At 35.5% G+C, this 57,671-nt stretch carries 54 protein-coding genes, 3 pseudogenes and 1 other annotated feature (2 of these 58 running past the window's edge); of the genes and pseudogenes, 48 read left to right on the top strand and 9 right to left on the bottom strand.

From position 1 onward, the window contains the following. Positions 1–258 carry the 5' portion of an HAD family hydrolase gene (locus LT143_RS12185; protein WP_246943346.1) on the bottom strand. Its footprint begins 402 nt before the window's first position, so only the first 258 of its 660 coding nucleotides appear in the window; it begins with the start codon at positions 256–258; the stop codon falls past the left edge of the window. 105 nt (positions 259–363) lie between these two features. Between LT143_RS12185 and LT143_RS12180 the strand changes: the two genes are divergently transcribed. After that, entirely contained in the window at positions 364–903 is a 540-nt protein-coding gene (locus LT143_RS12180) for a flavoprotein (protein ID WP_246943345.1), read from the top strand. A gap of 326 nt (positions 904–1,229) precedes the next feature. On the opposite strand, the gene LT143_RS12175 is transcribed toward LT143_RS12180, so the two are convergent. Next, positions 1,230–1,820 carry a guanylate kinase gene (locus LT143_RS12175; RefSeq protein WP_246943344.1) on the bottom strand — a complete coding sequence of 197 codons (591 nt, stop codon included), beginning with the start codon at positions 1,818–1,820 and terminating at the stop codon, positions 1,230–1,232. 320 nt (positions 1,821–2,140) lie between these two features. Between LT143_RS12175 and LT143_RS12170 the strand changes: the two genes are divergently transcribed. The 7 genes from LT143_RS12170 (at position 2,141) to LT143_RS12140 (ending at position 12,039) form a co-directional block, all read left to right on the top strand. Beyond that, entirely contained in the window at positions 2,141–3,709 is a 1,569-nt protein-coding gene (locus tag LT143_RS12170; RefSeq protein WP_246943343.1) for a LysM peptidoglycan-binding domain-containing protein, read from the top strand. A 129-nt stretch (positions 3,710–3,838) separates the two neighbouring features. Next, entirely contained in the window at positions 3,839–5,422 is a 1,584-nt protein-coding gene (locus tag LT143_RS12165) for a M2 family metallopeptidase (protein ID WP_246943342.1), read from the top strand. A gap of 242 nt (positions 5,423–5,664) precedes the next feature. Beyond that, positions 5,665–7,146 carry a glycoside hydrolase family 32 protein gene (locus tag LT143_RS12160; RefSeq protein ID WP_336296606.1) on the top strand — a complete coding sequence of 494 codons (1,482 nt, stop codon included), beginning with the start codon at positions 5,665–5,667 and terminating at the stop codon, positions 7,144–7,146. 198 nt (positions 7,147–7,344) lie between these two features. Then, positions 7,345–8,958 carry a beta-N-acetylhexosaminidase gene (nagZ, locus tag LT143_RS12155; protein ID WP_246943340.1) on the top strand — a complete coding sequence of 538 codons (1,614 nt, stop codon included), beginning with the start codon at positions 7,345–7,347 and terminating at the stop codon, positions 8,956–8,958. 137 nt (positions 8,959–9,095) lie between these two features. After that, on the top strand, positions 9,096–9,338 hold the full coding sequence (locus LT143_RS12150) for a glutaredoxin family protein (RefSeq protein WP_246943339.1): 243 nt from the start codon (positions 9,096–9,098) through the stop codon (positions 9,336–9,338). A 311-nt stretch (positions 9,339–9,649) separates the two neighbouring features. After that, positions 9,650–11,323, top strand: coding sequence for a glutamine--tRNA ligase/YqeY domain fusion protein (locus LT143_RS12145; RefSeq protein ID WP_246943338.1), 1,674 nt, complete (start codon positions 9,650–9,652; stop codon positions 11,321–11,323). 179 nt (positions 11,324–11,502) lie between these two features. Next, a complete protein-coding gene (locus LT143_RS12140; protein ID WP_246943336.1) occupies positions 11,503–12,039 on the top strand; it encodes a 1,2-dihydroxy-3-keto-5-methylthiopentene dioxygenase in 537 nt (178 codons plus the stop codon). A 147-nt stretch (positions 12,040–12,186) separates the two neighbouring features. Here LT143_RS12140 and LT143_RS12135 read toward each other — a convergent pair whose 3' ends face one another. Next, a complete protein-coding gene (locus tag LT143_RS12135; RefSeq protein WP_246943334.1) occupies positions 12,187–12,873 on the bottom strand; it encodes a cell wall hydrolase in 687 nt (228 codons plus the stop codon). Between the two features lie 371 nt (positions 12,874–13,244). Between LT143_RS12135 and LT143_RS12130 the strand changes: the two genes are divergently transcribed. The 3 genes from LT143_RS12130 to LT143_RS20445 all read left to right on the top strand — a co-directional run bounded on the left by LT143_RS12130 (position 13,245) and on the right by LT143_RS20445 (position 15,374). Next, positions 13,245–13,622, top strand: coding sequence for a hypothetical protein (locus LT143_RS12130; RefSeq protein ID WP_246943332.1), 378 nt, complete (start codon positions 13,245–13,247; stop codon positions 13,620–13,622). Beyond that, positions 13,612–14,100: an endolytic transglycosylase MltG gene (locus LT143_RS12125; protein ID WP_246943330.1), complete on the top strand. Its 489-nt coding sequence runs from the start codon at positions 13,612–13,614 to the stop codon at positions 14,098–14,100. Before LT143_RS12130 ends, LT143_RS12125 begins: the two co-directional genes overlap by 11 nt. A 140-nt stretch (positions 14,101–14,240) precedes the next feature. Further along, entirely contained in the window at positions 14,241–15,374 is a 1,134-nt protein-coding gene (locus LT143_RS20445) for an SEC-C metal-binding domain-containing protein (protein ID WP_272495778.1), read from the top strand. A 62-nt stretch (positions 15,375–15,436) separates the two neighbouring features. Here LT143_RS20445 and LT143_RS12115 read toward each other — a convergent pair whose 3' ends face one another. After that, complete coding sequence (locus LT143_RS12115) at positions 15,437–16,321, bottom strand: LysM peptidoglycan-binding domain-containing protein (RefSeq protein WP_246943328.1); 885 nt, start codon at positions 16,319–16,321, stop codon at positions 15,437–15,439. 140 nt (positions 16,322–16,461) lie between these two features. On the opposite strand from LT143_RS12115, the gene LT143_RS12110 reads away from it, so the two are divergent. From LT143_RS12110 to LT143_RS12035, 17 genes and pseudogenes are all read left to right on the top strand, one after another. Further along, a complete protein-coding gene (locus tag LT143_RS12110) occupies positions 16,462–16,824 on the top strand; it encodes a YhfM domain-containing protein (protein WP_246943326.1) in 363 nt (120 codons plus the stop codon). Positions 16,825–16,899: 75 nt separating this feature from the next. Beyond that, positions 16,900–17,119 (top strand) — a binding site (T-box leader). A 38-nt stretch (positions 17,120–17,157) separates the two neighbouring features. After that, entirely contained in the window at positions 17,158–18,843 is a 1,686-nt protein-coding gene (gene argS, locus LT143_RS12105) for an arginine--tRNA ligase (protein ID WP_246943324.1), read from the top strand. 240 nt (positions 18,844–19,083) lie between these two features. Beyond that, entirely contained in the window at positions 19,084–19,353 is a 270-nt protein-coding gene (locus LT143_RS12100; protein ID WP_246943322.1) for a hypothetical protein, read from the top strand. 220 nt (positions 19,354–19,573) lie between these two features. Next, positions 19,574–20,002 (top strand): ferritin-like domain-containing protein, encoded by a 429-nt coding sequence (locus LT143_RS12095; protein WP_246943319.1) that lies wholly within the window; start codon positions 19,574–19,576, stop codon positions 20,000–20,002. Positions 20,003–20,357: 355 nt separating this feature from the next. After that, positions 20,358–21,455: a glutamate 5-kinase gene (proB, locus tag LT143_RS12090; RefSeq protein WP_246943317.1), complete on the top strand. Its 1,098-nt coding sequence runs from the start codon at positions 20,358–20,360 to the stop codon at positions 21,453–21,455. A 1-nt stretch (position 21,456) separates the two neighbouring features. Next, positions 21,457–22,701, top strand: a complete 1,245-nt coding sequence (locus LT143_RS12085) for a glutamate-5-semialdehyde dehydrogenase (protein ID WP_246943315.1) — start codon at positions 21,457–21,459, stop codon at positions 22,699–22,701. Between the two features lie 77 nt (positions 22,702–22,778). Then, complete coding sequence (locus tag LT143_RS12080; RefSeq protein WP_246943313.1) at positions 22,779–23,375, top strand: GNAT family N-acetyltransferase; 597 nt, start codon at positions 22,779–22,781, stop codon at positions 23,373–23,375. Positions 23,376–23,400: 25 nt separating this feature from the next. Beyond that, positions 23,401–24,708 carry an amidohydrolase gene (locus tag LT143_RS12075; RefSeq protein WP_246943311.1) on the top strand — a complete coding sequence of 436 codons (1,308 nt, stop codon included), beginning with the start codon at positions 23,401–23,403 and terminating at the stop codon, positions 24,706–24,708. A gap of 174 nt (positions 24,709–24,882) precedes the next feature. Beyond that, entirely contained in the window at positions 24,883–26,646 is a 1,764-nt protein-coding gene (locus LT143_RS12070; protein WP_246943309.1) for a M28 family peptidase, read from the top strand. A 122-nt stretch (positions 26,647–26,768) separates the two neighbouring features. Beyond that, positions 26,769–28,136, top strand: coding sequence for a M20/M25/M40 family metallo-hydrolase (locus LT143_RS12065; RefSeq protein WP_246943307.1), 1,368 nt, complete (start codon positions 26,769–26,771; stop codon positions 28,134–28,136). Between the two features lie 82 nt (positions 28,137–28,218). Further along, positions 28,219–28,401, top strand: a pseudogene (locus LT143_RS20755) (S41 family peptidase); the annotation flags it as partial. A 507-nt stretch (positions 28,402–28,908) separates the two neighbouring features. Beyond that, complete coding sequence (locus LT143_RS12060; protein WP_246943304.1) at positions 28,909–29,355, top strand: hypothetical protein; 447 nt, start codon at positions 28,909–28,911, stop codon at positions 29,353–29,355. Between the two features lie 72 nt (positions 29,356–29,427). Then, positions 29,428–30,045 carry a YdcF family protein gene (locus LT143_RS12055; RefSeq protein ID WP_246943302.1) on the top strand — a complete coding sequence of 206 codons (618 nt, stop codon included), beginning with the start codon at positions 29,428–29,430 and terminating at the stop codon, positions 30,043–30,045. Between the two features lie 99 nt (positions 30,046–30,144). Further along, positions 30,145–30,540: pseudogene (locus LT143_RS12050) on the top strand (NUDIX hydrolase). Between the two features lie 48 nt (positions 30,541–30,588). Then, positions 30,589–31,170 carry an O-methyltransferase gene (locus LT143_RS12045; RefSeq protein ID WP_246943301.1) on the top strand — a complete coding sequence of 194 codons (582 nt, stop codon included), beginning with the start codon at positions 30,589–30,591 and terminating at the stop codon, positions 31,168–31,170. A gap of 463 nt (positions 31,171–31,633) precedes the next feature. Continuing rightward, positions 31,634–32,476, top strand: a complete 843-nt coding sequence (locus LT143_RS12040; protein WP_246943298.1) for a DUF2785 domain-containing protein — start codon at positions 31,634–31,636, stop codon at positions 32,474–32,476. A 264-nt stretch (positions 32,477–32,740) separates the two neighbouring features. After that, positions 32,741–32,926, top strand: a pseudogene (locus LT143_RS12035) (transposase); the annotation flags it as partial. A gap of 91 nt (positions 32,927–33,017) precedes the next feature. Here LT143_RS12035 and LT143_RS12030 read toward each other — a convergent pair. Continuing rightward, positions 33,018–33,641, bottom strand: a complete 624-nt coding sequence (locus tag LT143_RS12030; protein WP_418909830.1) for an IS110 family transposase — start codon at positions 33,639–33,641, stop codon at positions 33,018–33,020. Between the two features lie 813 nt (positions 33,642–34,454). On the opposite strand from LT143_RS12030, the gene LT143_RS12025 reads away from it, so the two are divergent. The 6 genes from LT143_RS12025 to glnA all read left to right on the top strand — a co-directional run bounded on the left by LT143_RS12025 (position 34,455) and on the right by glnA (position 38,969). Further along, complete coding sequence (locus LT143_RS12025; protein ID WP_246943296.1) at positions 34,455–34,895, top strand: hypothetical protein; 441 nt, start codon at positions 34,455–34,457, stop codon at positions 34,893–34,895. A 23-nt stretch (positions 34,896–34,918) separates the two neighbouring features. Next, positions 34,919–35,056, top strand: a complete 138-nt coding sequence (locus LT143_RS20750; protein WP_418909829.1) for a matrixin family metalloprotease — start codon at positions 34,919–34,921, stop codon at positions 35,054–35,056. Between the two features lie 15 nt (positions 35,057–35,071). Next, positions 35,072–35,677 (top strand): hypothetical protein, encoded by a 606-nt coding sequence (locus tag LT143_RS12020; RefSeq protein WP_246943294.1) that lies wholly within the window; start codon positions 35,072–35,074, stop codon positions 35,675–35,677. A 391-nt stretch (positions 35,678–36,068) separates the two neighbouring features. Then, entirely contained in the window at positions 36,069–36,215 is a 147-nt protein-coding gene (locus tag LT143_RS12015) for a hypothetical protein (protein WP_246943292.1), read from the top strand. Positions 36,216–36,797: 582 nt separating this feature from the next. Then, a complete protein-coding gene (locus LT143_RS12010) occupies positions 36,798–37,283 on the top strand; it encodes a fasciclin domain-containing protein (RefSeq protein WP_246943290.1) in 486 nt (161 codons plus the stop codon). A gap of 330 nt (positions 37,284–37,613) precedes the next feature. Continuing rightward, positions 37,614–38,969 carry a type I glutamate--ammonia ligase gene (glnA, locus tag LT143_RS12005; protein ID WP_246943287.1) on the top strand — a complete coding sequence of 452 codons (1,356 nt, stop codon included), beginning with the start codon at positions 37,614–37,616 and terminating at the stop codon, positions 38,967–38,969. A gap of 207 nt (positions 38,970–39,176) precedes the next feature. Here glnA and LT143_RS12000 read toward each other — a convergent pair whose 3' ends face one another. Further along, a complete protein-coding gene (locus LT143_RS12000; RefSeq protein WP_272495777.1) occupies positions 39,177–39,578 on the bottom strand; it encodes a (deoxy)nucleoside triphosphate pyrophosphohydrolase in 402 nt (133 codons plus the stop codon). A gap of 428 nt (positions 39,579–40,006) precedes the next feature. On the opposite strand from LT143_RS12000, the gene LT143_RS11995 reads away from it, so the two are divergent. The 4 genes from LT143_RS11995 to LT143_RS11980 all read left to right on the top strand — a co-directional run bounded on the left by LT143_RS11995 (position 40,007) and on the right by LT143_RS11980 (position 43,111). Beyond that, positions 40,007–40,951, top strand: coding sequence for a ParA family protein (locus LT143_RS11995; protein ID WP_246943285.1), 945 nt, complete (start codon positions 40,007–40,009; stop codon positions 40,949–40,951). Continuing rightward, positions 40,939–41,472 (top strand): hypothetical protein, encoded by a 534-nt coding sequence (locus tag LT143_RS11990; RefSeq protein WP_246943283.1) that lies wholly within the window; start codon positions 40,939–40,941, stop codon positions 41,470–41,472. The genes LT143_RS11995 and LT143_RS11990 overlap by 13 nt, the downstream gene beginning before the upstream one ends. Positions 41,473–41,714: 242 nt before the next feature. After that, complete coding sequence (locus tag LT143_RS11985; protein ID WP_246943432.1) at positions 41,715–42,620, top strand: AEC family transporter; 906 nt, start codon at positions 41,715–41,717, stop codon at positions 42,618–42,620. Positions 42,621–42,715: 95 nt separating this feature from the next. Further along, complete coding sequence (locus tag LT143_RS11980; RefSeq protein WP_246943281.1) at positions 42,716–43,111, top strand: gamma-glutamylcyclotransferase family protein; 396 nt, start codon at positions 42,716–42,718, stop codon at positions 43,109–43,111. Positions 43,112–43,252: 141 nt separating this feature from the next. On the opposite strand, the gene LT143_RS11975 is transcribed toward LT143_RS11980, so the two are convergent. Then, a complete protein-coding gene (locus tag LT143_RS11975) occupies positions 43,253–43,693 on the bottom strand; it encodes a YueI family protein (protein ID WP_246943279.1) in 441 nt (146 codons plus the stop codon). A gap of 501 nt (positions 43,694–44,194) precedes the next feature. On the opposite strand from LT143_RS11975, the gene LT143_RS11970 reads away from it, so the two are divergent. Continuing rightward, on the top strand, positions 44,195–44,980 hold the full coding sequence (locus tag LT143_RS11970; RefSeq protein WP_246943277.1) for a serine/threonine protein kinase: 786 nt from the start codon (positions 44,195–44,197) through the stop codon (positions 44,978–44,980). A gap of 60 nt (positions 44,981–45,040) precedes the next feature. On the opposite strand, the gene LT143_RS20595 is transcribed toward LT143_RS11970, so the two are convergent. Then, positions 45,041–46,099 carry a C40 family peptidase gene (locus LT143_RS20595; RefSeq protein ID WP_246943275.1) on the bottom strand — a complete coding sequence of 353 codons (1,059 nt, stop codon included), beginning with the start codon at positions 46,097–46,099 and terminating at the stop codon, positions 45,041–45,043. A 330-nt stretch (positions 46,100–46,429) separates the two neighbouring features. Between LT143_RS20595 and LT143_RS11960 the strand changes: the two genes are divergently transcribed. After that, positions 46,430–47,641 (top strand): TolB family protein, encoded by a 1,212-nt coding sequence (locus tag LT143_RS11960; protein WP_246943273.1) that lies wholly within the window; start codon positions 46,430–46,432, stop codon positions 47,639–47,641. Positions 47,642–47,790: 149 nt separating this feature from the next. Further along, on the top strand, positions 47,791–49,023 hold the full coding sequence (locus tag LT143_RS11955) for an aminopeptidase (protein ID WP_246943271.1): 1,233 nt from the start codon (positions 47,791–47,793) through the stop codon (positions 49,021–49,023). A 61-nt stretch (positions 49,024–49,084) separates the two neighbouring features. Here the strand turns inward: LT143_RS11955 and LT143_RS11950 are convergent, their stop codons facing one another. Continuing rightward, positions 49,085–49,684 carry a DsbA family oxidoreductase gene (locus LT143_RS11950; RefSeq protein ID WP_336296610.1) on the bottom strand — a complete coding sequence of 200 codons (600 nt, stop codon included), beginning with the start codon at positions 49,682–49,684 and terminating at the stop codon, positions 49,085–49,087. 371 nt (positions 49,685–50,055) lie between these two features. On the opposite strand from LT143_RS11950, the gene ilvA reads away from it, so the two are divergent. From ilvA to LT143_RS11915, 7 genes are all read left to right on the top strand, one after another. Continuing rightward, entirely contained in the window at positions 50,056–51,315 is a 1,260-nt protein-coding gene (gene ilvA, locus LT143_RS11945) for a threonine ammonia-lyase IlvA (protein WP_246943269.1), read from the top strand. A 339-nt stretch (positions 51,316–51,654) separates the two neighbouring features. Continuing rightward, on the top strand, positions 51,655–52,554 hold the full coding sequence (gene ilvE, locus LT143_RS11940) for a branched-chain-amino-acid transaminase (protein ID WP_246943267.1): 900 nt from the start codon (positions 51,655–51,657) through the stop codon (positions 52,552–52,554). A gap of 42 nt (positions 52,555–52,596) precedes the next feature. Then, positions 52,597–54,264 carry a dihydroxy-acid dehydratase gene (ilvD, locus tag LT143_RS11935; protein ID WP_246943265.1) on the top strand — a complete coding sequence of 556 codons (1,668 nt, stop codon included), beginning with the start codon at positions 52,597–52,599 and terminating at the stop codon, positions 54,262–54,264. Positions 54,265–54,289: 25 nt separating this feature from the next. Further along, on the top strand, positions 54,290–55,996 hold the full coding sequence (gene ilvB, locus LT143_RS11930; RefSeq protein ID WP_336296605.1) for an acetolactate synthase large subunit: 1,707 nt from the start codon (positions 54,290–54,292) through the stop codon (positions 55,994–55,996). Beyond that, entirely contained in the window at positions 55,993–56,265 is a 273-nt protein-coding gene (gene ilvN / locus LT143_RS11925) for an acetolactate synthase small subunit (RefSeq protein WP_246943263.1), read from the top strand. The genes ilvB and ilvN overlap by 4 nt, the downstream gene beginning before the upstream one ends. Positions 56,266–56,365: 100 nt before the next feature. Then, the gene (gene ilvC, locus LT143_RS11920) at positions 56,366–57,388 is read left to right on the top strand and encodes a ketol-acid reductoisomerase (RefSeq protein ID WP_246943261.1); all 1,023 of its coding nucleotides are present in this window, start codon (positions 56,366–56,368) and stop codon (positions 57,386–57,388) included. Continuing rightward, positions 57,375–57,671 carry the beginning of a 2-isopropylmalate synthase gene (locus tag LT143_RS11915; protein WP_246943259.1) on the top strand. 1,254 nt of this gene lie beyond the right edge of the window, so the window shows 297 of its 1,551 coding nt (coding positions 1–297); its start codon is at positions 57,375–57,377; its stop codon lies beyond the right edge, outside the window. Before ilvC ends, LT143_RS11915 begins: the two co-directional genes overlap by 14 nt.

Genomic DNA, 57,671 nt, shown 5'->3' with positions numbered 1-57,671 from the left:
AATTTTCACTAACTCATTAAAAAACGCCTCTAACTCTTCACGTTCCATATCTTTAAATGTTCTAGCAAATGCTTTGAAAAATTCGTGCTTAAAGACTGTTTTTCCTTTTATAAGCCCTAAAGCAAGAGCTCTCGCAACTCCTTTATAAACGGTAAGCCATTGTTTAGCCGTGTATCTTTTTTTTCCCACTTTAAACATTGCTTTAAAGGAATTGCCTTGATAAAGAGTACCGTCAAAGTCCACTGTTACAATTGCCAAAACATCCCACTTCCTTTTTTAGGTAATTATAGGACAGAATACTTTGAAAGTAAACCCAAATTGAGTATGATAATATTTGGAGTGTAAGGAAAAGGGGGAGCAAACATGTCAAAACCGAAGAATATATTATTGGGACTTACAGGAGCCATTAGTGTTTCCAATATTTTTCCCTATATTAGTACTATACAAAGTTATTTTGGCTGCAGAATGCACATTATGATGACTGATGCTGCTCAGAAGTTTATACCTGCGAGTACACTTATACATTCGATTGATGGGCATGTATTCGTTGACTTATCAGAAAAGGGACCATTTAAAATGCCTCATGTCGAACTAACTCATTGGGCGGATGCTATCGTTATTTTACCTGCATCGGCTAATACATTAGCTAAGACAGCGCAAGGATTTTCTCAAGACATTGTATCAGCCACTATACTTGCTTCTAATTGTCCAGTAATCTTCTTTCCAAGTATGTACATAGGTATGTGGCAAAAGAAAAGTGTCCAACGAAACATAGAACTTTTACGTGAGGACGAATATCTTATTTATAATGGGCAGTTAGGGCAGGAACAGAGCAATGTAGGAGGTGCACTTCCTACACCAGTTGAAGCGTGCCGTTTTATCAACAAGGCTGTTTTCGTATAGATTGTTGCTTTGTGTAAAAATACCATAAGCCGGATTTTTACCATAGTATCTAGATCCTTCTATACATAAAGAGAGTTGCTCTTTTCTGATTCTACCTCGATTTGCTTCTAAAACTGGTTATATACTCAGAATAATTGTACTAAAAGCTACAAAGTTTCAGAAAAGAGCCTTAAACAATTACATATTATTATGTTTAAAACGCTTTAATGAACTAAAAGAGAGAGAGCAAAAACGCTCTCTCTTCTTTTTAATTTTTCTAATATTCGTTTCCTTTTAAAACAAAAAAAACCGAAGTGAACCAATCTTTATACGAAAACAGCATTTAATTAATAATCTGTTACAGTTAGATTTCTCTCCAAGTAGGTTTCAACAACCTCACTAATCTGGAAAGAGACTTGAGGCAAGTCATAGTTCTCAAAAGCATGTTCACACTTACTCTTGTAAGCCATTGTTTGATCATAGTACGCCATATGCTGTTGAATGGCTTCTTCATCATCCCCACGTTCTTTTTGACGTTGAATAACCGTATCACGATCAGCGGAAATAAAGAATCGAACAACACGGTCCCCATATAAATTCTTAAGTAGTTGAGCTCCTTCAATATTAACAGTGAAGTATACAACTTTATGTTTGCTAAAAATATTTTTTATATCTATTTCACGTATTCCATAATAAGTTCCATTAATGTTAACGCTCTCGATGAATTCGTCCTGCTGCTTCATTTGGAGGAACGTTTCTTCTTTAATAAAATGATAGTCCTTACCATTGACTTCAAAGGGGCGTGGTGCACGTGTAGTAAATGAGGGGACAGTTTCCATATCAAACGCTGTAGAAACCATTTTCGCTAGTGTTTTCCGTCCTGATCCATCTGGGCCTGTGTAGATAAATAACATCTCTTTTTCTTTTAATTCGTACATATATTCCTCCTATTAAATATTTTTTGATAATTACGTCAATTATCATACCATAATTTGGTCGATAAGTCTTGTCTAACTTTTAGGCTCTTTTCTAAAACTTTGTTATTTTTTAAACAATTTTTCAAATAAATTAACCTCTCTATTTAAAGCACTGACCGCTGTACTATCTAGTAAAAATCTAGCTTTTGGGATTTTTACGAAGCAACAATAAATACGAAAAGAGCCAACTTTTAAGACCTTGTTGCTTTCTATGCAAATAATCCTAAATTTACTATGAAATTCTCAAAATAGGGAAAAGTAAGGTTTAGGAGGTAGAATGAATGGAAGTATTTACTCATTACAAGATAAATGAAACAGAGCATGGAATAGAAGTCATTATATATATGAACGAATTAATGTATGAAATAGCAAATGAGCTTGGGCATCCGTCTGTTGACGACAATATTAATATTGAAGATGAAGCAGTTGGTTATGTGAAACGACGGTTACCCACTTTAAAAGTATCTACGGTTAAAGTAATGGTTGGAGCAATTTTACTTTCAACAATTGGATTAGGTACGTTTGCTTCCAAAGGTGTTCAGGCATCAACGGTTGAAACCACAACACAAGCTACAGATCCAAAGATAAGCCATAAAGTTAAGAGAGGAGACACACTCTCTGGAATTTCTAAGAAGTATGGAGTCTCAGTGGAAGCTTTAAAACGAATTAATCAATTGACTTCCGACATTATTAAGATTGGTCAAGTTTTAACTATTCCATCTGGCTTAAACATGACAGACAATGTCTCAACAACAGTTACAAACACGTATCAAGTTGTAAGAGGAGACACTTTATCAGGAATAGCAAAAAAGAATGGAATAACAGTAGAAGCGGTCAAACAGGCTAACCAATTAACTAGTGATTTTCTTCGTATAGGTCAAACATTGGTCATTCCAATCGGGACAAGCATGAAAAGCGATGTGACTCAAACAGGAGCAAACACCTATCAAGTCGCATCAGGAGACACTTTATCGGGAATTGCAAAAAAGAATGGATTAACAGTAGAAAGACTCAAACAGGCAAATCAATTAAGTAGTGACTTCATTCGAATTGGTCAAACACTAGTCATTCCAGATGGGACAAGCCTGAACAACGATGTTTCTCTAACAGAAACAAACAGCTATCGTGTCGTATCTGGAGATACATTATCGGGAATAGCCAAAAGGAAGGGCTTAACAGTAGAAGCAATCAAACAGGCAAATCAATTAAGTAGTGACTTCTTACGAATAGGTCAAACATTAGTCATACCAGATGGGACAAGTATGACAAACGATGTTTCTCCAACAGAAACAAACAGCTATCGAGTTGTATTTGGAGATACATTATCGGGAATAGCCAAAAGGAATGGTGTAACAGTAGAAGAAATTAAACAGGTAAATCAATTAACTAATGATTTCTTGCGAGTCGGCCAAACACTAGTGATACCTACAGGCGATAATATTAAAACTGCTAATTCTATAGAATCGGTTGGTTCAGAAATCAATCAAGAAGATCTTCAATGGCTAGCAAAAATGATCTATAGTGAAGCAAGAGGTGAAACGGTTGAGGGACAGATAGCTGTTGGTGCTGTCATTTTAAATAGGGTAAAGAGTTCTTTGTTTCCTAATACTGTAAAAGAAGTGTTGTTTCAGTATAACAATGGATATTACCAATTCACTCCTGCTCAAACTGGTGCATTGAACCATGCTACACCGACACAGCAAAATATAGATGCGGCGTTAAGGGCTTTATCCGGCGAAGATCCAACGAAAGGTTCATTATACTTTTATAATCCCAAAAAAACAAACAGTCAATGGCTTAAAAGTCGTACTGTATCAACGGTTATAGGAGATCATACGTTTGCTTATTAGTGGGTGTAGAGTAATACTCGCACCTTTTTGTTGTAATCTATCAATCAGTATTTACTTTGATAACCGAAATAAATTTGATAAAATAATAGAGTCATAATTTATATATGTATTTCAAATGGAGGAGAGATCATGAGCATAGAGCAATTTCTGCAGGAACAAAATGAAAAAATGAAATCATTACATATTAATAGAGCCGAAACATCTTGGATGGCTGCTACAACAGGGGAAGATGAATGGAATAAGAAAACTGCTCAAGCCCAAACAGACATGAATGTTTACTTCTCCAATAAAGAGCTGTTTGAGAAGGTACAGCAATTACTTCACACAGAAATTGATCATTCATTAAACATGCGTGAATTAGAATCATTATATGCCAATATGGTCCGAAACCAATTGCCAGAAGAAGAACTAAAGGAAATGGTGAATCTATCAACAGAGCTTGTAAGTGTATTTAATACGTTCCGTGCAACATTAGACGAGAAGGAAGTTTCCGAAAATGACATACGTGAAATCCTAATAAAAAGTAATGATCTTAACTTAAGGGAAAGAGCATGGCACGCAAGTAAGCAAATTGGAAAGAAAGTTGAAGAAAAACTACTAACACTCATTCGCAAACGAAACGAAACAGCACGACAATTAGGTTATGAGGATTACCACCAAATGAGTTTTGAATTACAAGAATTAGATCGTGAGTTTGTGTTTCATACATTTAGAGAATTAAAAGAACTTTCTGATGAACCATTTTATCAACTTAAAAGAGAAATGGATACTGAATTGGCAGAACGCTTTGGTATTACGTTAGAAGAATTACGACCATGGCATTATGCGGATCCATTTTTCCAAGAAGCACCACCTTCAAAAGAATTAGAATTAGATCCATTTTACCGAGGTAAAAACCTTGAAGAATTAACAGCTGCAACATTCTCTAGCATGGGAATGGATATTTCAGATATGCTGGCTAAAAGTGATCTTTATCCACGAGCAAAGAAAAATCAACATGCTTTTTGTACAGACATTAACCGCGAAGGAGATGTCCGTGTTCTATGTAATAATACTGAATCAGATTACTGGTCGGCCACGATGCTGCATGAATTCGGCCACGCTGTGTATTTTAAGTATATTGATCAAAGCTTACCGTTTAGTTTACGACGACCAGCTCATACACTAACAACTGAAGCGATTGCCATGCTTTATGGACGAATGGCAAAAGACCCAACATGGATGAATCGATTCTTAGGTGTTGAACAAGAAAAGGTGAATGAATTAAAACCAGTAATTGAACTTTCACTTCGAAGACAAATGCTTATTTCTGCTCGGTGGATTATGACGTTTGCCTTCTTTGAGCGTGAATTGTACCGTAACCCAGACCAAGATCTTAATACGCTATGGTGGAAAATAGTGAAGGATGTACAATTTGTGAATCCACCTGAAGAACAAAATTACCCACATTGGGCAGCAAAAATTCACTTTACACTTGTTCCTGTATACTATCAGAATTATCTATTAGGGGAATTAACGACTTCACAACTACAAAGATATATAGAAAAGAATGTTTCTACCGATTTCTTTACTCCAGAAGTTGGTGAATTTTTACTTACTGAATTCTTCAAACCAGGTGCAAGGGACCATTGGAATACGAAGATTGAAAAAGCAACAGGAGAAAAATTAAATCCGCTGCATTTTGTAGACCAGTTTGTAAATGTCACACGTTAAACTTAAAGTCTAGACTTAATAAGCGAATCAAATTGATTCGCTTATTAGTTTATCAGGTATTCATATGCAAACCTTTACATTAAAAGGAAGAATTGATGTAAACTAATCAAATACAAGAGCTTTGTTGAGTTTCTTTAAGAATGCTCCATGTTCTCGACACTCTATGAGATAGTAAAAATTCCACCTTTACGATAAGCCGTACTCTATACGAACAGCAATTAAATATGAAGGGAAGTTTTTTGGTGAAACATCAAGAAGTTTTAAAACAAGCACAAGATAAAATAGATGAACTGAAAGAGACTGTAAGTAACAGTCATTGGTATCCGAAATACCACATTGCCCCTCAAGTTGGATGGATGAATGACCCAAATGGATTTAGTTATTTCGCTGGAGAGTATCATGTGTTTTTTCAACACCATCCATTTTCTCCACATTGGGGCCCAATGTACTGGGGGCATGCCAAAAGTAAGAATTTAGCTACATGGGAACACCTTCCTATCGCTTTGGCACCTAGTGAAGAATATGATAAAGATGGCTGTTTTTCAGGCAGTGCTGTTGAAATTGATAACAAGTTATATTTATTTTATACAGGAAATGTTTGGACAGGCGAGGATCGTGACCATGATTTGAAGCAAGTTCAATGTGTAGCAATAAGCGAAGATGGTGTGCACTTCGAAAAAGATGAGAAGAACCCAGTGATAACAAGCGCACCAGAAGGAGACATTCATCCATTTCATTTCAGAGATCCTAAAGTTTGGAAAAAAGATGAAACTTACTATATGGTACTAGGCTCAAAGACGAAAGAAAACAGGGGCCAAATATTATTATATCGTTCGAAGGATTTATATGAGTGGGAGTTTATGAATATAGCAGCAACTGGTGAGGGGAACTTTGGCTTTATGTGGGAATGTCCAGATATTTTTCATCTTGATGGACATGATATTCTACTTATGTCCCCACAAGGGATGAAGCCAGAGGAACATAAATACCATAACCTTCATCAATCTGGGTATTGTATCGGTCATTTTGATTACGAAACTGGTATTTATCAACACGGTCCATTCGAGATGTTAGATTACGGTTTTGATGTATATGCTCCGCAATCGACCATTGATGATCAAGGTAGAAGGATAGTAATAGCTTGGATGAATATGTGGGAAAGCGACATGCCAGAACAACAACATGAATGGGCTGGTTCGTTAACCCTACCACGAATTGTCACGATGGAAAATGGAGAATTGCGATCCCGTCCCGTGCCAGAGTTAGAACTATTAAGAGAAGAAGAAATAAAATACGAAAACATTAAAGTAGCTGGACAAAAGGAACTAGATGGGATCAAAGGTAGTTGTATTGAACTTAAATTATCTATTGATATGATGGATTCATCAATGTTTAGTATAAAACTTCGAACTAATCCAGAATCTGGCGAAGAAACCGTCCTTAGTTATGATTCGTCTACCAATCTTTTTACGTTTAACCGTGATAAATCAGGTGCTGGACCTAGAGGCGTTCGTCATGTACCAATTTCGTTAAATAATAATAAGCTCCATCTCCAAATTTTTCTTGATCAGTCGTCGGTTGAAGTATTTATTAACGATGGTGAAAAAGTAATGACAGGAAGAATTTATCCTGATGAAAAGTCCACAGGTGTTCAGTTCATCAGTGAAGGGGATGTCACTCTTGACATGGTTGAAAAATGGAACATCTCTAAATCGATAAGATAACAGTTTAGATAGCACACAATAGTTGAGCCAATAAAACCGGTTCAACTTTTTTTATTGGAACACAGGTGAAAAAGTATGTATTTGATTTAAAAAAGTCCAATATACAAATAATCAATAATAGTAACATATAACTTAAGTAATATTAGATGAGGAGAAATTCCAATCGAACTTGTAATAATTTTGTGAAGGGGGGATGTTATGACAGACTTGACGTTAAGACAAAAAGTTGCTCAGTTAATGGTGATCGGATTTCAAGGTTATCATTCTACAAATTGTCTAGAAATTAAAAGGCTTATTAGAGATGATCATATAGGTGGTCTTATTTTATTCGGAAGGAATATAGGTACACCAGAACAAGTGTTGGAGTTAACAACCTCATTACAAATTCATGCTAAGGAAAGTGAACATCAACTTCCTCTCTTGATTAGCATTGACCAAGAAAATGGCATTGTCAGAAGGTTAGGAAAAGGGACAACCATGTTTCCTGGCTCCATGTTGTTAGGTGCCACAAATGATGAGAAACTTACATACGAGATTGGAAAAGCAACTGCAAGAGAATTGAAGGCTCTTGGAATTAACTGGAACCTAGCGCCGGTTGTTGATATTAATAATAATCCTGACAATCCCGTAATTGGTGTTAGGTCGTTTGGTGAAACTGCTGAACATGTTAGTAGATTCTCAATGGCATCAATGAAGGGAATGCAAGCAGGTGGTGTTATTACGACACTCAAGCATTTTCCAGGGCATGGCGATACACATGTCGATTCTCATTTAGAACTCCCTGTTATACCTCATTCTCTACAATCACTTGAGAAGCTTGAATTAATACCTTTTAAGGATTGTATAAAGCAAGGTGCAGATACAATTATGACCGCACATGTTTATTTTCCTGCGCTTGAGAGAGATGAAAAACTTCCCGCCACCATGTCAAAGAGGGTCATTACAGGATTATTAAGACAACAGCTTGAATTCAATGGTGTCGTAATAACCGATTGTATGGAGATGAAAGCCATTATTGATACGGTTGGGGCTCCCACTGGAGCTATAGAAGCTATAAAAGCGGGAACTGATATGATAATGATCTCACATGACCCCACCTTACAAGTTGAAACGATTGATGCTGTTGTCGCCGCGGTAAAATCGGGGGAGATACCAGAAGAACGATTAGAAGAAGCTTATAATCGTGTGAAAAATTTAAAAGAAAAGTATTTATCTTGGAGTAACATACAATTAAATATAGAAACACTTGTTGTTCCGGAAATAGTTGGATGTGAGAAACATCAACAACTTGCCGAGCAAGCATTTAGAAAAGGGGTTACAATTGTTAAAAACGAAGGAAAGATTATTCCAATTAATGCTAGTGAAAACCACAAAGTTATGGTTATACATCCAACGACCTCTTATTTAACTTTAGTAGAGGAAAAAGGGTACTCTAGCAATGAATTAGGAAGTATTGTTCAAACTGTCCATCCAAGTGCCAAAATCTATCCAACTTCACAAGACCCAACAAAGGAAGAAATAAGCAAAATTATTCACCAAGCTAAATTTTGTGATACATTAATTGTTGGTACATTATCCGCCCGTCAGTCAGAAGGACAACAAGCATTATTAAATCGCCTTGTAGAAATAGGAAAACCAATGATTGTAGTCGGTATGAGGAATCCTTATGATTTTGCTATTATACCCAATGTGGCAGCGTTTGTTACTACTTACGAGTTCACTGTAGATGCGCTACAAATGGCAGTAAAAGCAATATATGGGAGAGAAACTGTAACAGGAAAGTTGCCAATTACGATTACAGGTAATTCTTAAAAATGAGGAGAACTTAAATATTACAATTAGACCACCGTTATCAGGTGGTCTTTACATACATGAGTATCAGAAGCGAAAAAAGGACTGTAAAATATTAGAGTATGCTAAAGGCTGGAATAATTATTAGGAGATGTAAAATGAAGAATCAAGTGATTGTTTACTCAAGTAATGATTGTATAGAGTGTATCTATGTGAAAAAAACACTTGAAGATTATGGGATTCCTTTTGAAGTGAGAAACGTTAGTGAAAACGAAGACTATCGCAAAGAAGTTCAGAAGTATGGCTTCCTAGGTGTACCAGTAACCGTAGTAGAAGGAAGAGCAATTAAAGGACTTAATCATGAACTACTAGAACTTTTGGAAGATCTTAAGTCAAAATAATAATTAGGCTCTTTTCTTAAAACTCTGTTGCTTTTCCAGCTAATCTCTATAAAGAACTACCTTTTTTATAACGTAATACCGAAGTGATAATTGTTAGAAGTATAAAAAAAGCTGAGTTATAGAAATAAAAGTGATGGAAAGTAACACAAGTTTCGAAAAGGACAATTAATAAAACAGCCAAAAGTAAAGAATTATAGTGGCTTTTTCTTAGGAACGCTATATTTCCCCCATATACTTATGGTAAAATATTGACTATTGCATAACTTGAGGAAATTGGCAATACATACAAGATGAAGAAAGGTTGAGAAAGAATGGAACATAATTCTTCCAATTTTATACGAAACATTATTATGAAAGACTTGGAATCCGGTAAAAGAAACCACGTGATTACCCGATTCCCACCAGAACCAAACGGTTATCTACATATCGGTCATGCAAAGTCAATCGTAATCAATTTTGATTTAGCAGATGAGTTCAACGGTAAAACAAATCTGCGTTTTGATGATACAAACCCTTTAAAAGAAGATGTTGAATATGTTAATGCCATTAAGGAAGACGTCAAGTGGCTTGGTTATGACTGGGACGGATTGTATTTTGCTTCTAATTATTTCCAAGAGATGTACGAGAAAGCAGTCCTTCTTATTAATAAAGGGAAAGCATATGTTGATGACTTATCAGCAGATGAAATTCGTGAATATCGCGGTACTTTAAAGGAACCTGGAAAGGAAAGTCCTTATCGTAATCGTTCTGTTGAAGAAAATCTAGACTTATTTGAGCGTATGCGCAATGGTGAGTTTGGTAATGGTGAAAAAGTGTTAAGAGCCAAGATTGATATGAGTTCTCCAAATATTAACCTGCGTGACCCTGTTATTTATCGTATATCTCATGCTTCACATCATAATACTGGTGAACAATGGTGTATCTACCCAATGTATGCTTTTGCTCATCCATTAGAAGATGCCATTGAGGATGTTACTCACTCTATTTGCACGACTGAGTTTGAAGATCAGCGTCCACTTTATAACTGGGTGGTAGAAGAATGTGAAATGGCAAGTACGCCACAACAAATTGAATTCGGCCGCCTAAATATTACGAATGCTGTTATGAGTAAGCGAAAGTTAAAACAACTAGTTGATGAAGGTATGGTAGATGGATGGGATGATCCACGCATGCCAACAATATCTGGATTAAGAAGAAGAGGGTATACTCCAGAAGCCATCCGTGAATTCGTGAGAGAAACTGGTGTTTCAAAAGGATCAGGATTTGTAGATTCTCAAATGCTTGATCACTTTGTACGTGAGGATTTAAAACTAAAGGCACCTCGAACAATGGGTGTACTTCGCCCTTTAAAAGTAGTTATCACAAACTACCCAGAGGGACAAGTTGAAATGCTAGATGCGGAAATTAATCCAGAGAATCCTGAAATGGGAATCAGACAAATTCCTTTTTCTAGAGAGATTTATATTGAGCAGGATGATTTCATGGAAGACCCTCCAAAGAAATATTTCCGACTATTCCCTGGTAATGAAGTTCGTTTAAAACATGCTTACTTTATTAAATGTGAAGATGTAATTAAAGACGAAAATGGAAATGTAGTAGAAATACATTGTACGTACGACCCAGAAACAAAGAGTGGCTCAGGCTTTACTGGTCGTAAAGTAAAAGGTACACTGCACTGGGTTGAAGCCTCACAAGCTGTGCCTGCAGAGTTCCGTTTATATGAGCCATTACTTTTAAATGATGAGCCAGAAGAAAACGATGAAACGGTAGAAACAGGAAAAGAAAAAACATTCTTAGACCAAATTAATCCCAATTCACTTGAGATTATAGACGGATTTGTAGAACCTAACTTAAAAGACATTGAACCTCAAACGAAGCTTCAATTCTTTAGACATGGTTACTTTAATGTTGATCCTAAACACACAACTAAGGAAAAACTTGTATTTAATCTAATTGTTTCACTAAAGAGTTCGTTTAAGTTATAAATAAAATATGGGATCGTTCTTCAGTTTTTTTACAGTAGAACGGTCCTTATTTATTTTCCTTCTTTTTTTCTTGGAAAAACGAAAAAAATTCATTGGTAAAAAATCTCTTAATTTCTATATTAATTACTGATAATATAAAAATTATAAATTATTCTTACAATATTAGGGAGGATATTAATATGGCAATCATTAAAGTTAGAAACAGTGGGAATGTTGTTGAAGGGCATGAGGAGGTATCTAATTTTCTAGAAAATCAAGGCGTTCTTTATGAACATTGGGATATGGATAAATTACCTGGTCACTTAAAAGAAAAATTTTCATTAAGTGACGAAGAAAAAAATGAAATATTAGCTACATATAAAAATGAAATTGAAGAATTGGCTGAAAGAAGAGGCTATAAGGCGTGGGATGTTGTCGCATTATCTGATGAAACACCTAACTTAGAAGAATTACTAAAAAAGTTTGAACAAGTACATACACACACAGAAGACGAAGTTCGTGCCATTACAGCTGGGCATGGAATCTTTATCGTTAAAGGAAATGAAGAGACAGGATATTTTGATATTGAATTGGAACCAGGTGATGTTATTTCTGTTCCAGAAGGTAATCCGCATTTCTTTACACTAATGGAAGACCGTCAAGTAGTTGCGGTGCGACTATTTATCGAAACAGAAGGCTGGGTCGCACATCCTTATCAAGAATCTGTTAGTAAATAGGTGCTTAGTCTAGGTCCTATTACATAAACAAAAGGAAGCAACTGTTCTTCCATGCGAAGAAAAGTTGCTTCCTTTATTATGTTGGAAACCGTAAATCTATAATGATTCTTTTACTTATATATCTAATAATAAATATGTCTTGAGGGTTTAATTTTTAAACACATGATTACCTATGACGACTGTGGTCTGTCGAGAATCTAACCATCGACTTGTTGCTATAGTTGGGTTATAAAAGAATAGGGAATTTTGGGTGATATGTCTCATATCAGACAGAGCAGCATAAACCGCTCGTATGGATTCTTTATCAGCTGGTCTATTTATCTTACCGTTAGCAACAGGTTGGAATTGACCTCTCTGGTAAATGACACCTTTTATCGTATTTGGGAACTTAGGGCTCTCTAGACGATTTAAAACAACTGTAGCAACTGCAACTTTCCCTTCAAAAGGTTCACCTTGAGCTTCAGCTCGTACAATTCTAGCTAATAAATCAATCTCATAATCTGATAGGCTTATCTTATTTGTGGATTCAATTTTAGTGGATTCTTCCTTTGATTTCTGTTCAGACGGGGCGTTCTTTTCCAATCTTGTATCTCTCGTAGATACCTTGTTTTCATCCATTTTACTAGTATCAATTTCTGTATGAATAACTTGTCCGACATAAATCAGATCAAGGTCTTTTATTTGTGGGTTAGCCTCCGCTAATTCTTCTAAAGATACATTATGTTCTCTTGCGATTTTAGACATTGTATCTCCTTTTTCAACAGTATAAGCAAATACAGAATCGGCCATAAAAAGTGTAGCTATAAATGTTAAGGCAAATATTAGTTTTTTCACAATACATTCCTCCTAGTGGATTTAGTTATTGGGAAACTCTTTATCTATCTTCATCCTATGAAGGGTTGTACAAAAATATGATTACAGCTTGATTACATAGAAGTTACACGCTGTAAAGGATATTTATGGAAAATAGGATAGACTATGATTTAAATGAAATCCTCTGTAAGCATTAATTAACGTAAATAAAGTGCTCAGTTATTAGAGAAAAGGACCAAACCTCCTATTTTTTTCTGATTTTACTCGTTAAATATTCCCAATCCACCTTACTTAAGACTCGTTTTCGACATTTTCACCCAATTCTCTCTCTATTGTTTGTATAATAAGTACTTGTAGAAGATAGATTTAGATATTGATAGGAGGATTACGTCATGATGGAATGGGCGTTAGGTCTTTTATGTGGAAGTGCAGCGCTGTTACTGATCTTTTCTTATTTTCAAAATAAGCAACAGGCTAAAACTGATCAACAAAAACTCGATACCATGTATTTAGGAATGATGGAGGAAATTAATAAACTTCAAACTCAAATGAAGAAAATAGAAATAGATGGTGAGATTACAGCACAAGAAGTGGGAATTACAAAAGAAGAACGTCAATTATTACGTGAACTATTAGACTTATATAAACGTGGTTACTCTATGGAGAGTATTGCTTCCAAAAAGAATGTACAGGAACATCAAATTCAAGAATTATTAGCTCCTTACATAGCTTTAGGAAATGAAGGGAGTAAAGTAGTGAATGGGCACTAATACAAAAAGCAGCTTTGCAGCAGGTATATTAGTCGCGACCTTTATTTCTGGAGCGGTTTATTTCTTGGAACCTAGTAAAGCAGCAACTCTTCCAACACTTGAAGAGCCGTCTGTAGTGGAAATGAAAGAAACATTAGCATCAGAAGGATATGTGATTTACTCTCAAGAAGAATGGAAGGAACAGCTTGTTGCTATGGAAGAAGCTGCAATAGAAAAGGTATCGTTACAAAGTGAATCAACTAATGAATCAACCGAAAGTGAAGAGGCAGTTGTCTATAAAACTGTTATAAATATTGCATCAGGAATGACAAGTATTGATGTCGGTCGAGTACTAGTACAAGCAGAGATCTCTGACAGTGCTATGTCCTTTGTGCATGAAGTAGAGAAAAGAGGATTATCCAATAACCTACGCCCAGGCACTTATGAAATTAATAGTAATATGACGGTTGATGATGTTATTGCGCTCGTATTCAAATAGTTTATAAATGAGACATCCAATAGGGGTGTCTTTTTAAACTTTATGTAAGATGGTTCGTTATGTGCATTTACTTGTGTTTACTTTATAATAATTAGATAAGCCTTATGAAGTAATCCATGTAAGAGGAAAGGAATACTAAAATGACTTTTATTAATCAATTAGAGCCATATATAACAACTGAAGACTCGTTAATACAGGAAATCGTACTTCATGCAATTAATGATTATCCTTATACACCTGAAGAATGGACTTCACGGCTTCTTGCAAAAGCATTTCAACAACAAGAACTTAACCATACTATATTAATGAATATGACAAATCTCTCCATTAACGAAGAGTCCTTACATATTATTTTGGATCACCTTCCTAAAGTAGCGAAGAATGATGTTCACTTAGTGACAGCATTACTTGACAATCTCACACCACAACTTGCATTACGATATAAAAAGGAACTACAGCCTTACATAGATCATAAACTGTTTGAACTATATACGATAATACAAAGTGGTAATGAAGAAGAGATATATATAGAGTACGGTAAAACTATTACTAACTTATTAGAAAAAAAGCCTGATAAGAGGAATTTATTGTTACATGCGAAGATATTGGCAAAATGTATCGCTGATAACAAATGGATTTCTACGAGAGAAATCCATAAAATCTTTGAAGATTCATTGGAAGAAGGTTCGTTTTCATACGAAGGCATTTTTACCATTTATATGATTGGACTATTAAAACTTGAAGAATACATTCCACAACTCGTAGAATTACTGACAAGTGAAGATGATCTATTAGTTGAAGAAGTAACAAATGCTCTTATCTTATTTCAATCGGATGAAGTTTTAACAGCGCTTCTACCGTTTTTAACAAGTGAGGACTCTGTTATTTATGCAGTGTCTGTTGCAGCGAATATAAAATCAGACTTAGCAGTTAGCGTGCTGCAAGAAGCATATTGTCAAACAAAAGGTTTAGCTGAACTAGACCTTTTATTTGAAGCTCTCTGTCACCATTTTTCAGTTAAGGCTTTACCTACCATCGCTACTCACATGGACCAAGAAGAACACACAACTTTAGTTGAAGTGGAACAGCTTGCCTACAGCTATTATACGATCACCGGCGAAAGCCATCCTGATTTAAAGAGTTGGAAACATTATGCTTTACAACATGTTATTGATTTTAACCAGACTCCAATTCGCATTGAAACTAAAATAGGTAGAAATGATCCATGTCCGTGTGGAAGTGGTAAAAAATATAAGAAGTGTTGTGGAGCTTAATATTATGCTTCTAAATGTGATGAAACCTAAAAGAAAAACAGAGAGTGTGATACTCTCTGTTTCTATTTAGTCAGAGTTTTTAACATTCCATAAAAGGATGGACCAACACCTTCGGCAGCTTCTTTATTAGGAAGTGTCATTACGATTCTATATTTTTGACCTTTATTTTCTATTATGATGACATTTATACTTAACTTAGTATTTGAAGAGTGGAGATATAGCTTTGATCCGTCTGGCATTTGTTTGGTTGCATCTTTTAGGCTCATTTCATTTACTTTACCCACATGCTCAATTAATTTTTCAGAATCAATTTTAAGTTGCTCTAGTGAAGTTTTGTTATCTAACTTTTCTACTCTAAAAAAGAAGCTGTCATCATTATTAAAGAAGACAATATCTTTGTTAGGTTCTTCAGCTGCTGCTGTAAAACCTTTTAGCACATACATATAATAACCTAATGAACTTTTGAATAAAGTAGCTTCACGATATTCTTTTTCACCTTCAACCACGATCTCAATTTTTTTCGTTTTTGGAAGTTGGGTTACTTGTTCTGTCACTTTACCTTTTACCACTAATTTTTGACCAATCTTAATTTTGTCAGACTCCAATTTATTTAATTTCTTTAGAGTAGAAGTCGATGTTTTATATTTCTTTGCTATACTGTATAGTGTATCACCTTTCTTAACTTTGTACGTTTCAAGACTTTTACTTGTCACTAACTTCTGCCCTACATAAATTTTACTTGTTTTTAGGTTGTTTAATTTTTTTAAATCATTAACTGTCATATCATTACCTTTAGCTATTTTGTAAAGAGTGTCTCCTTTTTCCACTACTACTGTAGAATTTCCAACCTTTTGAAAAGCATTTGATTCCAATGGATTTACTACGAGAGATCCACCTAACATCACAACCGCCGTTGTTGACCAAAATAATTTTCCAATATTTTTCATTTTTATCTTCACCTCAGTAAGTTAGACGGAGCATTGTTCATTATGTTTCAATCTAGATAAAAATAATTTTTCACCTTGAAAAACAGACTTTTCACTTAGCGTATTCGTCACAGTAATAAAGATAAGGTATGGAGGTATATATGACATCATTAAGGACATTGGGAATATTATTTATTCTTATTTGTAGTGGTTGTTCGAGTGAAAGAATTGAAGAGGTTGTCGTTTACAAGATGAAAACTTCAACAATTAAAGAGGATCATTCGATTCAGGAATTTACCAATGAACTGATTATTCAAGAATTTATTCAAGCGTTTCGAATGGCTAATCAAGAACCAGGTATTGTTAATATGGCTGACCCTCACTATAGAGTTAAAATTGGAGAGGAGTCTTACTTTCTTTGGATTCATGAAGAACAAGGGACGATAATGAATTGGAATGATACAAATACCATATTTACACTTTCAGAGCGTTCAACTTTAACAATCAAAAAGCATTTAAATTAAATGTATACTAGAAAAATATGTTAATAATATCTTGCTTAATTGTAAAGAAGTGGATATAATAAATCCCAATATATGAAAATATCAAGGATAAAGAGAGTAGTTATTTGCGAAAGTAAAGCGAGTCAAGGATAGTGAGAGCTTGGCAGGTAGCATATAATGAACCGCACTTTTGAGATGCTTGTCTGAATGTAGTAGGGCCAGCCGGGGAACACCTCGTTACGAAGTAGAGTGGTTTTTACATTAGTAAAAACAAGTAGAGTGGTACCACGGTAGAATCATAACTTCCGTCTCTTTTTAGAGATGGAAGTTTTTTATTTTTATAGGAGGTAAATCATGAATCTTAGAAATGAACTTGTAGATGTCTTACATCATAATTTAAGTGGTGAATTTGATAAGGAAATAATAAACCGAATGATTGAAAAGCCCAAATTTGAGAATATGGGAGACTTGGCATTTCCATGCTTTGAGTTAGCGAAAGTATTACGTAAATCTCCTCAAAGTATTGCACTCGAATTATCAAAGCAACTTCAAAGTCCTTTATTCGAAAAGGCTGAGGCTATTAATGGCTACTTAAATGTTTTCTACAACAAAGATTATGTAACAACAATCGTCATTCAACAAATCCTAAACCAAAAAGGCCAATACGGATGTTCAAATCTCGGTGATCATAAAGTGATGACCATAGATTTCTCTTCTCCCAACATTGCAAAGCCATTTTCAATGGGCCATCTACGTTCTACTGTTATTGGTAACTCGTTAGCTTTAATTGCAGAAAAAGTAGGCTACCGTCCAATCAGAATAAATCATTTAGGTGACTGGGGTACCCAATTTGGTAAATTAATGGTTGCTTATAAATTATGGGGGAATCAAGAACTGTTAACGAAGCAGCCGATAAAACAGTTGTTAAACTTATATGTTAAGTTTCATGAGGAAGCAGAAAAAGACTGCAAATTAGAAAATTTAGCTCGAGAATGGTTCAAGAAACTTGAAGATGGCGATCAAGAGGCGATTCATTTATGGAAGTGGTTCCGTGATGAGTCACTAAAAGAATTCTCAAGAATATATGAACTTCTTGGAATAGAATTCGATAGTTATTGTGGAGAAGCTTTTTATAATAATAAGATGGACCACGTTGTTCAACTTCTTGAAGAACAGAAATTAATTGAGCAATCTGAAGGTGCTCAGGTTGTTAAACTTGAAGAAGATTTGCCACCATGTTTAATAAAAAAGAGCGATGGGACGACATTGTATGCTACACGCGATTTAGCGGCAGCTTTATATCGACAGGAAACTTACCAGTTCGCGAAGTCTTTATATGTTGTAGGAAACGAGCAGAATCTTCATTTTAAGCAAGTCTTTGCGGTCCTTGAGAAAATGGGTTACACGTGGACGGAAGGAATGATACACGTCCCATTTGGGATGATGTTGAAGGACGGGAAAAAGATGTCTACTCGAAAAGGGAAAGTTGTATTATTGGAAGAGGTTTTATATGATGCGATTTCATTAGCATTAGAAGAGATTAAAAAGAAAAATCCAGCACTACTTTTAAAAGATAAGGTTGCCCGAGAGGTAGGGGTAGGAGCTGTAATCTTCCATGACTTAAAAAATTTTCGCAAAAATGATATTGATTTTTCTTTAGAAGACATGTTGAAATTTGAAGGTGAAACAGGTCCATACGTTCAATATGCACATGCGAGAGCATCATCCCTGTTAAGAAAAGGAGAATACGAAGAAGAACATGGAGCAATATGTATAAAAGATAAAGAGGCCTGGAACATCATTATTCATCTACATTCATTTCCTGTAGTAGTCCAAAAATCTTATCAAGAATATGATCCTTCCCAAATAGCAAAATATCTAATAAACCTTTCAAAGTCATTTAACAAGTATTACTCATCCGTTAGAATCCTAGAAAATGATCATTTAAAACAACAGAGACTAACACTCGTATATACAATTAAGATTGTTCTAAATGAAGGTCTACGATTATTAGGAATACAAACACCTAATGAGATGTAATTACTTCCATATAAAAAATTATTAAATGAATAGGATTCAAATATTTCAGAAGTATTATTTGACACGTTCATGTCAAAGTAAAACATCCTTTACGGGGAGATTTACCAAAGTCATTCAATACAAAACACCCTATTACAAAAAATAAGAGCACTTTTTACTACGCTATTTTCCCAATACAGAAAAAAATCCCCATATATTACAATAAAAGGTAAAAGAGAATTGACAGGAGGAAATTAAGCTATGAAAACAATCTATCAGGCAGGATTTGGGATTTTACTATTGATACTAACTGTATTACTTTTCCTTAAAGGTGTCCAACTTTGGACGTTTGGTACGAACGTTGATGGTGGAGGTGTAGGAATATACTTTTTAGGCCTAGAGATTAATGATCATGTAAAAGAGGCAAGTATACCGAATTATGCACTAAGTTTTGCCGGTGCAGGTATTATTACTTTAACAGTTACAATATTTACTGTTTTAAAACTTTTTAAAAGAGTAAGTGTTAAATAACAATTTTGAAAAGACTATTGATGACTTGAAGAGAAGGTGGAGAGTACTGTAAATTTAACACGTACTTCTCTACCTTTTTTCTTATGTATTGACCTTCAGTGCTAGTTTCAGTTTAATTTTAAAGAGCCCAGCCTGAAGATACCACGACAATCTATAAGTAACATCCACCATACATAATTTAATGATCTAAGAGCGAGATTAAGGGAAAGGAGTGATAGATATGCCGGGAAAAGACGTCATTACTACCCTAAATGAGTTTCTCAAAGGGCAATATATGGGAATTCATGCTTATGAACATTATATCCAAAGGCTTGAAGATCCTGAAATAAAAAGAACCTTTCAACATATTCAACAAGAACATAAACAGCATGCATTACAAGTAGCAGAAAGGATTCAGAATCTTGGTGGTACATCCGTTGATAATGAAGGAATGTTTGGTTCTATTCAAGGGTATATTGGGAAGTTTATGATACCAACGGAACAGAATAAGATTATTGATAGTGCATTAAAAGGAGAAAGCTATTATGGTATTGAACTATCTGAAGAAATGGTAAAAGGAGATCTGGATCAAGAAAGTAAGCAGTTAATTGAAAGTATTCTAGATAAAGATCGAGAACACGTGAGTTTATTAGCAAGCTTAATCCACTAACGCTGATAAGTTCATAATACGTGAATCAGTTAGTCATTTAAATTTATATTGACAGCAACCTTAATTTGTCATAAAATTTGAAAAACTAAAACAAAAGAACGGTTAACGATGGACTAGTATGCGAAACTTGAAGTGTCAGAGAGCGAGGTTTAAGAGCTGAGAGACCTCGTCACGGACAGTCGCTGAACCTACCTTCAGAGTCTTATGTAAACATAGGCGGTCTTCCTGACGTTATCAGGGAAAAGCGGGATGTCATTTGACATTCAATTTAGGTGGTACCACGGAACTAGCCCTTTCGTCCTTATTATTAGGATGAAGGGCTAGTTTATTTTTTTGTTTGGAGGAGGCTAGTTAAATGAGGAAAAGACGTATTGTTGTAAAGATTGGAAGTAGTTCATTAACAAACGATAAGGCAGAGATCGATCAGGCAAAGCTACAGGATCATATTCATGCTATTGCAAAACTTAGAGAACAAGGAGATGAAGTATTACTTGTATCATCTGGCGCGGTAGCCGCAGGATTTAAGGAGTTAGGTTATCCTACTCGACCGACAACTCTAAAAGGGAAACAAGCTGCTGCAGCAGTGGGGCAAGGACTGCTCATTCAATCTTATAATGAACACCTTCGAAATTTTGGAATCCAGCCTGCACAAATACTGTTAACCCGAACTGACTTTACAAATAGAAACCGATATAAGAACGCATATGCTACGTTAACCGAGTTGTTAGAGAGAGGGATATTACCTATTATAAATGAAAATGATACGGTTTCGGTTGAAGAATTGACCTTTGGTGATAATGATATGCTTTCCTCCTTAGTTAGCGGGTTAGTACATGCTGACAAACTTATTATATTGACAGATATTAATGGTATCTATGATAAAAATCCTCGTCAAGATCCAACTGCTAATCGCTTTAACCGAATTGAAGAGATTCATGACGATATATTGCAAGTAGCAAATGGCACTGGTTCAAGTGTTGGAACTGGTGGAATGAGGTCTAAGTTATTAGCAGCAAAAGTTGCTTTATCATTAGGCATCCCCGTTTTTATTGGTAAAGGTATAGGGTCAGAAAAGCTAATAGATATTATGAACGGTCATGGAGATGGAACTTATATTGGAGGAAAACTATTACACACCCTAACTACAAGACGACAATGGATTTCGCTTCATTCATCGGTAGCAGGAAAAATTTATGTTGATCAAGGGGCAGAGGAAGCTCTTCTTTACAATGGAAAAAGCTTATTACCTGCAGGTGTTTATGAGGTACAAGGAGACTTTCACAAAGGAGATATAGTGGAAGTCTATAATTCTACTAGTTTGCTTGGAAAAGGTGAAGTTACCTGTTCCTCAGAAAATCTGAAGGAGTTAATAAGTAGACGAACTTACAGTAAAGTTAAAACCAATGAGATCATCCACAGGGACAAATGGGTAAAAATTAGGAAGGAGGAATAATATGACCGAAGTAAAAAGTAAGGGGAATAAGGCAAAACTAGCAAGCTATGAACTAGTAACGCTAACTACTGAAGATAAGAATAATGCTTTAAAATTAATGGCTGAACAACTTCTAATTGATCAAGATCATATTTTGAAAGAAAATGAAAAGGATGTGCAGAAAGGTGAAAACAATGGACTTTCTAAAGTAATTTTAGATCGTATCCTTTTAACGAGAACTAGAATTGAACAAATGGTCAATGGTATTCACTTACTTATTGAATTAGAAGACCCTATTGGAAAAACAATTGAAACCATTAAGAAAGATAATGGAATGGTTATTAAGAAGAATCGTGTGCCACTGGGAGTCATAGGTATGATTTATGAGGCAAGACCAAATGTTACGGTCGATGCGGCAACTCTTTCAATTAAAACTGGAAATGCGGTTATTTTAAGAGGAAGTTCTTCAGCTATACTTTCAAATATTGCGATTGTTCAATCCATTCATCAAGCCTTGAAATATAGTAAGATTCCAGTGGATTCAGTTCAGTTAATTGAAGATACTTCAAGAGAAACGGCAAAAGAACTCTTTCACCTCCATGAATATTTAGATGTCCTCATTCCTAGAGGAGGAAAACAACTCATAGATACTGTTGTTCGGGAAGCAAGTGTTCCAGTCATTGAGACCGGTGCTGGAAACTGCCATCTATATATAGATCAAACAGCAGAATTTGAAATGGCGCAAAAGATCGTACTAAATGGAAAAGTACAAAGACCATCTGTATGTAATTCGCTCGAAACAGTTCTTTTTCATAAAGACTGGTTCCAGAAATGGGGCAACGATTTACTTGATTCTCTTCATAAAGAAGGTGTTGAAATATATGGAGACGAAACAATTTGTATGAGTTATTCCAAAGCTCAACAAGCAACTGAACAGGATTGGTATACAGAGTATCTAAATCTGTCAATCAGTGCAAAAGTAGTGAATCATTTATCAGATGCGATAACACATATCAATCAATATGGAACAAAACATTCGGAGACTATCATCACTAACGATGAAAAACACGCAGCTATCTTTTTAAACTGTGTAGATGCTGCGGTTGTATATCATAATGCCTCTACCAGATTTACAGATGGGTTTGAATTTGGCTATGGAGCAGAAATTGGGATCAGCACGCAAAAACTCCACGCAAGAGGGCCAATGGGGTTAGAAGCATTAACATCTAGTAAGTATTTTGTATATGGATCAGGGCAGATTCGTTAGTTTATAACAATGTTTCTCTCATGCAAATACATGGTAAACTTAAAATAAATTACAATTAATTAGAAGAGGAGAACTCAATGAATATCCAGGATGTTACCTTAAAGGGAGAAAGAGTTAGTTTATCACCTTTAAGAGAAAAAGATTTGGATAAAGTATATAAGGCTGTTGACAGTACAGATATTTGGCGTCTATTACCAAATAAATTAGAGAGTATAGAGGACGTAACCCTACAAATCACCCAAGCTATAAAAGCTAAAGAGCAAGGACTCCAGCTCCCATTTGTCGTATTTGATCATGAATCTGAACAGATTGTAGGAATGACAAGACTTTTAAATATCTCTACTGAAAATAAACAAGCAGAAATTGGAGCAACATGGTATTCTAAGAAAGTTTGGCGAACAAGGGTGAATACAGAATGTAAATACCTCCTGCTCCGTCACTGCTTCGAAGAACTGAAATTAATCCGAGTACAGTTTAAGGTAGATACGAGAAACGAGCGCTCAAACAATGCAGTATTAAGGATTGGTGCGAAAAAAGAAGGAACCTTGCGCAAAGAAAAAATCCTATACGACGGATATGTTAGAGATACAAACGTCTATAGTATTCTAGAAGAAGAATGGCCAGAAGTGAAAGGACGACTTGAGTTATTGCTAATAAATGGAGATAAACAATAATTTTTTTACAAGGGGGATTAGTTCTATGAGTCATTCTATTAACGATTTCATCGAATCTATTGAAGATTCATTAATTACATTACGAAGAGAATTACATGAATGTCCAGAACTAGGCTTCACTGAATATGTGACAACTTACAAGATAGGTAGGGAACTAGAAAAATTGGGTTTTGACTTATCAATAGGAAAAGAATCAATGATCAGTCAGTCACGATTAGGTAAACCTTCAGAAGATGTTCTAGTAGCAAACGAAAATAGGGCGCGTGAAATGAATGTTCCAAATGATTGGTTAGAAAAGATGAAGAATGGAAATACAGGATTAGTTGCTCAACTAGATACTGGTATACCAGGGAAACACATTGCAATGCGGTTTGACATTGATGCTCTACCCATTTTTGAATCAAAAGAAGATGAACATTTTCCTTACCAAGAGGGATTCTATTCAAAGAGAGAGGGTGTCATGCATGCCTGTGGTCACGATGGCCATGCAGCAATCGGAATTGGAGTTGCTCATTTTTTACATAGGTATAAAGAAAATCTGAGTGGTCGGTTTACACTTTTATTTCAACCAGCTGAAGAAGGTGGTCGTGGCGCAAAACCAATGGTTGAAAAGGGTTGGTTAGATTCTGTTGATTATTTTCTAAGTGGTCATATTGGGATTCATTCATTACCTGTAGGTGAGATTGCTGCCACGACGACTAAGTTTCTAGCTAGCACGAAATACAATGTAGTGTATAAAGGAAAGTCGGCTCATGCAGGACTTGAACCAAACGAAGGCAGAAACGCTTTACTTGCCGCTGCAGCAGCAAGTCTTCATCTAAATGGAATTACTAGACACGCTGATGGAGCAACTCGAGTGAATGTTGGAAAGCTAGAAGCTGGCACCGGTCGAAATATCATTGCTGATTTTGCAAAGATGGAGATCGAAACTAGAGGTGAAACAACCGCCCTCAGTGACTATATGAGAGAGGAAGCACTTCGCATTTTGAAGGCAACTCCTATTCTATATGACGTAAAAGAAGAAATAGATATTGTCGGGTTTGCGCCAAGTGCTGAATGTGATTCTGAATGGGTTGATATTGTGCAGAAAGCATGTCATTCAAGTGAGCGGATTAAAAATGTATTACCGGTTTTACCTTTAGGGGCATCAGAAGACGTTACATTTATGATTGATCATGTTCAACAAAAAGGTGGGAGTGCTACATATCTTGTGTTTGCTTCACCTTTACCAGCTGGCCACCATCATCCTTGTTTCGATTTTGATGAGAAAGTAATTCCTACTGCTGTCGAAGCATTAGGTAGGATACTACTCAAACTAACGAAAAAACTTTAGTGATTTGTCGAAATTAGTCCGACGATTATAAAACTATAACAAATTGAAGAATGATAGAATTAAGGTATATAATACTTAACTACTCCAAAGGCTTTTAATCCTTTGGTTTTTTTATAACATAAATTTTTTAAAAATTCTAAATTTAGTAAACTAGGGTCGAGAGGAGAGCATCACATGTCAACTTTCATGAAGAATGAAATTGAAAACCTATTAGTAGATGAAGTCAGTCTGGAAATTCCAAGAGCTATACTTGAAAGATTCAGTACACTTATTCGTGAGTCTGGTAGTGAGGATGAAAAGATAGCAGCAAGTTTTTTAGCTAATTACTTAGAGACATGGGGCGTTCCTTACAAAATCCACAAGCCAGAATTATACTTATCTGTACCTAAAAAAGCATATTTGAGACTTAAAAGTCCTGTAGAAAAAGAGTTTCGAGTAAAAACTCCTTCCTTCTCCATTTCTACAGGAGACAAGGCCTTAAAGGGGGAGTTAGTTTATATCTCAACTGGATACGCTAAGGGGATTAATGATATTTTCGGTTCAAAAGTACAAGAAGACGTTGGTGACCTTACAGGTAAAATTGTGTTAACAGAAGGATTTCCAATGCCAGGTAAGGTTCAAGAATTTACACAGTTGGGTGTCAGCGCAATTATCTTCATCAGTCCTGGACAGAACATTCACGAAGGTATTTGTACACCGATTTGGGGAGCACCAGATCTAGACAACATGAATGACGAGCCAAAGATTCCTGTCTTGGCGATTAATAAACCTGATGGTGACGAGTTAAAGAGTTTAGCTGGTAGAGAAACCATTGAGATTGAATGTAACACGTATTTAGAAAAGGATTGGATGGAATGTCCTATTATTGACATATTTATTGAAGGTACAGAACAACCAGATAAGTATGTGTTACTACATGGACACTTAGATTCGTGGCATGAAGGTATTGGAGATAACGCTACTGGTGATGCAGCATTACTAGAAATGGCAAGAATCTTTTACAAACACAGAGATAAATTAAAAAGGAGTGTTCGTATTGCGGTATGGACAGGTCATTCAACCGGACGTTACGGTGGATCCACGTGGTTTGTCGATCAGTACGGCCTTGACCTTGAGAGAAATTGTGTGGCACAGGTAAACTGTGACTCCCCAGGATGTGTAGATGCAACGTCTTATGAATACATGATGTGGATGAGTGAAGTAGATCAATTCTGTAAAGATGTCATCCACGACACAGTGGGGTTACCTTCTAAAGGAACGAGACCTTTACGAGCTGGTGACTATTCATTTAATAATATAGGGATTACCTCGTTCTTCATGTTATCGTCGAGCATTCCAGAAGAGTTATTAAAACAAAAAGGTTATTACCCGGTAGGTGGTTGTGGCGCGAATATTGAATGGCATACTGAGGAAGATTTAATGCATGTTGCGGATCTATCAATTCTTGAAAAGGATATAAAAATCTACTTAACAGCCATCCTCCGTGCAGCAAACGCTACGATACATCCATATGATTTTGTAAAGACTGCTTTAGAGTTGGAGGACACCATTAAATCCTACCAAGAGCAGGCTGGTAATCACTTTGATTTTACGCCAGCGTTACGTGAGGTAGTATTATTACAAGAGGATTTAATTTCGTTTTATAGAAAAATTGTTGAGTTGAAAAACTTAGAATTAATTAATCCACAAGTTCAAAAGGCTAATACAATAATCGAAAAACTCGGGAGAATACTTATCACAATAAACTTTACAAGAAAGGGAAAGTTCCGTCATGATTCAGCATTAAATGTCCCTCCATTACCAGATATCGCACCGGCAACGAATTTCAAGCAATTGCAAGAAGGTTCACATGAATACAAAGTTCTTCAGACGCATTTAACACGTGGACAAAATCGTGTCGTTTGGGCCCTGCAGCAAGCAAGAGAATTACTAGAATAATTATATTAAAGTGTCAGTGAAGCACTGGCACTTTTAGTGTTTATATCATTCTCATTTTCCTACCCAAAACTGAATTATGGAAGCACACAAAAAAGAGTTGTTAGTAATAGGAGGTTTACTACATGGATCTTCAATCAGTTTTATCCTTAATAAACGAAAGAAAAGAAGAATATCTAGAAACTCTATTTACCTTACTTAGACAAAGAAGTATAAGTTCTCAAAATGACGGAGTAGTAGAATGTGCAGAACTTCTTAAAGTCATAATGGAGGACATTGGAATTAATACTAAGATATATAAAACTGAAGGACAACCAATAGTTTATGGTGAGATAATCAACGATCCAAATGACCTGACAATCCTATTTTACGGGCACTATGACGTTCAACCTGTAGATCCACTTGATCAATGGTTATCACCACCCTTTGAACCGACCATTAGAGACGGAAAAATCTATTGTAGAGGTGTTGGAGATAATAAGGGCCAACTAATTACGCATCTACTAGCCGTTAAGACGATGCTAGATGTTCATAGTAAACTACCTATTAATATAAAATTTGTATTCGAAGGAGAAGAAGAGAGTACAAGTGTAAGTTTACCCGTTTTTGTAGAAAGTCATAAAGACTTACTCAAGGCAGATTTAGTTTACACCGCAGATGGACCAATGCCAGTTACCGGTGAACCTTTAGTGTTATTAGGAGTCCGTGGCGTATTATGTGTAGAGTTAACTGCAAAGGAAGCAGAATGGGATAATCACTCAGGTAACAAAGGGAATATTGTTCCAAATCCCGCATGGACATTAATTGATCTATTAAGCACAATGCGTGATCATAACCACAAAGTAACCATTGATGGATTTTATGACGACATACTCAAACTAACTCAAGAAGAATTAGATTTACTAAAGAAATTACCATTTGATAATGAAAAGGTAGGAAAGGAAATTGGTTATAAAGAATTAAATATGGATGGTGAAACCTACTACCGAAAGCTGACCTTAGAGCCCACATTCAATATACAAGGTTTTATAAGTGGGTATGGTGGTGAAGGATCAAAAACAATTATTCCATCTGAGGCAACTGTTAAGATTGATTTTCGCTTAGTTCTAGATCAGAATCCTTCTGATATTTTTGAGAAAGTTTGTGCTCATGTAGAAAAGCATGCACCTGGGGTTAAGGTTAAACATCTTGGTTCAATGGAACCCTCTCGAACACCTTATGGAAACAGATTGATTAAAGTCATAGAGGAGGCAGTAGAAGAGAGTTATCAACAAAAACCTATTGTTCAACCAAGCTTAGGAGGTAGCTTGCCTGACTACGTTTGGACTAAAATCTTACAGGTTCCATCGGTAGTTGTCCCTTATGCAAACTTTGATGAACAAAATCATTCCCCAAATGAAAATATGGATCTTGAAAACTTTTATAATGGGATTAAATGTTCGTGTTATGTAATTGAAGCATTAGGAGCATACAAGAATTCTATGAAAAACTAATACCGTTACTTTCTTCTTACAAAGGTAATACCTTATATAACCCATTTTGTACCCTGTAATAAATACATAAAATAAACCAGTCTACCTGTTAACAAGTAAGAAAACATTTTCAGCTGGTGAACTGTTTGCATATGCATCAAAAGAACTAGGGCGTGTAGAGATCATTGGAGAAACAACTGGTGGTAGAGCTAATCCAGGTAACTATCATCAAGTGACAATTAATATACGTTTATTTGTTCCACCGGGAGATCAATTAGTCCTCTAACAGGTGGTAATTGGGAGGGTACCGGAGTTCTCCCAAACTATGATATTGATCATGAAGCTGCATTAAAATTTGCCATAATAAAAACACTTAAGGTATTAAAAGGAAAGTATAATAACCTTCCCGAATACGTTTTTTTGTTGGATGAGATTGAGAATGAACTAAACGAATTAAATGCGAAATAGCATAAAAAACGGTGAATATTTTTTACAGGTGGTCGATTAATAATAAAAATCCATAAGGGGTGAAAACTCTTGGACTTTATCATAATAATCCTAATACTTGGTTTAATAGTTCTAGTATTTACATGTCTTTCTATTGAATTAACACTTAAGAAGACAAATGAACAAAATAAAGAAATTATTAAATTACTAAAATAGATTAAGGGAAATAAATAATTCTAGTCATTCCTCTTATTCAAAAAACGGTGAGTTTAATCGAATAAGAAACATTTTATTGATCATAATCGTCTTTACTATTGGGGGGAGTTTGTAGCTGAAATCGTTTAAAATGGTTATTTGGTTGTTTATCGTCATAGTAGTGGTTATAGCAGGATGCTCCGTTAAAGAGTTAGAAGGTGATACTCCACCAATACCAATAGTTACTGTTGGAGAAGAAAACATTGAAGTTGTGCGAGCTTCCTATTGTTGGAATACTGGTTGTGTTGACTATGCTGGACCACCTGAGATACTAGGCGGAAAATTACCCTTCAAAGTTCAAAAAGGTGCAAACATTAAAATCCGATTTGATAATGAACCAAAGCCATCTAGTATTTCTGTATCCAGAATGCTCGACAAAGACCATGAATGGTTAAAAGATGAGTTAGTAAATGGTGTACTTACTGCTCCAATTGAAGAAGGTATATATTATTATGATTTTTTAGTGAATTGGCTCTCAGAAGATGGTAAGTATTCATCAAGAGATTCCTATTATGCAATTGTTATTGAAGTAAAATAACCTAGAGATGCTTATTCAATGTAGTTTAGTGGAATAAAGAAATAAAATAAAGCAATTATGGTGAGGTGGATCATGCTAATAAACATTTCTCAGTTAGACCCGAATAAACTTAATGACCTACAAATGACTGAACTACTTTATAAAAATCTTGAAGATGATAATGTGATTGGTGATCTAATCTTTGTCCCAGGTAGTAATAAGGCTGTGGAATATCGTTTACCAAAAGCCATTGAATTGTATGAACAAGGGAGAGCAAATAAGATAATTTTTTCGGGTGGAGTTAAATGTGAAGGTAGAGACATCACGGAAGCACAATTATTGAAACAAGAGGCTATGAGAAAAGGAATCCCAGAAAAGGATATTATCATCGAAGATATTTCACTTCATTCTAAAGAAAATGTAATTGCTTCCTTATTAGTTATTGATAGGGCTTTGAACCTTCATCATATAAAAAGAATACTGGTGGTCACAACTAACTTTCATATGCGTAGATTTAACTTAACACTAAAAACATTTATGCCAGATTGGATTAATTATTCTATATGTTCAGTAGATGACCAAACTACAAAAGAAGACAACTGGTTTAATTATCCACTTGGGAGAAAAAGAGTCGAGATGGAATCAAGTAAATTAATTAATTATGTTAAACAAGGTTTTATTATAGACGAAGAAGTTGATATAACTTTTTAATTTAGCAATAACGGCATGGAGTTGTTATGTAATTTCTTTTTTATCGTACTAAAGGAGAAGGTTACTTGAACAAACATGTTAGACCAAAGGGAGACAGTCATGCGAGATAGAGGCTCAGTAGTAATTGTAGAGGACAAGCAGGTTGGGCTAATTAGAAGAATAAGAGATGGTTATGTTTATTATGTGTTTCCTGGTGGTGGGATTTAATACGGGGAAACACCAGAAGAAGCTACAAAAAGAGAAGCCCTAGAAGAACTGGGGGTAAAAGTTAAAGTTAATGAGTGCATTGCTGAAGTTGACTTTGAGGGAACTCAATACTTTTTCTTATCAGAGATCATCAATGGAACATTTGGAACTGGACAAGTTAAAGAGTACATTGACAATAATCAAGTTAGAGGAACATATCTGCCTGTGTGGGTGGATATTAGTGAATTATCGTCCATTGATGTTAAGCCTAAAGAAGTTGCTTTAAAGGTTCAAGACATATTTAAGTAAAGGGGAAGGATAGCTGACGAAGATAAAGATACACTAGGAGGTTATTTAGTGCAAACTGCATATAGGTCAAACACATTCATTCTTAAAATAGTTCAAGCTGCAAAGAAATTAGCCGAAGAAAAAGGATTTTCTAATTCCTGTTCAGATGAAGTTGGAAGACTTCTATCAGTCCTTGTGGGACAGATAAGGGATGGGAAAATTCTTGAAATAGGAACAGGATATGGTGTAGGTAGTTCTTGGATTCTATCTGCCATTGCCCCAACAACGGAATTCATCTCTGTGGATAATTGTAAAGAAAAAATGGATGTGGTAATGAATACCTTATTCCATAATCAAGTAAAATTATATGTTGGAGATTGGAAAGAGGTTATTTCAGAGGGACCATTTCAATTCATTTTCGCTGATGCAGCTACTGCAAAAACATTTGAAGGCGAAATCTTGTTACAAGCATTGGACCAAGGGGGATTGTTACTTATGGATGATTTTACCCCTGAAGAACATTTTCCAGATGAATGGAAGGGGAAACCAGATACTGTAAGAGAATTCTGGCTAAATCACGAAGAGTTAGTTGCAACTGAAATTTATTTAACCCCAAAAACATCAGCAATTCTTGCAACAAAGAGAACTTAGATTTTTCCAAAACTTTTTGTGAAGGAATACACATAAATTATAGTGGGCGTTGATTCAAGAAGGAATTGACGCTTTTTTTGTTGAAGTTACTGTCCTAACGGAGCATTTTAGTTCCACAAGAAAGGGGGATTTATTTGTATTTCACATGGATTATTGGAATCATTAGTATAATTTATTCTTTTATATGGATTGGCGGAACCCCCTCCTCTTACAGATGTGTTAACAGGGTTTATGTTTGGTGCCTTAACTGATCTGTAGTTAATTAAGAAAAAAGAAAAGGAATTTTTGATAGATAATACTCAATAAGATTTTTAGATAAAAGCTGCTAATCTTCAGAATGTGATTGGCTTTTATTATTGAAGTAAAGGGTAAGTTTTGTGGAAGTTGTTAGGCTTATGAAGCAGTTTACTACGTAAGGATTATAAGGATTATAAATAGGAGATAAAAAAGGGTGATGGTATTGATGTTAAAATCAGAACTAAAAGCAATAGACTTTGATACAGTTTTAAAACATGATGAACTAAATAATCTTGTTGAAAGAATGCTAGATAATATAGGCTCAACTGACCCTGAGTTAAGAGATACACTGATTTTTAATACATTTGGGAAATTGATCGTGGAGGACTATTTAACTGACAATCAATTGGAACATATTATTGAAGTATGCCTCCGAAATTTGTTTTTGGGTATTGAGGACAGGGAGAGTGATTTAGTATTTACTCGTTCTTTCTCCGCTTTGGTTATTGGACTAATCCTACAAAAAGATAGGCAAAGACCATTTCTATCTAAGGAAGTTGTTTTAAAGACAATAGAAGAAAGTATTAAGTATTTAAATCTTGAAAAAGATGTTCGTGGTTATGTGGAAGGAAAAGGTTGGGCACATAGTATTGCTCACGGAGCAGATTTTTTAGCTGAGGCTGTCAGACATCCCAGTTTTAACAATGGATTATCTTCTGAATGCCTTGAAGTAATTAAACTATGTTTATTCAAAGAGACTACAACTAAAGGACCTTTTGTGGATGATGAAGGAGAAAGGCTAATATTTGTATTGGAAGCACTTATTGGCATAGGGATTACACATAATGAATTGGAGAATTGGATTTTAGAAGTTTCAGATACTCTTCAGGACTTAAAAAGAAATGAAGGGTATAGTTTGAACTTTTTCTGGAAGAAGTCAAACGTTATAACTTTCTTGAGGGGGTTATATTTTCGACTGTTGTATAAAGGCGAGTATTCAGGGTTGAGAAAAATTATCACTGATATTTTGCAACAATGGCATAACCAAATATATAGTCCAAGTGAGTGAAAAAAATTTTTGTTTATTCAATTCAAGTAAACCAGCTAATAGTTTGTCAACATTTTTCAATAAAAAGATTACTAACATCATGATATACTAAAATTGAACATGCCAAATAACCTTCCGCTATACTCTAATTGGAAGGTTTTGTTGTATTTAGTTAGATATAGTTTTTAATCTATATCTTGGAAAGTAGTTCTGCTTTTTAGTAAGGCATAAATCCAATGTAAGAGCTTATTAACACATGCAATAACTGCTACTCTAAAGGGCTTGTTATTAGTTAGTATGGTTCTTCAATATCAAGAGCATCTATCTAAGATTGCGGCTGAAATAGATGCCCTCGCTAGTGAAATTGAAGAATATGAGATACTCCAATCTATCCCTGGTATCGGAGAAAAAATCGCGGCAACGATTATTTCTGAGGTTGGAGAGATAGAACGTTTTAATGATGCCAAAAAGCAAGATTAAAGATATGACTCTGGTACAGGTTGTTCTGAAATGGGTTACGAAGGGTTCTCTGCCCTTTCTTTTGCCCAGGCATCAGAGCGACTTATACATAATGAACCAATCTTTTCGGCAGCTCTCTTTCACTTACACTTAACACAGCCTGAGAGGTTGGGAATGCTAGTAATGTAAGCAACGAAACCTTTGAGTATAAACTACCAAAAACACCTCTATACTCAGGGAAGACCTGATCTAATAATGAGTGAAGTTGTAGTTTAGTTTTTGCTGATACTTCAGCGATACTCTCTTGCTGCCTAGTAAGATTACGAAGGTTTAGGAGTTGAATACCTCGCTTTTTATAAGGCTCTAACTCTTCTTTATAAAACAATTCACAAAGGTGATAGGCATCTACCGCATCTATCTTTACCTTGCGTAGACTTGAACTCTTTGCTCTATGTGAGATAAGAGGATTGACGACAATATAAACATAATTTTGCTCCTCTAGAAACTGAATAACAGGAATATGGTAGTGCCCAGTTGATTCTAAAACGACCGTAGGTTGATTACTACCAGCTGAATTTTCAACCTCTTTAAGGAACTCTAATAAACTACCTAATCCTTCAGTAATGTGTTTAATACTAAAGCTCTTACGATAAGGTTGGCCTTTATCTAAAAATGCTTGAACCTGACTTTCTCCTTTTGATACATCCAGACCAATGACTGGATTCATACAATATCTCCTCCTAGAAATACATCATTTGTCGGTAACCCCTAAAGCTTCTTGTAATGTCATAGGTTCGCTTGTTAAACGGGATCACAATGTCCCAACCAGCCTGAAACATGTTTATTCAAGTAGGGGGTGAACAGTTTAGCTAACGGGATTGATTCCCACGGGTGCGACGTTCTACCCCGACTACCGTTATCATAAGACCATATAAAAATAGGTCAACCAGAAAATTCTGGCTAACCTTATATTACGAACGGGTGCGTTACTTGAATAAGAAGGGCATAACATATTAGTCATATATAATATGTTATGCCCTTTAATTTATTTAATTTTTTTAAATTTAGGTCTTGATAATGTTATCAGTTTACACGCCATTTTCATTGCCAATTACATGATATGCACCCCAAAAACGGAACAGTTTATAAATATTGAACAACTGGTTTGTGATAATGGACCTAGATTCTAAGACTACGGAGGTTGGTAACCAGTAAACTCTTTCATTTCTTATAGAAAGACAAGCAACTTCACTAATCCTTCTATATGGGTTTGAAACTAAAGCTCATAAGGCTTCCTTTTTGTAAAAACTCTTGAACTTCAATTTCTCCTCTTTGAAACATTGTATAGACACTACTTTGATAATATTTTAAGAGATTAATCAAAAATATATAATTATATACAACTATTCCTAAATGTTGTGTTGTAATATTGTTAATAGTTGTAATATTTTGTTGTTTAATGGAAATATTTATAGTTTAAGCTTTAGGTTAAATAGCAAATATGTTATCGATTCTCGGCAAAAAATCATAGGTGGTAAGAATGATTAATACAACGCATAAAGGTCGCTCTTTACTGAAAAAAAGGCTGTTGGATATTCTAGTTCTATCATTAGTTTTTATTATAGTTTATTACGTCTCAAAACAAACTATTGAAGCCTACTACATAAATGGTGTGTATTGGAGCAGTCCTAATAGTTTAACTTATTTTGTTGATTCAACAACTATTAATGAAGGGTACAAGTCCTATAGCTCATTTGTAACTGCATGGAATCCCTCCTCCAAAGTGCAAATTGCTAAAAGTTCCACTAGTACAAGTAACGGCACAAAAACTAGTATTGTTTCATCTAACGAAGTGGACCTCGGAGGTTATTATGCAAGTGCCATTAAATATAAAAGTGATGGGTCTGCCTGTCAAATAGGGTATCATTGTTTAGTTTACAAAGGAAAGATAACTATAATGACGAAGATTTTGAAGACATAGGTCCAGATTTAAAGAAAGAAACAATGATACACGAAATGGGACACATTTTAGGATTGTCTCATGAAGACTACCTAAAATCTGTCATGATAGGAAAAGGTTGGTGTAATTGTCTTTCACCACAAACAGATGATTATAATGGCATCAATGCAGTTTATCCATAATGGGGGAATCAATTAATGAATAAATTAATTTTAACTGGAGTTCTGTTAGCAGGTATAACTTTAGGTGTGGTATTTGCCTTTCCAAATAATTCAGAAGTTGTTGTATCTGAAGGTAAGGTTGAGAAAATATATAACTCATTAGATGAATTGGAAAAAGAATCCCCTTTAATTGTAATTGGAAAAAAAATAGATGGGAAGTCTATTTTTGATAGAGACGAAGAAGGAATACCTAACTATTATTTCACACTTTCAGATTTTGAGGTGAAATCTGTTATTAAAAATGATACTGAACGTGTTATAGATAAGAAGATAACTATATTAGAGACTGCAGCATACGAAGAGAATCATGATCAACTATTAAGTGTAAATGGATATCTACCTATGGAAGATAATAAAAAATATATCCTTTTCCTCGAACTAAATGAATCAGAAAATGGACCTTCAGTTGGTTCATATAATATTAAGGGAGTTGTATTTGGGAAATTTGCGTTTGAAGAAGATAAATCAGAAAGAAAGAGATTAGAAAATAATGAAAGAAAACATTATGATCATGAAGTTTTAGAAGCGCATAATAGCATGATTAAGGTGTTAGAAGAAAAATATAGTGATTACTTAAACTAGTTTATTTCTAGACTCTTAAAGTTTGTGCTTTATTAGAAGAGCTCTTAAAGTAATATAGTTCATGCTTATTGTTATCGGGGGCAAATATTGAAATAGAACAGCTACTGATCAAAGCAGGATTAGAAGCTGTTCTTAGGGAAATTGGCACTATTTTTATTTTGTAGATGGCAGGACTGACCATTCAGATGGAAGTGGAATCATGATAGCATGACTGAACAATAATATTTAGCAATATGGATTCTGTATAAACCCCGGAAAGGGAGAGATTGGATAAGTGGGCTTTGTTGTTGAAGTAAAGGATGAATTTAATACAAGAGAGACAGATGTATTATTCAAAAAGGTGATGCTTGTTTTTTAACTATCAACTATAATAAGTAATAGAGGTGATAAAATGGATAACCAAATTCTTGAACTACTTACAGAATTGAGTAAGGAAATGAAGGGTATGAAGTCAGAGATTAGTCAATTAAAAACAGAGATGCACAATAGATTTGATGTCATTGAAACAAAATTAGTAGGTGTTTGGTGGACAATTTGAGTTAACTACCGAATCAAGAATTATGGATGTTGATTTTATTGCTGATAAAGTAAATAAACTTGAAAAAGAACTTTACATGTTAAAGTCTAAAAATAACAATTAGAGTGCAATGATGCACTCATTTTTCTTTTATCTTTATTAATCTATAAGGGGCTTTAGCACCATAAGATCTTTTCTATTTCCAGGACTAAAAAAAATCATAAATTAGAAAATGGCGTGTCAAAACTGTTATTAGTTTGCACGCCATTTTCATTTCCATTTAGGGGATATGCACCCCGAAACGGAACGGATTAGGTTTATTTTAGGAAGGTTTTTTCTTGTATAGATAGTTTCGTAACTGAACAGTATAACTGGGCAAGCCAATAAGCCACGTGAACATACTAATAACTTAACCTTAATTACATTCTATAAATTATTCCGACCTTAGAAATACCGCTATAAACTTATTCGATATATTGAGGATAAAAAAATATTTTAAACGAATACTAGCTTTAGATTTTTACATTTGGAGGTGACAGGACTAGATTAGGATTCATATTTAAAGATGCAAAAATAAGGGTTTAATAATAAGGAGGATAAAGAATGAAGAAAAAATTTACTATCGTATTTTGTTTGTTTATGTTGTTCGCATCCTATTCTACTGGAGCGTTTGCAGCTGAAAGTACAAGTAAAGACATTGTTGATATTGCTGTAGAGTCAGGTGATTTTGAGATTTTGGTAGCAGCACTTAAAAAAGCAGAACTGGTTGAAACACTTAAAGGAAATGGGCCATTTACGGTTTTCGCTCCAACAGATGATGCATTCAAAAAATTACTTAAAGATTTAAATATTACAGCAGAAGAACTACTAGCTAGAGAGGATTTAAAGAAGATTCTTCTATACCATGTAGTTTCAGGAAAAGTTTTATCGACTGACTTAAAGGACGGAATGAAGGTAAAAACGTTAGCTGATCAAGAAGTAACTATTTCTCTAAATCCAGTTAAGGTAAATGATGCTAAAGTAATCAAACCAGATGTTGAAGCTTCAAATGGTGTAATTCATGTGGTAGATAAAGTGTTATTACCTTAACTATCAGATACATATCAATACAAAGTAAAAGACTGGATTCAATTGGATTCAGTCTTTTTGGGTTTACCATTTTGTTATACTTTTATCCTTGGTAGAAGGACCTTAGGAAATAGATGATATATATAAGTATATTGAAATATTTCCTATAAATTCAAAGTATACCACTCTAAGGTGAAGTTTACGTTTCAGTCTCATATTTTATCATAGTAGACCAGTAAACGCTTTCAGAAAATTTAATAAAAAAGTTGAATAAAAACTATTGTCAAAAAACTAAATTCTCCATATAATCAATGTAAGGAAAAATAACATGATAATGTGAGGTAATATAACATGGGGAATGTAATTACTAAAGAAAATACTGGTCTACTTGAACAGATTAAAGAGACAATAAATAAAAAGAGTGTAGAGCTTTTACACCTACAGTTTGTTGATATTGAAGGTATCTTAAAGCACGTAACGGTAACTACCGCGCAATTAGAAGATGTTGTAGAAGGAAAAATGATGTTTGATGGTTCTTCCATTAAAGGATTTTCACCAATTAACAAGTCTGATCTTTATTTAGTTCCTGATCTTAATACATTCACAGTTTTACCTTGGACAGTCGAAGATGGCTACTCAGAAGCTCGTTTCCTTTGCTCTGTTTCTAACCCTGACGGTACTTTATTTGAAGGGGATACAAGAAACGTTTTAAAAAAGGTAGTAGATCGTGCTGCTGATCAAGGCTATATGATTTCTGTAGGTCCTGAACTCGAATTTTTCTTATTTAAAACAGATGAATACGGCTATCCAACTACAGAGTTAAGCGACCGCGCAGGATACTTCGAGCCATCACCTAAAGATATTGGTGAGCGCGTTCGATTAGAAATTTACCGTGCTTTAAAGGCAATGGGATTCACGATTGAAGCTTCTCACCATGAAGTTGCGGAAGGGCAGCATGAAATTAACTTTAAGTATGCTGATGTATTAACCGCAGCAGACCATGCAACGACTTACAAATGGGTTGTTAAAACTATCGCAAGACAATACGGTCTTCATGCTACATTCATGCCAAAGCCAGTTTTCGGAATTAACGGTTCTGGTATGCACGTTAACATGTCATTATTTGAAGGAAACGAAAACTCTTTTTATGATCCAGCAGACAAGAATCAATTATCTGAAAAAGCATACCAATTTATCGCAGGTCTCTTAGAGAACGTAAAGAGCTTCACTGCTGTAACAAACCCATTAGTAAACTCTTATAAGCGTTTAGTACCCGGATATGAGGCTCCGTGCTATATTGCTTGGTCGGCATCTAACCGTTCAGCATTAATTCGTATTCCTGCAAAAAGAGGATTAGCAACCCGAGTTGAGTTACGTTGCCCAGATCCTTCTTCAAACCCTTACCTGACTTTTGCAGTTATTGCAGCTGCTGGTTTAGATGGTATTGAAAAAGGCTTAGAGGTACGTAATCCAATTAACGAAGATATTTTCCATATGTCTGAAGATATTCGTGCAGATCTTGGTATTGAGAATCTTCCTGGTAGCTTAGAGGCTGCTTTGGCTGAACTACAAGCAAACGAAATTGGTCTGAAGACATTAGGAGAGCACGTTTACCGTGAATATGTAGCACTTAAGAAGGCGGAGTGGGATAATTACCGTACAGCAGTACATTCTTGGGAAATTGAAAACTATCATTCTAAGTTTTAGACCACACTCTTAATAATCATTGATTAATTTAATATTTTATAATTACTATACTCGAAGATCGTTTTGAAAATAAAGAGGACAGCTCTGCTTTAATAGCAAGGCTGTCTTTTTAAGTTACATGTTTTAAAAGGGACATGTTTGATCTTTACACGAAATAAGTCTTTATCCTGAAACAGAATTTTTCAACCAACACTTGCACGAAAGTAATTAGTTAGCGGATCCTTCTGCTATTAGGAGTTCAACGGCTGGTATGTCTGCAGGAGCCCAAACTAATGAGCCTAGACGTTCTCTATTTACCCACAGAATTTCTGCGTGTTCGCTTGGATTTGGTATACCATCAATAATATTACATTTAATGGTTATTAAACGGATAAGAAACCCGTCATATTGGTGTGTATTTTCATGAAATACCTCATTAGCTTCTATTTTACATTGTAATTCTTCAGCAATCTCTCTTTCCAAAGCTGTATAAAGATTCTCATTATTTTCAACTTTTCCACCTGGAAATTCCCAATGATTGGGTAAAGTCATATCGGAAGAACGTAAGGCACACAGAAGTTCCTTTTGGTCATTTTCAATGATAGCAGCAACTACTTTAATCTCTTTCAATTGAATCCGACTCCTTACTAGTACTTTAACTTAGGCTGTTTTCGTAAAGATTGTTGACTTCGTAAAAATCCCAATTACCGGATTTTTACTCGGTAGTACAACGTCCAGTGATTTAAATAGAGAGAGTTGCTCTTTTCTAACAATTATCACTATGGTTTTGTGTACAAAATAGGTGGGTTTTAGAAAAATTAGCTTGAAAAACAACAAAGTTTTAGAAAAGAGCCTTAACTTATTATCCTTCAAGTAAAACATAATTTCAAATAAGCGGAATGGAATGTATAAGCTTCTTGACCCTAATTTAAGACATATAGGAACAAGTTGGTTTCTCGTGCCGAGTTACTTAATGTATTTTACGGATGAATATTTAATGCATAAGTATTAAAACCCCTAATAAATATGAAGGGAATCATATCTAAGGGGGGACAGCTTTGCCAAAAGCAAGGAAAGTCTTTGTTGGTAATTATAAGGGTGGGGTAGGGAAAACAACTAGTATTTATCAAATTGCTTTACATATGGTTGAGGCAGGCAAAAAGGTCTTACTTATTGACTTAGATCCACAATGCTCACTAAGTGAGATTTGTTTGGCACGAACAAATATTGATTTGGATAAGTTAAAAGAAAATGAATGTTTAAATTACGTTTATGATATTTGGCTTCAGAAAAAGGAATATCCTTCACTGCACGTAACACTCGATAAAAAACCATTAATAAAAGAAACGGACGAAGGTATTCATTTTATACCATCTAACATATTTTATAGACGGGGTGGTCTCGACGACCTTGCCCAAATGCTAAAAGATGAGTTCTATGATTTATTAGCTCTACAACAGTTTTTCCAATCAAGTCATATAGAAGATGACTTTGATTACATCTTATTTGACTGTCCACCAAGCAATACAATTATTACACAAGGTGCGTTTCTCTTGTCGGATTACTACATTATACCTTCCATTATCCAAACCATGAGTGTAAGAGGGGTCGTCCACTATATAAAAACTGTAGATAAAATCTATCAGACCCAATGTGTAGACGCAGAAAATTCAACTCTTGCAAAAGCTCTATTTGGGGAGAAGCCAGAGTTACTTGGGATCTTTGAAACATTGAAAAAGGGAACCGCAAACTACGATACCGTAATGAATGACCTTAAGAAAGACTTAACGAAAGCGAAAATTGAAACACTGCTTTCTCCAATTGGAGGGGAAAAGTATGTATTTGACACTGTTATTCATAATTATGAGCATATTGCAAGAGCAACAGCCAATGGCCAAAAAGTCGAAGAGTATAAAGAATTAACAAAAGAGATCATGATTTGTATTGAGCAAAAACCAATTAAAACACTTATATATTCAGGCGGTAAACGATGGCTAAAATAACATTTGGGCAGATTTCTAAATATTTAGAGACACTGCGTACTATTTATTCCACTATTGATGAAGGGAAATTAAAAAAGGAATTGAACGAACTTAACCAGGTTATAGATTTGTTAAACTCATTAGACAAAGGTACAGTTCTCCCGCTTGAAATACAGAATAAACATACAACCCAGTACGAAGTAAGTGAAAAAGCAAAAAATACAAATAAGGGATTATCTTCTAAGAATAGTGTCTTGCACAAGACCTACACGTTATTCTGCGAACAAAAATTTGATCAGTTAAAAGGAACTAAACTTAATTATGAAGCAATTACTACAGAACATGACGTCATTCAATTCCTTAATGAATACTTAGATGCACAAGTCCTCAAACACACAACAGCACTAGATCTAAAATTGCTTTACTGTATCATCTCAGGTGAGTTTAAAGAAATCTCTGGAAAAAAACAAGATCTCCTACACACGATCAAACAACACATACGAGCCGCTAAGCGCGGAGAAGCATTTACCCAGGCAACATAACTCCTTGCCTAATATAAATAATTTCAAAAGTTTAACACATTAAAGCATTGGGGGCCAGGCCCCCAATGCTTTAATGTGTTAACGTTACCATAACATTATTATGTAAACTAAATAAAAAACATTAATTTTAAGTCTATTCCTTTGAAAGATATAAAAATATTCCTTCGAATTTCGTAATGTTTCATGTAAACTAATAATATGTTAGTAAAATAATGAGTAACTTCTGGATAGAAGGTGTAATGGTGGAGTTTATATTAGTTATATTACCTGTTTTGCTTGTATTTCTAGTGGGGTACATTGGGCAGCGTACTTTACATATTGATCCCAAAAACATTTCAAAGATGGCTTTGTATTTGTTAATGCCCTTTTTAGTATTTAGAACATTTTATGAAAATGAGTTAAACTCGACCTACTTATACTTAACTATTTTCGCACTTGGTTTGTGCTTTGGATTGATTTCACTAGTTTATGCACTTTCATATATTAAGAAGTATACGCGAAAAGAGTCTAGTTCTCTTATATTAGCTTCTGCATTTATGAATAATGGTAATTATGGTACGCCTGTTGCCTTGTTTGCTTTTGGTGTAGCTGGATTCGATATTGCGATAATTTTAATGGTTATTCAGTCATTAATTATGACAACAGTTGGAATCTATTATGCTGCGAAGGGGAGTGAAGAAAAGCAGACGGGTATTCTCGGCTCATTAATGGCTGTGGCCAAGATGCCAACTGTATATGCTGCGATTCTCGGCATTTCCTTTCAGTTTTTACCAGTTCATGTACCTGATACATTCTATAAAAGTATTAATCTAGTTGCGGATGCTACAATTCCTACTGTTATGATTATTCTAGGTATGCAGCTTGCTACCATTCGGATCAAACACCTAGAGATTGAAAAGATGTCATATTCACTTGTTCTTAAACTAGTAATATCACCTCTTATTGCTTTCTTGTTTGCCTGGATCTTACCTGTATCGGACTTAGTAGCTAATATTATTATTTTAATGGCTGCCATGCCATCAGCTGCTAATACGACCATGATGTCATTAGAGTTTAATACGAAACCAGAATTTGTTTCAAGTGTTACTCTTGTCAGTACTCTAGCAAGTGTTATTACGTTGCCTATTATCTTAGCCTTAATATTATAGACTTTACCCCAGTATCTATTGTGCTGGGGTTCAACTCTATCTATATATATGCCAACTGACCAAAATATTATTAAAAGATAGGAGTGTGCTAACATATGACCACAACCCATAACGTTTTTGTGTACGGTACCTTATGTAATGGAGAGTCTAATCATCACTTACTAAAGAATTCCAGGTGCCTACTTAAAAGTTGTTGGACACATGGCCAGTTGTTTGACAGTGGCTTAGGTTATCCAGCAATTAAAAAATGTGAAACTAACATTGTTTTGGGAGAACTGTATACTGTTACAGATGAAGTACTCAAACAGCTTGACAAACTTGAGGATTTTGAAGAAGGGGGACATTTAAACCTATACAATCGGGTCATCCAAACAATTTATACTCATTCAAACCAATTAAAAGCATTTGTATATATCGCTAATGATTTTAGTCTATTAAAAACACCAATAAAATCAGGAGATTGGCCCTCATATAGAAATGCTCTTCTCTAACACTTTGTTAACATACTGTATAACCAATGAAAGAAGAGCAAGACTTAGTATTTAAAGTGCCAGGCACTGTAATACTTAGTAAAAGATCGATAGTTTGAGTTATCTCGAAACAATCTTACGAAAACAGCCAATAAGAATTCTTTAGGAAAATAAGTTCTTAAAAAACTTAGAAAACAAGTTTTGTTCTTGCTTATCACTAGCACGATCGTCATTTTGTGTTATGTATATGTTTTCTTTTTCCACTGCATAATCATAGGCCAACACAAGCCCAAGTTCCGTATTAATTTTTTTATTCGTCACGATGGAATAGTTAGTACCATATTTTGAAGATAAACTCATATAATCTGACAAATATTTATAATCCATATTACCGTTTAAGTATAGAGTTGCTTTGGTATGTTCCTTAATCAAGTCTTCAACTTCTTTATAGGTTCCGGGCTCACGTACCTGCGGCTGTGTTAACACAACCACAACCCGTTCTCTTAAGGTTCCCAAGAACTTGTTTCTCTCCTCGGGTTTAATTTCCTTTGTTCCGTAGATTCCTTGTTGTAAATATTCATCTATCGATGGTTTTTGTGCCAACAATACAACCTCCTTTATTATTAATAGAATGCCTATTTATAATTTGAAAAGATTCAAATAATTTGCTATAATAATCATACAAATAAATACTCCAAAGGGGAGTAGCTTTCACATTAAAGTCGTCATTTCGGGAAATCTTCCTCGGCTTTAACTGGCAACAGTTTCTGTTGTTAGCGAGACCTTTGCCAAACTGGTAAAGCCCCTATTCATAACAAACACTTTTACCAGTAGCGTAAGAGTGTTTGTTTGTTTAGTTTGAAAATCAACAAAGTTTTAGAAAAGAGCCTAATTAAAATACTTAGAAAAAGGTGAGCTTATGTTAGATAAAATATTAAAATATGTGCTGAAGAGTAAGTTTAAACCGCATTATAAGCATTATTCAAGCAGTGACTTTAAGAAGAAGATGTACGGTCATCATCCTTCAAAGTATGGACATAGTTATTATAAAAAGAAGCACAAACTTCATGGTCTTTTTGGAAAATCTTATAGTAGTAGCTAACCATGTTTAGCTTCTTAGAAAGGTCATTTAAAAAAGGTGTCATCCTTAAAGAACGATATATTCTTCAAGAGTATATTGGAAAAGGTAGTTATGGCATTGTTTATAAGGCATTAGACCAACTAAACTTAGAAAGTGTAATGATTAAGCAAGCAAGAAAACGAAAAAAACAAGAAAGTGCCGGTTTATTAGAAAGAGAAGCAAGTATGCTTTCATCGTTAGACCATCATAACATTCCTAGATGCATTGAATACTTTACTGAAGATAACAAATCTTTTTTAGTCATGGAAGCAAAAAAAGGTAAAAACGTAGAAGATTTAATTTTTCGTGACAGGAAAATATTCACGGAAGTAGAATGTCTAAAACTATTTCACAATGTACTAGAAATTATTAATTATGTACATTCAGAACAAGTTATACATCGTGATCTTCGTTTACCCAATATCTTAATAAATGATAAAGAAGTTTCCATTATAGATTTTGGTCTTGCAGCAAGATTCGGAGAGAGGTTAGATCAATATTTACTTCAGTCCATGCCACTAGAAAGAAGGCTTTATCGTGAAATTTCAGTTAAGAGTGATTTTTACGCTTTAGGACACTTCCTTTTATTTCTACTATATTCAGACTACAATCCTTCATCAAGAACAGAAAGGAGCTGGGAAGAAGAATTATCCATCCACCCTCAAACAAAGGTAATGATAAAAAGATTACTTCAATTAGATGGTTGTTACTATGACAGTGCAAGGGATATTATCTCAGAAATTGAGTCAATTATGGGAAAACTAAAATAGATTCTTTTATGTATAGGATTTAGATAAGAGACCAAATTCAAAATTTGGTCTCTTAATGAGTTATCTGCTAATTACACGTTTTGCAAACAAATAATTCTTTCCCCAATATGGATTGCTTAATACGTTTTTGGTAATTGATACGCCTTTTGAAGAGGATGCATGAATCATACTACCATCTGCCATGTAAATACCAACATGTCCAACACGACCATCAGAATAAAGTGAAGTATCTGTAAAGAATAGTAAATCACCTTGTTGTAATTTTTGTACATATTGTCCTTTGCTAGCTTGTTCTCGCGATGTTCTAGGAATGCTAATACCATTTTGCTTAAATACGAGCTGTGTATAAGAAGAACAGTCGAATAATCTTGGTGCCTCGGCTAGAGAAGCGCCAAACTTATAACCAGCACCTAAATATTGTTTTGCCTGATTAACAACATTTCCCCTAATCGTGGAAACGTTTGTTTGTTTTGTTGCCATAGGTACTGGAGCTTTCTCTCGAATAGGCTCTGTTTCCTTCATTTTACTTTTAGCAGGAATTTTAAGTCTTTGTCCAACCATAATTATATTAGATTTTAAGTTGTTTGTTGCTTTTAATTGATATTCTGTGGTGTGATGTGCCCTTGCAATTTCGTAAATCGTATCTCCACTTTGTACAATATATTGTTTTGCTGGTTTTTGAACTTGAATGGATCCATTTTCTGCTTTGAAGTACATATATGTGTTAAATAGTGCACTAGCTGCAGGAAGAGAGATGTATGCTGTATTGTATTGCCATCGAACTGGGTCAATATGGATATACTCATTACTCTTTCTTGCAATTGCTCCTCCAACAGTTGCTCTCAATAATGTAGAACCATCTGTTAATTGGAAAGTTGCATTTTGAGGATTGTACCGAATTGAATTATATCCTAGTATCTTTGACAGCTTTACAAAAGGTAGATACACTTTTCCATCTATTCGAAGAGGCTTAATACCATCAACAGCCTTACCGTTTATCGCTATACCTGCTGTTGGTAGAGATACAACCTGTGCATAGGTCGATATTGGTGCAAAACAAAGAAATACTACTAATACAATTGCTACTTTTTGAATGATGAACTTAACTGTTTTTCTCACTGCTATTACTCCTTTTATGACTAGGTGCTGAAAAAGAACATGTTACAAAAAACACCGTAAATTTAACAGCAACCTATTAGTTAAATGGCACTTTCAGGTTTATATTCTGCCTAATCCACTTAATTCATTCGGAGTTTCATGATGTATTTATTTTCTGAAGAGGTAAGGATCGTAATGTAACATCGTGGGAAATAATTTGATTTGAATTACAAACAGTGAACTGCCTTTTTTCATCTTAGCTCACTATCCTGGACTTTCAATTTACCTTAACAAAAAATAACCATAATAATTCTGCCCGTAGGAAATTCTACTAACAGGAGGGGGTCTATTATGGTTTTTCGTATAGTCGTACTGATATTCCTATTTTTACAGTTCTCAGTTATTGCAAAAGCAGAAATACCTTTTACAGCTGCTTTTATTCGCGATCATCAACTTTGGATAAAAGAAGGTGGACAGGAAACTCAACTAACAATAGGACGTTATATTCATTCACCTAAATGGTCTCATGACGGGAGACTCCTTGCTTATATTGACGGAGATGAACGAGGTGAAAAGTCGGACCTATTCATTTATGATACGAAGACAGAAGAACACTTTCAGCCGTATCCAGTTGTGATGGCGACAGGTTTTGAATGGTCTCCTGTCAATAACCAGTTAGCCTATAACTCAGGAGGGGTGCTTAACATAACAGGATTAAAAAACGGCCGTCCACACGGTTTCAAAAATGTATCATTAGGTGTAAATGACTTTACATGGTTTCCAAATGGAAAGGAATTTATTGTTTCATCTAGTTCAAACTTACTACCAACAGGATGGGAATCAGTAAAATTATATAGGATTCCTATAGATGCTAATCTCAACCCAGACAAGATTAAATTGTTTTATACATTACCACCAAATACAGATGACTTATTCGCTACAAGTGCTTCAGGTTTAAAATGGAGTTTTGACGGAAAATGGATAAGCTTTATTGCAGTTCCAACCGCATCATGGTCCATGGATAGCAATACTTTATGCGTATTATCAAACGAAGGAACACACTTTAAAGATGTAGGTAAAATGTTAGGCTTTCACGATTGGTTTAAATGGGCTCCAGCTTCTAATCGACTTGCTTATATTTCGGGTGAAGGAAGATTCTTTGTGGAGAATAAGAAAACAGCGATTGCAGATATGCCAGTTACTCTTCAACAAAAAGAATACACCCCCGCTGGCTATGTAGACTTAGATCTTGAATGGATGACTCCAGACAAAGTCATTGTTGCTCGTGCTAAAGAGAACAAAAAATGGAAAGAGGGACCCGCCCCTACGATGTATACCGCTCTATTTTTAATAGACATTAGAAAGAACAAACAAGAGCAAATTTCTCACCCGGGTAAAAATGAACTAGATGAAGATCCTCAAGTAGTTGGTTCCAATCTAACTTGGATTCGAAGTAAAAATAACGAGTCTCAAGGTGATCTATGGTTAAAGTCTGGTTTAGCAGGAAAAGAACAAATCTGGATAAAGAACATTGATTTTCCACCGGTTTTTAATCCTAAGTAAAATTTCGATAGATAAAATCCAAATACAGAAAACATTATCATATAGAGGTAATAGATTTGAAAAGTGAACCTCTTCAAGGATACAAATTCTTTTCAAATTAGCTAAATATTGTTACTATTATGAAGAAGTAGATGAATAGGAGAGGTTTTATGACAACATTTCAAGAAAAACTAGATAAGTATGCAGCACTTGCTGTCGAAATTGGTGTAAATGTACAAAAAGGGCAGACACTAGTCATTACTGCACCTATTTCTGCCGCTGAGTTTGTACGTAAAATTGCAAAGAAAGCATATGAGGTCGGAGCCAAGCATGTCTCTATTGACTGGCTAGATGATGAATTAACTCGCATGAAATTTGAACTAGCACCAGAAGAATCCTTTACAGAATTTCCATATTGGATGACAAAAGGGAAGAATGAATTAGCTGAAGAAGGTGCAGCATTTTTACATATTGATTCAAAAAATCCAGACTTACTAACAGGGATACCACAAGAACGTATACAAAACTCAACAAAGGCTGCATCAGGTGCATTAAAACCTTATCGTAATCGTATGATGAGTGATAAAAACAGCTGGTCAATTGTTGCGATGCCTACTCAAGCATGGGCGGATAAAGTATTTCCTCATTTAGAAGAATCAAAGAGTATGGATGCATTGTGGGACGCCATTTTTCAAGCGACTCGAATCGATAAGGAAAATCCGGTTAAAGAGTGGAAAGAGCATACAAATACTCTTGATTCAAAGGCGGACTTCCTAAATAACCAGAAGTTTCATTCCCTTCATTACACAGCTCCTGGGACTGACTTGACAGTAGAGCTCGCGAAGGATCATATTTGGGTAAGTGCAGGTAGTATTAATGAAAACGGACATTCCTTTATTGCTAATATGCCTACAGAAGAAGTCTTTACAGCCAACGCGAAAACTGGAGTAAATGGCGTGGTAGCTAGTACAAAACCATTAAGCTATGCGGGTAATTTAATTGAAAATTTCTCACTAACGTTTGAAAACGGGAAAGTTGTAGATTTTACTGCAGAAAAAGGCTATGACACATTAAAGAAGCTACTTGAAACAGATGAAGGCTCTGCATATCTTGGTGAAGTTGCTTTAGTCCCACATAACTCACCAATTTCTAATACTGATTTAATCTTCTTTAACACTTTATTTGACGAAAATGCTTCTAACCATTTTGCCTTAGGGAAAGCATATCCTTTCTGTGTTGAAGGTGGAAAAGATATGAACGAAGAACAAGTAATTGCTCATGGTTTAAATGAAAGTTTAACACATGTTGACTTTATGGTAGGTTCCGCGGAAATGAATATCGATGGAATAACAAAAGATGGTAAGAGAGTACCTGTGTTCAGAGATGGCAGCTGGGCATTTTAGGGATTATAAAAGACAGCAAGGTTATCCTTGCTGTCTTTTATAATTCATTAAATTGCATTTTTTATTTTTTGAATGGCCCATCCTGCTCTAACACTTGTTGTAGAGCTGAAACAAACACATCCGTTCCTTGCGCACCCGTTAGTGCATATTTTTGATTGATTAAGAAAAAGGGAACACCACTTATTCCATAGCGCCTCGACATATCTTCATCAGAACGTACTTCTTCACTCATGTCATTTCCAGTGAGCATATTAGCAACCTCGTTATGGTCTAAACCAACTTCACCAGCTAATTCTAACAGTGTATTGTGGTCTCCAATATGCTTAGATTCCGTGTAATAAGCTCGCAACAAGCGGTCAGCCATCTCATACATTTTTCCTTTCGATTTAGCATACATCGTTAAACGATGAGCATCGAAAGTATTTGTTAACACGAGCGTATCCATTTGAAAATCTAATCCTTCTGCTTTTGCCATCTGCACCATGTTTTGCGTATTTGCTCTTGCTTGGTCTAGACTCATCCCATACTTTGCTGCTAATGCTTCGTAAATAGACTTATCATTATCTCGTTTTGCATGAGGATCTAATTCAAAACAGCGATAGACAACCTTAACAGGCTGCTCAATTTGTTTGATAGCGTCCTCCAGACGCTTTTTGCCAATATAGCAAAATGGTCAAGCGTAATCTGTCCACATCTCAATTAACATAATAGTACCTCCACATTTTTTTACAGTATAACTATTTGTATTTAAGTTTGTCCATTTAGAAGACTTACTTAAGCGTATTTTATGAATCTATGGTTAATTCCCTAGTACGATTACGTAAAGGTCTATACTGACAAACCTATCTCTGGCTTAAAATTCCCTCTACTAGAAACAGTCTATAACTAATTATTGAATAAAAATAATTCCAGGTTTTATTTTTTTACAAATGTAAAGGTTTTCATGCGTTGCCCTTTTTCTCGTTTGTGTTAAAATAGCTTTTAAACCTATTATTAGAAAATTCAATCTGTTCGAAAGCGGGGACGTAAAATATGCCTGATACCCTTCAGCGTGTAAAAGTAGAAGATATTCTAAAAGCCTATCATGTATTAAAAGATATAGTGATTAAAACACCTTTTCAGAAGGATGAGATTCTTTCAGAACGATATGAGTGTAATGTCTACTTGAAACGAGAAGATCTACAAATTGTCCGCTCTTTTAAATTAAGAGGGGCATATTACTTAGTTCAAAGCTTGACAAAAGAAGAAAGAGAAAAGGGAGTTGTTTGTGCTAGTGCTGGGAATCATGCTCAAGGAGTGGCTTATGCATGTAAAGCACTTAAAATACATGGCAAAATCTTTATGCCTTCAACCACCCCTAGACAAAAGATTTCCAGAGTGGAGTTTTTTGGCGGAGAGTATACGGAAGTGATTTTAATTGGCGATACGTTTGATGATTCATATGATAAAGCACAAATTTATTGCCAGGAACATGAAATGAACTTTATTCATCCATTTGATGATTATTTAACCATAACAGGACAAGGCACTGTTGGAGTTGAAATCTTGAATGAGATGGAAGAGCCGATTTCTCATCTATTTATGAGTATAGGAGGTGGGGGATTAGCGGCTGGAGTAGGTTCGTATATTAAAAGCATTACTCCAGAGACGAAACTTATTGGAGTTGAACCGGAAGGAGCACCAGGGATGAAGGAGTCCCTAAAAAAGAATGAAGTCGTTACATTAGATCAGATTGATAAATTTGTAGACGGAGCAGCAGTGAAACAGGTAGGAGCTCTTACTTTTGAAATGGCAAAAGATCTTTTAGATGATATTGTGCTTGTACCAGAAGGGCAAGTATGTTCTACCATATTATCTTTATATAATGAAAATGCGATTATAGCCGAACCAGCTGGTGCCTTATCCATTGCTGCATTAGAGAAGTACCGTACTGAAATCAAAGGAAAAAACGTTGTATGTATTGTAAGTGGTGGAAATAATGATATTGAACGTATGCAAGAAATAAAAGAGCGCTCACTCATTTATGAGGGTTTAAAACATTACTTTATTGTTAATTTCCCGCAACGAGCTGGTGCATTACGAGAATTTATGCATGATGTACTTGGAGAAACAGATGATATTACACGATTTGAGTATACAAAACGAAACAATCGAGATAAGGGACCTGTTTTAGTCGGTATTGAACTCAAGCATGAGAATGATTATTACAAACTAGTTGACAACATGAAGACAAAAGGGTTTACGTATGTTGAAATCAACAAAGACCCTGACCTTTTTAATCTATTAATTTAACGAAGAGAGACAATTTTTTGTCTCTCTTTTTCTGTATAAAAAACTAGATTTTTTCAGTCACACCAAGGGTGTAAACGTTTTTTTGTATGTGAGATTATCTAACATAAAAAAATAGGTAAAAAAGTTTCCTAAAATTCTGAAAGCGTTTTCTTCTTTAATAGGACAATGTTGTAAGCGTTTTCCATTTGTCAGTATAGTCTAAATTGTCTGAAAAATACTGTTGACGCCCTATTTAAACGGGTTTACAATAGCTAACAATTAAGAGAAAATCTTTTTGAAAAAAAGTTAAATACATTTTTTCACCACTACGGTTTTTATAACAAAGGAGAGTAATACAAAATGAGTAACTGGATCTATTTAAATGGTGAATTAGTTGAAAAGGAAAAGGCTGTCGTATCAGTTTATGACCATGGATTTTTATATGGAGATGGCGTATTTGAAGGAATCCGAGTTTACTCTGGAAATGTGTTTCGTTTAAAGGAACATCTTGAACGGCTATTTGATTCTGCAAGAGCAATACTCTTAAACATCCCTCATACGTATGAAGAATTAGAAGAGATTGTCCTTAATACTCTTAGAAAAAACAATTTTCAAGATGCCTATATCCGTCTAGTTGTATCGAGAGGAACAGGAGATCTTGGATTAGATCCCAGAAAATGTAAACAACCAAACATTGTTGTCATTGCTGAACAGCTTGCACTATTCCCTAAAGAACTTTATGAAAAGGGAATTACGATGGTAACTGTTCCAACAAGAAGAAATAGACCTGACATTTTAAGTCCTAAAGTAAAATCGCTAAACTACTTAAATAATATCATGGTAAAAGTTGAAGCAACAAATGCAGGTGCAGATGAAGCCCTAACGCTAAATACTGAAGGCTATGTTGCTGAAGGATCTGGACAAAACATTTTCTTAGTTAAGCGCGGGGTACTTTATACACCACCAAGTTATGTAGGCGCTCTAGAAGGTGTGACTAGAAATGCCATTATTGATCTTGCTAAAGAACTTGGTTACGAAGTGAAGGAAGAGCCGTTCACTAGACATGATGTGTATGTTGCGGATGAAGTGTTTTTAACGGGAACTGCTGCAGAGGTCATTCCTGTCGTTAAGCTCGACGGAAGGGTAATCGCAGATGGAGTTCCAGGTATCCATACACACACACTATTAAATGGATTTAGAAGATTAGTAGTTGAAGATGGTGTAAAGGTATATCAGGAAGATTCAGTTCAAGCTGGTTAAGTATAAATAGAATACAAAACGGATAGGAAGAGGTACTAGAACATGAGAAGTAACATGATTAAACAGGGGGTAAACAGAGCCCCTCACCGAAGCTTACTATATGCAACAGGTGTAAAACCTGAAGACATGGATAAACCATTTATCGGTGTATGTAACTCCTATATAGATATTATTCCTGGGCACATGCACCTAAATAAGTTTGCTGAGGTCGTCAAGGATGCCATTCGCGAAGCAGGAGGAATTCCATTCGAATTTAACACAATTGGAGTCGATGATGGAATTGCAATGGGCCATATCGGAATGAGGTACTCGTTACCCAGCCGTGAGCTTATCGCTGATGCTGCAGAAACAGTCATTAATGCTCACTGGTTTGATGGAGTATTCTATATTCCAAACTGTGACAAAATTACACCAGGAATGTTGATGGCTGCTGCTCGTACGAATGTCCCTGCCGTGTTTGTATCAGGTGGCCCAATGGAAGCAGGAAGAACAAAAGACGGCAAACCACTTTCTCTCGTTTCCGTGTTTGAAGGTGTTGGAAGCTTCCTATCCGGAAAAATGAGTCGCGAGGAACTTCTTGAAATTGAATCAAGTGCCTGTCCAACTTGTGGATCTTGTTCCGGTATGTTTACTGCTAACTCAATGAATACATTAATGGAAATGCTAGGCGTTGCTCTTCCTGGCAATGGAACTCTTGTAGCAACTTCTAACGAGCGACACCAATTAATCAAAGATGCTGCTCGTCACCTAATAGAACTTGTGAAAAAAGATATTAGACCACGTGACATTATAACTAAAGAAGCGATTGATGATGCTTTTGCTTTAGATATGGCAATGGGAGGTTCGACTAATACTGTGTTACATACATTAGCGATCGCTCATGAAGCAGGAATTGATTATGATCTTAGTGAGATTAACAAAATTGCAGAACGTGTTCCTTATTTAAGTAAAATTAGTCCAGCTTCTGATTACTCTATGCAGGATGTGCATGAAGCAGGTGGAGTAAGTGCCATTATTAAGGAACTTTGCAGTATTCCTGGGGCAATTCATCCTGAACGTATTACGATTTCAGGTCGCACAATTAGAGAGACCGTTGAATCTGCAGAAATTACAAACGATAAAGTCATTCGTCGTAAAGATGAGCCATATAGCCCAGTTGGCGGATTATCCATGTTATTTGGAAACATTGCACCAAATGGCGGTGTAATTAAAGTAGGGGGAGTGGATCCTTCCATTAAACAATTTAGAGGAGAAGCAATCATATTTGAATCACAGGATGAGGCTCAAGAAGGAATCGATAGTGGTTTAGTAAGAGAAGGTCATGTGGTAGTCATTCGTTACGAAGGTCCTAAAGGAGGACCAGGCATGCCTGAAATGTTAGCTCCAACTTCTTCTATAGCAGGTAGAGGGTTATCAACTAAGGTGGCACTCATTACAGATGGACGTTTCTCTGGTGCAACGAGAGGAATTTCTATTGGCCATATTTCTCCAGAAGCGGCTGAAGGTGGACCAATTGCATTTGTTCAAAACGGAGATATCATTGAGATTGATTTAGAAAAACGGACCATTCATTTAGAAGTTTCTGACGAAATCTTAGAAGATCGAAAGAAAAACTGGGTACAACCTGAACCAAAAGTAAAATCAGGTTACTTAGCAAGATATGCAAAGCTTGTTACATCAGCAAGCACAGGCGGCGTATTAAAGATTTAAAGATACAGGGAGGTGGCAATATAAAGTGAAAACGGTAGAAGAGAAACAAACAAGTCAATTGCTTTCAGGGTCAAGAATGATCGTTGAAGCATTAAAAAAAGAGAACGTTGAGGTAGTGTTTGGTTATCCAGGCGGAGCTGTATTAAATATATATGACGCTTTATATGATGGCGGAATTCCTCATATTTTACCGCGACATGAACAAGGTGCCATTCATGCAGCTGAAGGATATGCAAGGGTTACTGGCAAGCCAGGTGTTGTTATTGCAACATCTGGACCTGGTGCCACGAATATCATTACAGGCCTAACGGATGCAATGATGGATTCATTACCACTCGTTGTCTTTACTGGGCAAGTGGCTGAAGCCGCTCTAGGAACGGATGCATTTCAAGAAGCACCTGTTCTCGGAATGTCAATGCCTATAACCAAACATAGTTATCAAGTTTTGAATATTAAGGACTTACCACGTGTTATTAAAGAGGCCTTTCATATTGCCACAACCGGAAGACCAGGTCCTGTACTCATAGATATACCAAAAAATATTAGTGCTGTTATGGGTGAATTCGATTATAAGGATGAATTAAACATTCCGGGTTATAGATTTAAAAAGGTTCCGAATCAAGATGACATTGATCAGGTAGTTACAGCAATTAAAGTTGCAAAAAAACCAATTATACTTGCTGGTGCTGGTGTCCAGTTCGCTAAAGGACATGAAGAATTACTTCAATTTGCTGAACAGACTAATATCCCAGTTGTGAACACATTACTAGGGTTAGGAAGCTTTCCCCATACTCATGATTTGTTCTTAGGTATGGGAGGCATGCACGGCACGTATGCAGCAAATATCGGACTATATGAAAGTGATCTTTTAATAAATATCGGAGCCCGGTTTGACGACCGATTAACGGGTAATCTCGAGCATTTTGCTAAATATGCAACAGTCGTTCATATTGATATTGATCCTGCAGAAATCGGTAAAAACATTTATACTCACATTCCAGTGATTGGTGATGCAAAGGAAGCGTTAAAGTTATTATTACAAGCTGAGCTTGAAGCACCGCAGTCTCTTGAATGGCTTCTAAAACTACAAAACTTAAAAAAAGAGTATCCACTTTGGTACAAAGAAGAAGGAGAACATTTAAAACCGCAGCGTGTTGTTGAACTTGTCCATTCAATGACAAAGGGTGAGGCGATTGTAACAACTGATGTTGGCCAACATCAAATGTGGACTGCACAGTTCTATGGTTTTTCTTCACCTAACCGTTGGGTTACTTCAGGTGGCCTTGGAACAATGGGCTTTGGATTACCTGCCGCTATTGGTGCACAAATTGGTGAACCTAATTCAACCGTCGTATCTCTTGTAGGAGATGCAGGTTTCCAAATGACATTACAAGAAATTGCCTTACTGAAACAATACAATTTACCAGTAAAAGTGGTCATTGTAAATAACCAAGCAATGGGTATGGTTAGACAATGGCAGGAACTCTTTTACAATGGCCGTTATTCAGAATCATTACTACCGAACCAGCCGGACTATGTCAAGTTAGCAGATGCATTTGGTGTAAAAGGCGTTGTTGTTGATAACGAAGAAAACTTTGTTCAAGTTTTCCAAGAATCACTTCAAAATGACGAGGCTATTATTATTGACTGCCGTGTTAACCCACACGAGAATGTGTACCCAATGGTATCTCCAGGTAAAGGAATACAAGAAATGGAAGGTGTTAAGCCTTGAAACGAACTCTCTCCATGATTGTCAATAATAATCTTGGTGTACTCAATCGAATGACTAACCTGTTCTTACGTAAAGGCTTGAATATTGAAAGCTTAAATGTAGGTCCAATTGATGATCATAAAATATCTTTATTAACTGTAGTTGTAAACATCGAGGATGAAAGTGAAGTAGAGCAGATTAAGAGACAGCTAGAAAAACAAATTGACGTCATTCAAATTACAGACATTACACAAAGCTTTCTTAATATGCCGGTTGAAAACAATCTATAAACAAGTGGTGGTTCCTAGTCAGTAACTAGGATTCCTACCACTTTATATACCTGCAAAATTCAGAATAGTGAAAAATCAACTATAAAAAGGGGAAATTAAAATGGCAAATATGTATTATGATCAAGATATTTCAGTAGAAGCACTAAAAGGAAAAAAAGTTGCTGTAATTGGGTATGGTTCTCAAGGTCATGCTCATTCACAAAACTTACGTGAAAACGGATTTGATGTTGTAGTAGGTCTTCGTCCGGGACGTTCGTTTGAGAAAGCTCAAAATGATGGCTTTCAAGTATTAAGTGTAGCAGAAGCTTCTGAAGTAGCAGATGTAATCATGGTATTATTGCCAGATGAGAGCCAGCCAAGTGTTTATAAACATGAGATCCAACCATACTTAACGAGTGGAAAAGCACTTGCGTTTGCACACGGATTTAATATTCATTTTAATCAAGTAGTACCACCATCCGACGTTGACGTATTTTTAGTGGCACCAAAAGGACCAGGTCATCTTGTTCGTCGTGTATTCGTAGAAGGTGGCGGAGTTCCTGCTTTATTCGCTGTTTATCAGGATGCAACTGGCCAAGCAAAAGATATCGCATTAGCATATGCAAAAGGTGTAGGTGGCGGTCGAGCTGCAGTTATTGAAACAACATTTGAAGAAGAGACTGAAACAGATTTATTTGGAGAGCAAGCAGTACTTTGTGGGGGAGTTTCAGCTCTAGTAAAAGCAGGATTTGAAACGCTAACAGAAGCTGGATATCAACCAGAAATTGCTTACTTCGAATGTTTACATGAATTAAAGTTAATTGTTGATCTATTCTACGAGTCTGGACTAGAGGGAATGCGATACTCAGTTTCTGATACAGCACAATGGGGAGACTTCACAGCTGGACCTCGAGTAGTAACAGACGAGACAAAAGCAGAGATGAAGAAAATTCTTACCGAGATTCAAAATGGTGAATTTGCAAAAGGTTGGATCCTTGAAAACCAAGCAAATCGACCAGTATTCAATGCAATTAATAGAAGAGAAAGTCAACATCCATTAGAAGTGGTAGGCCGTGAGCTTAGAGAGAAAATGCCATTTGTTCAGTCAAAAAAGAAAGGATTGGTAGCTAGTGCGGAACGTTGATATTTTTGATACAACTTTACGCGATGGTGAACAGTCGGCAGGGGTGAATCTTCACCCCCATGAAAAATTAGAAATTGCCCGTCAGCTTGAGAGATATGGTGTTGATGTGATGGAAGCAGGATTTGCTGCTTCCTCAAAAGGCGACTTTTTATCTGTTCAACAAATAGGCCAAACCATTAAAAATTGTAAAGTTGTTGGCTTAGCCAGAGCTAACAAAGTTGACATTGATTCTACCTGGGAAGCACTAAAAGGTGCAGCACACCCAGGTATTCATCTTTTTATT

Source organism: Bacillus pinisoli, assembly GCF_023036475.1.
Taxonomy (GTDB): domain Bacteria; phylum Bacillota; class Bacilli; order Bacillales; family SA4; genus Bacillus_BS; species Bacillus_BS pinisoli.
The sequence above is the reverse complement of the archived record's forward strand: the minus strand, read 5'-3'. Positions and strand labels throughout refer to the sequence as shown.

Bases quoted from the DNA above. Each gene is read 5' to 3' on its own strand.
- LT143_RS12025 (WP_246943296.1), top strand. From the start codon at position 34,455: ATGATTAATACAACGCATAAAGGTCGCTCTTTACTGAAAAAAAGGCTG.
- LT143_RS12010 (WP_246943290.1), top strand. From the start codon at position 36,798: ATGAAGAAAAAATTTACTATCGTATTTTGTTTGTTTATGTTGTTCGCA.
- nagZ (WP_246943340.1), top strand. From the start codon at position 7,345: ATGACAGACTTGACGTTAAGACAAAAAGTTGCTCAGTTAATGGTGATC.
- LT143_RS20750 (WP_418909829.1), top strand. From the start codon at position 34,919: ATGATACACGAAATGGGACACATTTTAGGATTGTCTCATGAAGACTAC.
- LT143_RS12055 (WP_246943302.1), top strand. From the start codon at position 29,428: ATGCTAATAAACATTTCTCAGTTAGACCCGAATAAACTTAATGACCTA.
- LT143_RS11990 (WP_246943283.1), top strand. From the start codon at position 40,939: ATGGCTAAAATAACATTTGGGCAGATTTCTAAATATTTAGAGACACTG.
- proB (WP_246943317.1), top strand. From the start codon at position 20,358: ATGAGGAAAAGACGTATTGTTGTAAAGATTGGAAGTAGTTCATTAACA.
- LT143_RS12070 (WP_246943309.1), top strand. From the start codon at position 24,883: ATGTCAACTTTCATGAAGAATGAAATTGAAAACCTATTAGTAGATGAA.
- LT143_RS12085 (WP_246943315.1), top strand. From the start codon at position 21,457: ATGACCGAAGTAAAAAGTAAGGGGAATAAGGCAAAACTAGCAAGCTAT.
- LT143_RS12060 (WP_246943304.1), top strand. From the start codon at position 28,909: ATGGTTATTTGGTTGTTTATCGTCATAGTAGTGGTTATAGCAGGATGC.
- LT143_RS12020 (WP_246943294.1), top strand. From the start codon at position 35,072: ATGAATAAATTAATTTTAACTGGAGTTCTGTTAGCAGGTATAACTTTA.
- LT143_RS12015 (WP_246943292.1), top strand. From the start codon at position 36,069: ATGGATAACCAAATTCTTGAACTACTTACAGAATTGAGTAAGGAAATG.
- LT143_RS12065 (WP_246943307.1), top strand. From the start codon at position 26,769: ATGGATCTTCAATCAGTTTTATCCTTAATAAACGAAAGAAAAGAAGAA.
- LT143_RS12130 (WP_246943332.1), top strand. From the start codon at position 13,245: ATGATGGAATGGGCGTTAGGTCTTTTATGTGGAAGTGCAGCGCTGTTA.
- glnA (WP_246943287.1), top strand. From the start codon at position 37,614: ATGGGGAATGTAATTACTAAAGAAAATACTGGTCTACTTGAACAGATT.
- LT143_RS11980 (WP_246943281.1), top strand. From the start codon at position 42,716: ATGACCACAACCCATAACGTTTTTGTGTACGGTACCTTATGTAATGGA.
- LT143_RS12110 (WP_246943326.1), top strand. From the start codon at position 16,462: ATGACATCATTAAGGACATTGGGAATATTATTTATTCTTATTTGTAGT.
- LT143_RS12150 (WP_246943339.1), top strand. From the start codon at position 9,096: ATGAAGAATCAAGTGATTGTTTACTCAAGTAATGATTGTATAGAGTGT.
- ilvD (WP_246943265.1), top strand. From the start codon at position 52,597: ATGAGAAGTAACATGATTAAACAGGGGGTAAACAGAGCCCCTCACCGA.
- LT143_RS12115 (WP_246943328.1), bottom strand. From the start codon at position 16,321: ATGAAAAATATTGGAAAATTATTTTGGTCAACAACGGCGGTTGTGATG.
- LT143_RS11960 (WP_246943273.1), top strand. From the start codon at position 46,430: ATGGTTTTTCGTATAGTCGTACTGATATTCCTATTTTTACAGTTCTCA.
- LT143_RS12080 (WP_246943313.1), top strand. From the start codon at position 22,779: ATGAATATCCAGGATGTTACCTTAAAGGGAGAAAGAGTTAGTTTATCA.
- LT143_RS12030 (WP_418909830.1), bottom strand. From the start codon at position 33,641: ATGAATCCAGTCATTGGTCTGGATGTATCAAAAGGAGAAAGTCAGGTT.
- LT143_RS12100 (WP_246943322.1), top strand. From the start codon at position 19,084: ATGAAAACAATCTATCAGGCAGGATTTGGGATTTTACTATTGATACTA.
- LT143_RS11970 (WP_246943277.1), top strand. From the start codon at position 44,195: ATGTTTAGCTTCTTAGAAAGGTCATTTAAAAAAGGTGTCATCCTTAAA.
- ilvA (WP_246943269.1), top strand. From the start codon at position 50,056: ATGCCTGATACCCTTCAGCGTGTAAAAGTAGAAGATATTCTAAAAGCC.
- LT143_RS12125 (WP_246943330.1), top strand. From the start codon at position 13,612: ATGGGCACTAATACAAAAAGCAGCTTTGCAGCAGGTATATTAGTCGCG.
- ilvC (WP_246943261.1), top strand. From the start codon at position 56,366: ATGGCAAATATGTATTATGATCAAGATATTTCAGTAGAAGCACTAAAA.
- LT143_RS12075 (WP_246943311.1), top strand. From the start codon at position 23,401: ATGAGTCATTCTATTAACGATTTCATCGAATCTATTGAAGATTCATTA.
- LT143_RS12175 (WP_246943344.1), bottom strand. From the start codon at position 1,820: ATGTACGAATTAAAAGAAAAAGAGATGTTATTTATCTACACAGGCCCA.
- LT143_RS12095 (WP_246943319.1), top strand. From the start codon at position 19,574: ATGCCGGGAAAAGACGTCATTACTACCCTAAATGAGTTTCTCAAAGGG.
- LT143_RS12145 (WP_246943338.1), top strand. From the start codon at position 9,650: ATGGAACATAATTCTTCCAATTTTATACGAAACATTATTATGAAAGAC.
- ilvE (WP_246943267.1), top strand. From the start codon at position 51,655: ATGAGTAACTGGATCTATTTAAATGGTGAATTAGTTGAAAAGGAAAAG.
- LT143_RS12165 (WP_246943342.1), top strand. From the start codon at position 3,839: ATGAGCATAGAGCAATTTCTGCAGGAACAAAATGAAAAAATGAAATCA.
- LT143_RS12180 (WP_246943345.1), top strand. From the start codon at position 364: ATGTCAAAACCGAAGAATATATTATTGGGACTTACAGGAGCCATTAGT.
- LT143_RS12170 (WP_246943343.1), top strand. From the start codon at position 2,141: ATGGAAGTATTTACTCATTACAAGATAAATGAAACAGAGCATGGAATA.
- argS (WP_246943324.1), top strand. From the start codon at position 17,158: ATGAATCTTAGAAATGAACTTGTAGATGTCTTACATCATAATTTAAGT.
- LT143_RS12140 (WP_246943336.1), top strand. From the start codon at position 11,503: ATGGCAATCATTAAAGTTAGAAACAGTGGGAATGTTGTTGAAGGGCAT.
- LT143_RS12040 (WP_246943298.1), top strand. From the start codon at position 31,634: ATGTTAAAATCAGAACTAAAAGCAATAGACTTTGATACAGTTTTAAAA.
- LT143_RS11955 (WP_246943271.1), top strand. From the start codon at position 47,791: ATGACAACATTTCAAGAAAAACTAGATAAGTATGCAGCACTTGCTGTC.
- LT143_RS20445 (WP_272495778.1), top strand. From the start codon at position 14,241: ATGACTTTTATTAATCAATTAGAGCCATATATAACAACTGAAGACTCG.